This is a genomic window from Streptomyces sp. NPDC051286 (assembly GCF_044455345.1).
Lineage (GTDB): Bacteria > Actinomycetota > Actinomycetes > Streptomycetales > Streptomycetaceae > Streptomyces.
In genome coordinates, this window is the sequence record NZ_JBITER010000008.1 from 172,716 (window position 1) to 225,852 (window position 53,137).

The window sequence follows — 53,137 nt, forward strand, 5'->3', positions numbered from 1 at the left end:
GTGCAGGACCGCGCGCATGTCCCGTACCGCATGCCAGGTCCCCCGCCAGGTTCCGGTCACCTTGGACCTGCCCGTACGCGGCAGGTACGGGACATCTGTCTCGGCGACCCGCAGCCCGGCGTCCGACGCACGCACCACCATCTCCAGCGGGTAGCCGCTGCGCCGGTCGGTGAGCTCCAGTGCCAGCAGATCCGCCCGGCGCCCCGCCCGCATCGGGCCGAGGTCGTGCAGGCGCAGTCCCGTCCGGCGGCGCACCATCCGGGCCAGCGCCAGATTCCCGGCGCGGGCGTGCAGCGGCCACGCGCCACGGCCCTCGGGGCGGCGGCGCCCCAGCAGCAGATCGGTCTCGCCGTCGGCGACCCGGCGTACGAAGCCGGGCAGCAGACCCGGATCGAGGGAACCGTCGCAGTCGCAGAAGCAGACGAACTCCGCCTCGGCGGCGAGCAGTCCGGCGTGGCACGCGGCGCCGAAGCCGCGTCGCGGCTCATGGACGACAGTCGCCCCGAGCGAGCGGGCGAGCTCCGCCGATCCGTCGGTGGAGCCGTTGTCGACGACGACGGCGCGCCAGCCGTCCGGGATGCGGCCCAGCACCCGGGGCAGCGCGGCGGCCTCGTCCAGACAGGGGAGGATCACGTCGGCGTGGGGGGAGTGGGCGGGGTAGAAGTCGGTCACCTCGCTCACACTACGGAGCGAAAACCGGCATTTCGGGCTTCAGGTTCCTACGTAAGACGGACGTCGACCCTTCGGCGGACCGCCGACTGCCCGACCCGGGGGCCGGGATGCCAAGGTGACCGTATGGAGAACATCCCGGACATCCCGGGTCCCGGACCCGTCCGCGGCGGACCGCGCGGTCATGTTCTCGTCGTCGACGACGATCCGACGGTCGCCGAGGTGGCCGCCGTCGGTCCGGACCGGGCGGGCCGTCCGGAGCCGGAGCGGCCGTCGGTCAACCGGTGGCGACCGCCCCTCGCAACGCCGCCCCGGCGAACTCCTCCATCCCCTCCGCGAAACCCACCTCCGGGCGCCAGCCCAGTTCCTCCCTCAACCGCCGCGAGTCCGCCGTCACATGACGTACATCTCCGAGCCGGTACCCGCCGGTGATCTCCGGTGCCGGACCGCCGTGCGCGGACGCCAGCGCCGTCGCCATCTCGCCGATCGTGTGCGGATCCCCGCTCCCCGTGTTGTACGCGGCGAAACTTCCCGCCCCGTGTCCCCCCACGGCCTCCAGTGCCACCGCGTTCGCGGACGCCACATCGCGTACATGGACGAAGTCCCGCCGCTGACCGCCGTCCTCGAAGACCTGCGGCGCCTCGCCCCGCTCCAGCGAGGAGCGGAAGAAGGAGGCGACCCCCGCGTACGGGGTGTCGCGCGGCATCCCCGGCCCGTACACGTTGTGGTAGCGCAGGGTCACCGCCCGGCCGCCCGTCGCGCGCGCCCACGCGGCGGCCAGATGTTCCTGGGCGAGCTTCGTCGCCGCGTACACATTGCGCGGGTCGGTGGGCGCGTCCTCGCCCACCAGCCCCGGCGTCAGCTCCGCCCCGCAGTCCGGGCAGCGCGGCTCGAACAGGCCCGCCGCCAGATCGTCCACGGCCCGCGGCCCGGGCCGGACCCGCCCGTGCCGGGGGCAGTCGTACCGCCCCTCGCCGTAGACGACCATCGAACCGGCCAGCACCAGATTCCGCACACCGGCCGCGGCCATCTCCGCCAGCAGGACGGCGGTCCCGAGGTCGTTGCAGCCGACGTACTCCGGGGCGTCCGCGAAGTCCTTGCCCAGACCGACCATCGCGGCCTGATGGCAGACCGCGTCGACGCCCCGCAGCGCGTCGGCCACCGCCGCCTTGTCCCGGACATCGGCAACGATCAGCCCGTCCCGGCCGCCTCCGGTGCCCACGCCGTGCGCCGACTCCAGCAGCGCGTCGACGACCACCACTTCGTGCTTCCGCGCCGCCAGCGCCCCGGCGATGTGTCCCCCGATGAAACCGGCTCCGCCGGTGAGCAGTACACGCATAGCTGTCACGCTAAGGGCTGTCCCGTCATCCGCGGTGGATCAGCGCACGGCGTCAGACGTGGTGCGTCGCAGGGCGGAGGAGCAGCCTCGACAACGCGGCGGGGTGCCGTCGCTGTCGTCGTGCGCCCACCAGGGATGACGGGACAGCCCTTTGGCGTCCGACAGGCTCTCAGGCCCTGCGCCGTGCGGGCACGTCACGGAATCGCCGGACCGAACGGGCGGCGGCGGGGAGGGGACTTCACGGTGGCGAAGTCCGGGACCTCGGCGTCCGGGACCGGCACCGGGGTCCGGAACGCGGGGCAGTGTGGTGCAACAGGATGACGCGGCGGCGGAACCGAGTGGCCGTCAGACGAGCAGGAACGCGGTCGCGGTCCCCGCGCCCAGCGCCGAGCCCGCCACCGTCTGGGCGACGCTGTGGTACCCGAGCGCCACCCGTGACCAGCACACGGCGGCCGTCATCGCATACGAGAGCAGCCACCACGGCGAGTGGACCGCGGCCAGCAGCGCGACGACCGCCGAGGCGACCGACGCGTCCACCGAGATCTTCCAGACGGTGTTGACGGCCAGCAGCACGACCGTCATCGCCCACAAGGCCAGCATCGCCACCAGGATCCCGGTGGGCGCGTGGCCGAGGACCATGACGACCGAGCCCGCGCCGATCGAGCCGAGGATGACGAGGAAGATCGGTGCGCGCTTCGTACGGTCGACCACATGCCGGTCGCCCCAGGTTCCGCGCCCCCGTTCCCACTCGATGTACGCGGCGGGGAGGATCCCCGCGCACAGGGCGCCGAGCAGGCCCCACAGCAGACCGGTCCAGTGGCCGGCGGCCGCCGACCCGATGGCGAGCATGCCGGCCAGCAGAAGGTTGCGGGGCTGCAGCACATCCGTGACCACGCGGGCGGCCGAAGCCGTCGTCGGGTCGGAGCCGGTGGCCGAATCGGTGGTCGTCATGCCGTCCTCTCCATGGCCGCCGAAGCCGCCAGTACGTCCCGGGCCCGGTCCTCGGTGACGGTCCGGTAGGCCGTCGCCACCTGCACCAGCCACGCCACCTCACCGTCCTGGTCGGTGGCGTGCTGGGTGCCGACCGCCGCGGCGCTCCCGGCGGGAGCGCCGGCGTTCATCGCGGCGAGGGCGGCCTTGATCCAGTACGCGTCGGCGAGCGGACCGGCCTTCGCCGGGGCAGAGGCGTCGGCGGCGGCAGCTGCCACGGTGGCCGGGAGCAGGCTGTCCGGTACGTAGTGGCGCAGCTTCTCGACCGCGTCCGCGATATCTGCGGCCCACCGGTCGATCCGGAGATCCGCGGGGGTGTCGAACCGGGTCAGCTCGCGCCGGAGCGAGGCCGGGGGCTCGAACGGCTGGTCGGGGAAGGCCGTCATCAGCTCGTACCAGAGCGCGTGCAGCCGGGTCTGGGCCCGCCACAGCTTCGCCCGGCGCCGCCCCTTGCTGAGGGCGGGGACGGAAGCGCCGACCGCGAAGAACGCGAACAGCACGACCTGCGCGGCCTCGGTGACCTCGTCGAACTCCAGCGCGAAGGCGGCACTCGGCTGGTCGACGACGCTGACCCACAGGAACAGGGTGCGGCTGACCGTGTAGGCGACCCCGATGAACATCGCGAACGTCATCATCGCGAGCCCCACCCGCAGATGGCGCAGCCCGGCACCGGCGGTGGCCAGCGCCCACTGATAGGCGCAGACCGCGGACGCGGCGCCGAGGTAGAGGTAGAACACGCTCATGTACAGCGTGGCGCCCCACTGGCCCGCATGGTCGGCGACGAAGCGGTCCGACGGCACGGAACGGTCGACGACGGTGAAGAAGAGCACCGTCAGCAGGATCAGCGTGGCGACGGACGCCTTGGCCGCCACCTGCTGGACCGCCCGGGCGAACCGGACGTGCCGCGGGACGTCACCGGCGTCGGGGTACTGCCCGTAGATGGCGACGATGTAGCTGAGGATCGCCAGGATCGCGATCGTCGCCGTGTAGTGCTTGATCAGAACCGAGAGGTCGGTGACCGGGCTGTTGTTGAGCCCGATCCGCACCACCTCGGTCTTGGTCCACAGGGCGGCGGCGAATCCGGCGTAGCAGCCCCACAGGGCGCGGCGACGCTTGTCCTCCTCGTCGCCCCACAGGGCGGCCGGCATGCGCCACACGGCGACAGCCGTCATCAGGACGGCTATGAGGTAGCCGGCGAGGTCGAGCGGGGTCACGGCGGGATTCCTCTGGGTGGGGGAAGGGGACGGGGAAGGGGTCACGTACGGCGGAGCAGCCCGCGGCGGCGGTGTGCGACCGGGCGCGACAGCGAATTGGCGAGGCGTCCCACCATGTCGTCGCTGGTCACGTCCCTGGCCATCCGGGGGATGAGCGAGGCGCCGAACTCGGCGATCCGCTCGTCATGCGTGTCGTACTGGGCGCGGGCCTGGACGGTGGAGTCGCCCGCGCGCAGCGCGTCGGCGACACCGGAGTCCACGACCCGGGAGATCAGGGACGTGTCGAAGACGGGCAGCAGCCGCTGGAGCTGGTCCGCGTCGAGCGAGGTGCCGTGGTCGAACCACTCGTGGCACAGCTCGTGCAGGATGACGTGCTGGGTCTGGTACACGGTCGGGCGCCTTCGGTAGAGCACGAAGCTGGTCGAGCCGGAGGCGAGCCGCAGACCGCAGGCGGCATTGACGCGCGCCAGCCGGTCGGGCATTTCGTGCAGCATGATGGTGCGGCCCCGGGCCGCCTCCATGTTGGCCACCAGGCCGGCGATCGAGAACGGCGCGGGGATCGGAAGGTCGGCCAGTCCGGCCTCGCACTCCTTCCGCAGCTTGCGCAGGGACATGGCGGCCTACTGCGCCGATGGGCCGGCGGCGGCGGAACCGCCGCCTTCGCCGTCGGCGGGGGTGCCGGGCCGCTTCTTCGCGTCCTCCAGGAGCGAGAGCGCGAACTGCAGGAGTTCCGGCGGCAGACCGTCGTCGGCCAGGCCGCGTCCGGCGAGCCCGCTGATCTCCCCGGTACGCCGCTTCGCGAGGAACCGCAGGCCGGCGACGACGTCGTCGACGACCTCGGACTCCTCCTTGAAGAAGCGCCAGTCGACGCCGAAGCCCAGTCCGAGGGCCTTGAGGATGTCCTCGGACGGCTGGGTGACCTTCCCGGCGAGGATGTTGGAAAAGTAGCTGTGCGACAGCGAGCCGCCGCGTTCCCTGACCAGGTCCGCGAAGACCCGCCCCGAGATCTTCTGGCCGGGGAAGGTCTCCTGCACCATGTATTCGACCTTCTGCTGCAGCGTCCGCAGCTCCGGCGTGCGCTCTTCGCCGTTGTCCATCGGGGCCCCCACGTTCACGTCCGCCGGCACGCGCGCCCCTGAGACGCTGCGCCTGCCTGGATCCGGTCGACGGGCTCGTACTGTAACCAACCGGGATGAGGGGTCCGCAGCGTGGGGAAGCGGGCGAGACATAGCGGAACATCCTGCTCCGCTGTCAGGAGTGGGCTTGCATAAACACTCTACGTCACTGTTAACTCGAAAAAACATGGGCAAGGGACCACGAGGGGAGTCCCTTGCCCGTGAAGTCGTCGTGCGTCCGCGGGATCGGCCACACGTTCGGGCCCGCAACACGTTGTAGCCCTTCACGACGGGGGATGCGTGAAGGGCTACTCATGCATTATGACCATTGATCACTCCCCCATCAACAGACCAGCTGATCAGTGTCCGCCGCCCCTGCGGTCCGAGGGCTGCCACCGCCGCTACTCCCGCTACCAGTTGCGCATTGCCGTCCGTGCCCGCGAACTCGTCGACGGCGGCACGCCGGCCGAGGCCGCCTGTCGCACCGTCGTTCTGGAGGACCAGCCCGAAGACACCCCGCGCCTCGGTGCGGAGCTGCGCCGGCCGGTGGCGGGTTCGGGGTCCTGAGGCCGGGAGCACATATCCGTTGTCGCAAGCGCAGAGTTTTATGCAATGCGCGATGAGGGTTTATGGCGTGTCGGGCGGAGTGTAATTACACGCCGCGCGCGGTCGCTTGCATCGTGCTACGGTGGATACCAGTTGCGGTTGTGGTTCCCAAAACTCCAAGTGCTCTTGTCGCCACAATTGGCTGGTGGGCGCGCTTTTGTAATTCCGGCATCATCATTCCGGACGGGGTAATCATTGCGGCGACGCGGGACCGGCACAGTGCGAGGTCCCCGGGCACTGCCCCAGAAGGAGAAAAGACATGGCTACTGGCACCGTCAAGTGGTTCAACGCGGAAAAGGGCTTCGGCTTCATCGAGCAGGACGGTGGCGGCCCTGACGTCTTCGCCCACTACTCGAACATCGCCGCGAGTGGCTACCGTGAGCTGCAGGAAGGCCAGAAGGTGACCTTCGACGTCACGCAGGGCCAGAAGGGCCCGCAGGCGGAGAACATCACCCCCGTGTGATCCTGCAGACGCTCCAGCGTCTGGCGCGCCGAGGCGCGCGTCCGCAACTGGGACCCGCACCTTCGGGTGCGGGTCCCAGCTCGTCGCTTTTCCGGGCCCGCACCTGTGTGCCTGCCCCGTCCCTGTGACAGACACGGTTTATTATCCGCCGTGCCGGACACGGCTCACTTTTCGCAGCCGGACTTCGTCCACGCATTTCATCGGCCCGTTCTTGCGATTCCTGCGCCACTTCGCTGCCGCGCGGAATTCCTCGATAACCGCCGTGTCGAGGAAGAGTTCTCCTTGAACAGTTCAACGCGCACGAACGACTGCTGCTTCGGCAACCGCGGCGGCCCGTCGTCCCGCGGCCGCCGCAACCGCCGCCCGGCACCGGTGCGCCGCACCGCCTGACCGGAGCCGCGCGGGCCGGGTCGAAGGAATCATGAAGTCCCTTACCCGCACAGCGCGTTCGGCGAGCGCGCGTTGCCGGTCGGGCGACGGCACACCCGTGTGGCGTACACGGGGAGAGTGATTGCGGGTCAGTGCCAGAGCGCCCCGGCGACCGCGACCCCGGCGAACACCGCGCCCAGTGCCGCCACCACACTCGCCACGACATTGGCCGCCGCGTAGAACTTCGCCCCGTCCTCGGCCAGCCGCAGCGTCTCGTAACCGAACGTCGAATACGTCGTCAGCGCCCCGCACAGCCCCGTACCGACGAACAGTTGCACCTGCGACGAGGCGGCACCGGCCGCCACCGCGCCGGTCAGCAGCCCCAGCAGCAGGGATCCCGCCACGTTCACCGCGAACGTCCCCCACGGGAAGACCGTGTCGCGCCGGACCTGGACCGCACGGTCGGTCAGATAGCGGAGCGGGGCGCCGATCGCGGCGCCGACGATTACCAGCAGCCAGCTCACCGGCCCTCCTCCCGGTCGCGGGGGCGGACGATCTCGCACGCGTCGAGGACGACGACGCCGTCCCCGGTCAGTTCATCGATGAGCGGCAGGAACGCGCGGATCCGGTCCTCGGTGTCCACGATCACGACCGCCACCGGCAGGTCCTCGCTCAGCGACAGCAGTCGCTGGGTGTGGATCCGCGACGAGGCGCCGAACCCCTCGATGCCACGGAACGCACTCGCACCCGCCAATCCGGCACGGTGCGCCCGGTGCACGATCTCCGCATAGACGGGGCGGTGGTGCCAGACGTCGGACTCCCCGACCAGGACCGTCAGGCGCAGCCCCCGCTCGGCCGCCCCGGCCGGCTCCGTCTCCCTCGTCATGGCTGCCTCCACGCCAGCACGCGGCGGGTCACCCACACCGCACTCCACACCGCGGCGAGCGCCGCCAGCAGCGTCAGCCCGAGATACGCGATGCCGGTACGGGCCCGGCCGCCATCCACCAGTCGTTCGATGTCCGCGGCGTACGTGGAGAACGTGGTGAACCCGCCCAGCACCCCCGTGCCGAAGAACGGGCGCACCAGCCGGTGCGCCGCCCACACGTCGCTGATCAGGACCATGAACACGCCGATCACCGCGCATCCGAGGACATTCACGACCAGTGTCGTCCACGGGAAGCCGCCCGGCGGGGTGCTCCAGATCAGCGACGCCCCGTACCGGGCGGTCGCTCCGACGGCGCCGCCGAGGGCGATGACGCCGAGGACGGGCCACTGCCCGCCCGGCTGCCGGCTGCGCGGCCCGGGTACGGGCGCGACACGCCGGGTGCCGTCGGGGCCATCCGTCACGGATGTCGCTCGGGGCCGCTGGGCTCCCATGGGCACATGTCTCCTACCTGCTGGGTGCCCGGACGCGAGCACGTTCCACCGCAAGTAGGGACCGTTGGCGGCACTGCTGCCGCGGTTCGGGTGCGGCGGGCCCCACCGCCGCGCAGCAACCGTCACCAGTCCCTGCTCGCACCAGACTATCGCCCGGCCGAACGCTCCGCCCGGCGCAGGCCGGCAGCTGCCGGGCCGGGGCCATAACCCGTAGCGGCACGAGGTGCGTTGTCCCGCGCCGCCTTCCGGATCCGGTCCGGAACGGTCCCCGGGATATGCCGCCGCGCTCAAAGTGACCGGACTCTGCGGGCGCTTGATGGCACGACTCCGATTCGGTGACGGAAGAGGTCCATAGGGCTCCGGGGCTCCGCCTGTCAGCGTCCCCAAGGTGTCGCGAGGGCGGGAGGGAAATCCGGAGAACACTGTTTTGCCCATTTAGGGGCACGAGGCGGGTGCTAGGCTCGCGCGGATCGGGAGCGCGGAACACCGGAGAACCCCCGAGAATGTCTGGAAACCCCCGAGAGCACGAGAGAGCGCAAGGGAATGGCCGTGGAGAAGACCTCCCCGAGGATTGTGGTGGTCGTCCCCACCTACAACGAACGGACGAATCTGCCGATCCTCGTCGATCTGCTCAAGGATCTGCACCTGCCGAACCTGCACATTCTGGTGGTGGACGACAATTCGCCCGACGGTACCGGGGATGTGGCGGACCGGCTCGCGGCCGAGACCTCGGGCCTGGTCGGGGTATTGCACCGCACCGAGAAGGACGGGCTCGGGCGTGCCTATGTGGCCGGGATGACGCGTGCGCTCGCGGAGAAAGCGGACGTGGTCATTCAGATGGATGCGGACCTCTCCCATCCGGCGTCGGTGGTTCCGGTCATGGTCGAGAAACTCTTCGCCGAGAATGCCGCAGTCGTCATTGGGTCCCGTTACGTGGAAGGCGGTTCGCTGGCCACCGAGTGGCCTTGGCACCGCAAGGCACTCTCCGCCTGGGCCAATTTCTATGTCAATGCCATTCTGCGACTGCATGTGAAGGACGCCACCGCCGGGTTCAAGGCATGGCGGGCGGACACCCTGAAATCGATCGATCTGCCGTCCGTCCGCAGCAATGGATATTCCTTTCAGGTGGAGATGAACTACCGCACGGTCAGGCGCGGATTGCGGATGGTCGAGGTCCCGATCCGATTCGAGGAGCGGGTGAACGGCGAGTCGAAGCTCGGACTGCGCGTGCAGATCGAGTCGGCGGTGGCGCCGTGGAAGCTGCGGTTCGGCAAGCAGGACTGAGCAACCGCGGCAGGGTACCGGGTCCGGACACCGGACCCGGCACCCCGAAGGGGGCACCGGCGCCCGGGCCGGGGAACGTACGGCGCGGACCGGTCGGTCTAAGAGCCTGTCGGGTGACCTTCGATCGGAGAGCGGACGCGGCATGGCGCGTGCGATTCCAAGGCGCCGGGATGGCCTTGTAGCGGAGCTACCAGGGCATTTTGGCAACGCCGGAAGCGCGCGTGCCAGGGCGTGGCCGCCCGATCAGAGGTCACCCGACAGGCTCTAAGCCTTCAACAGGGCGAGAACTTCCTCGTCGGCCGTCTGGGAGAAGTCCCGGTACCACTCGCCGACGGCCGAGAAGAGGGCCGGCGTGGAGAGACAGACCACATCGTCCACCTGTGTACGAAGCCAGGCGATCGTGTCCGCGGGTGCCACCGGAACCGCCAGCACCACCCGGGCCGCGCCCTGCGCCCGTACGACCTCGCAGGCGGCCGAGGCCGTGGCGCCGGTCGCCACCCCGTCGTCGATCACGATCGCGGTACGGCCGGCCAGCTCCAACTGCGGCCGGTCGCCCCGGAACTGCCGTGCCTGCCGAGTGAGTTCCGCCGTCTCCGCGCGCTCCACCGACGCGATGTCCCCGCGGCTGATCCCTCCGCGGCGTACGACGTCTTCATTGATCACCCGCACCCCGCCCTCCCCGATGGCACCGAATGCCAGCTCACGGTGGTACGGAACACCGAGCTTGCGGACCACGATCACATCGAGAGGTGCGCCGAGCGCGGTCGCCACCGCCGCGGCGACCGGGACCCCGCCACGGGGAAGCCCCAGAACGACGGGTCTCTCCCCCTCTTCCTCCCCCTGCAGATGCCGGAGCGCTTCGGCGAGCTGCTTGCCCGCATCCGTGCGATCGGTGAACAGCACGGTGGTTCACCTCCGACCCAGGGGAGACAGAGGCACGTACGCACCCACTTCGAAGCAACCCCATTTGCGGCGCCCGCGCAAGTCGGCGACGGTCGATCCATGGAACGGACCGGAGCGGTACTGATCGACATCGACGGCGTGCTCACCGTCGACTGGGAACCGCTGCCCGGCGCGGTGGCCGCCCTGGAGCGGCTGCGTGCCGCCGGACTCCCGTTTGCCCTGGTCACCAACACCACCTCACGCACCCGTGCCCGGATCGCGGCGAAGCTGGCCGCGGCGGGCTTCCCGGTCGGCGAGGACGACATCCTCACCGCGCCCGCCGTCACCGCCGCGTACCTGCGCGCCCACTGCCCAGGTGCCCGGTGCGCGCTGCTCAACAGCGGCGACGTCAGCGAGGACCTGACGGGCGTGACCGTCGTCGACGTGGGGGAGAGCGCTCCCGCGGACGTGGTCGTCCTGGGAGGCGCGGGCGACGCGTTCGACTACGCGTCGCTCAACGCCGCGTTCCGCCACCTCCAGCACGGCGCCCGGCTGATCGCCATGCATCGCAACCTGTACTGGCGTACGGCGGAAGGTCTCGCCCTGGACACCGGGGCCTTCCTCCCGGGGCTGGAACGGGCCGCCCGGACCGAGGCGGAAATCACCGGCAAACCCGCCGAGGCGTTCTACGCCACCGCTCTGGCCCACCTCGGCGCCACTGCGTCCGGCACGCTGATGGTGGGCGACGACATCGAGACCGACGTACTCGCGGCCCAGCGGTGCGGCATCACGGGTGTCCTCGTCAGAACAGGCAAGTACCTGCCCGAGACACACCGCTCCGCCACCGGCATCCCGGACCACGTCCTCGACTCCTTCGCCGACCTCCCGGCCCTTCTGGGCCGATGAGCCCTGTGGCCTCAGTCCTCAGTCGCTGTCGCGCATACGATGCGGCAGCCACTCCTGCCGGTGGCCGGCACGGTCGGCGTAGGGCAGTGCCAGGCCCAGCTGGTCGTCGGTCATGCACGCATCATCCCGCGCCGCCCGGCTCCGTACCGGCTGCGGCCTCCACGGCGGCGCGGCCGGTCGAGGCGTCCGGGCGGGCCCGCCAGCCGGACATGGCCCCGTGCCACGACCGTACGGACACACCCGCCCACCTCCCGCCACCGTCCGAGGGATGTGCCCGCCGCGCCGCGCCGTGCCTGACCACCCGCCTCCGCCGCCCGCGAGTCATACCCTCAGAACGCCCTTTTTCCGGTCTCCGTGCATCACACACACCGGTGGAGTCCGCATGTCATCAGCCGGCACCGGCAACCGACGCCGGAAGCGCGACCGGGAGCGACGCGGCGACCACCGAGGATTTCCCGGTCGGCTATCGGGCCGTTCCGAAATCCTGCGTCCAGTAATGGCCGGGCTGTGCGAGTCCGATGCCGATTTCCTTATACGTGCAGTCGAGGATGTTGCGCTTGTGGCCCGGGCTGGTCATCCAGGCATTCATCACCGACTCGGGTGTGGAGTAGCCGTAGGCGACGTTCTCGCCGTAGGCGCTCCAGGTGTAACCGGCACGCGTGATCCGGTCGCCGGGCAACGATCCGTCGGAGCCCGTGTGGGACATGTTCCGGTGGTCGGCCATGTCCTTGCTGTGGTCCTGCGCAGCCTTGGTCAGCTTGGCATTGACGGTGAGCGGCGAGCATCCGACCTTGCCGCGCTCGCTGTTGACGAGCGCCAGCACGCGGGCCGTGTCCGCGGACGCGGGGGTGGCGGTCGGGGCAGGTGCTGCCGATGCGCCTGCGGACGCCGCAGGGCTCGTGGGCGCACTCGCAGTCGGCTTCTGCCCCCGGGGGCCGGCCGTCCAGTGGTGAGCGGAGCTCGGGGTCTTCCAGTGGTGCGCGGAGCTCACGGTCTCCCAGTGGGCGGAGGGCCGGCTGCCCGCGTCCTCCGGAGAGCCCAGACAGGCCATGGCCGCGGAGGGGATACCCACGGCTCCCGCTGCGACGACAGCGATGGCTATCGGCCGGTAGGACTTCTTCCTGCGGTGCTTCCTCATGCGTGACCTCGCTCGGTAATCGCCAAGCGCCCCCGGTAGGGCAGGCCTCAGCGCAGTTCCTCGGCTTGAGCTGTGGAGATGCTGTGCGGCCGTCATTCTTGGAACTGCCGCGAGGCGGGGCAACACGCCTCATGACTATCGAGCTTCGTAGTAATGGCCGGCCCTTGCCATGGTCGCCCGGTCGTGCTTGTCCGGCTCCCAGGGCCGCGAGAAGTCCTGTTGCGTCGTCAGGGTTCTCTGCCTGCCGAAGGAACGGGCGCGACCACCCGCCCGTTCGGATTCCGGCCCACCCCGTGCGGGGCATGTGACATCAAGTCGGACAAATCTCATCAAGTCGCCGTCGTGATAACTACTATTCGGTGACCGCATTGCCGAACATCGATGTGGGAGATGTCACCGGCGAATGAATGCGCCTTCTCTTTTCGTTTCACGCCGTGCAACGTGCGGTTCGTGAGTGCGCAAGGAAAGGAATGGTGCCCGAAAGGCGATAAGGAAGATCACCTGAGCCGGGCGGGCAAAAGGATCACCCCGGCTGTGGCCGGGCATCGCATCCGCGGGCGCCCGGGCGTACCCGTCCCCGCCCGAGCTCGGTGCGTTCTCCGGCGGCGCCGGGTTTCGTACGCCTCCCCGCGATCATCCGGAAACGCCTGCCGGTGCCGTTCGGAGACTGCCCGGCACCCGGGCCCGCCGGAGCGGATCCATGTCGGCGCGGGCCTTCAGGTGCGGCCGTAGCGGATGGTGTGGTCGGCGAACTCCAGGGCCATGTCGGTGGTGACGGTGGGACGGGTGTGTCTGATCGTGTGGAGGAAGTCCTCGGTGGTCGGCTGGGCCCTCTCCCCGGTGTCGAGGGTGCGTTCGAAGACGGACTGGGCGACCGTACGGGCGGCTTGCTTGATGTCGGCGGGGGTGAATCCCTCGCTGGCGTCGGCCAGCACGGCCGTGTCGGCTTCAGTCCCGGTCTTGGCGATATAGCTGGTCCACAGGGCCTTACGGGCCTCGTGGTCGGGCGGACCGACGGGCAGGACGTAATCGAATCGGCCATGCCGCAGGAAGGCCGGATCCAGGGCGGCGACCGTATTGGTGGCACAGATGAGCAGCCTGCCGTCGCGGTCCCGGAACCGCACGATCGATTTGAGGAGCTCATTGACCACGCCGACAGACATGGGGTCGGCGAGGTTGCGGGTGCCGGCGACTTCCTCCACCTCGTCGATGAAGACCAGCGCATGGTCGAGTTGCGCGATCTCCTCGAAGCGGCGGCTGAGTCCGTGCGCGAGCCCGTCCTCCAGCGCGAGCCGGGAGGGGAAAAGCTCGACGAACGGCCAGCCGAGCCGACTTGCCACAGCTTTGGCGAACGTGCTCTTGCCCGTACCCGGGGGGCCGAACAGTACGACGGCCTGGGGTGGTTCGACGCCGTGCGCGTCAGCAAGCTCGGGGTTGGCCAGGGGAAGCACCAGCCGGCGTTCGACGAGCCGCTTCTCGTCCGCCATACCCGAGAGCTTCTCCCAGAGCCCGGCCGCGGGCACCGTCGCCCCGAGCGAGGACAGGATCGCGGAGTCCTGGGCGGTCACCGACTGCACCTTCTCGAAGTACGTCAGCCCCCGATGCTGCCGGAACCCGGAATGGCCGAGCGCGGCGGCGCCCGTCTCCTCCTCGGGCAGAACCGCGGCGACGATCTTGGCTCCGGCGCCCTGCAGGCGGCGCTCCAGGGCGGAGAGCAGCGCGGTGCCCAGCCCCAGGTTCCGCCAGGCCGGATGCAGGGCGATACGCAGCACCCAGGCCCGGTCGCCGTCCACCCGCCCCACCGCCGCGCCCACGAGATGCCCGTCGGCCACCGCGACGACGCCGGGATGCTGCGCCTGCACCGCGGCGACGACCTCGGACAGGCGGAAAACAGCGGGCTGGTCGGTCGTGGTGCTCTCAGCGTCGAGCCGCACCACCGATTCGAGATCGTCCGGCGTGAAGTCCCGCACATGCCACACAGCCATGGCCCAGCCCTTGGACGTCGCTCCTTGAACTTCCATCATCAGCCAGGTCCGGCACGGTCGCCAATCAACGGCATACGGTCGCACCGGGGCGCCGGGCGAAGGGCCCACCGGTGCGGCCCGCCTCATCGTGACGGGCGAGCAGACTGCTGCTTCAAGCCACGCCCCGCGTACGGGAATTCACCCCTCGGCCGGTGCCGCGCGGCCGGATGCGGAGCGGATCGCTGTCCGGCGCGGCGTGCTGGGGGAGATCCGGCCACCTGCGGGGCGAGCCGATCCGATTCCGCCGCACCCGGAACAACCAGAGCCCGGCGGGAAAACCCTCAGGACGTGGACTGTCCCGGCAGGGCTCCGGGAGGCGTACGGCTCACCGTCCGGCCCAACGCGGCCGCTGCGCGGGCGAATTTCACGGCGTCCACGACGGCCGCACCACCCAGGTCGTTGTTGAAGTACACATACACATCGTCCTCGTCGGGCCAGGCGTCGACGATGCGACGGGCCCAGGACGTCAACGCCTGGCGGCCGTAGCGCGGCGGCGGCTCCGCGATGCCGCCGTGAAACCGTACGTACCCCCATGACGCGGTACGCCACAGCGGCGTCACCGGGCGGGACCAGCGATCTGCCCAGCACAGGGCGCTGCCATGCCGTTCCAGCACCGCCCGGAGCTCCCGCTCCGCCTCCCACCACGAGGTGTGCCGGAGTTCGACGGCCACCCGTACCCCGTCGGGAAAGCAGCTCAGGCAGGCGTCCAGAGCCCCGATGTCCGCACGGAAGTTCGAAGGTAGTTGGAGCAGCACGGGTCCCAGGCGGTCGCCGAGACCCTCGGCGTGCTCCATCAGCCGGAGCACCGGCTCCTCGGGATCGTGCAGCCGCTTCAGATGGGTCAAGTAGCGGCTGGCCTTGACCGCCATGACGAACCCCTGCGGCGTCCGCTCCCGCCAGGAGGCGAAGATCTCCGCCGTGGGGAGCCGGTAGAAGGCGTTGTTGTTCTCCACGGTGGCGAAGTGCCGGGCGTACTCCTCCAGCCACAGCCGCTGCGGGTGCCCGGGGGGATAGAGAACGCCGCGCCAGTCCTTGTACTGCCACCCTGAGGTTCCGACGAGCATGGGCATGGTCCGATCCCTGCCCCTGAGGCCGAAGGCCGTAACGCCTCGCCGGGCGAGTGCGCCGTGGTGGAGGCACGGACGGGCAGGGCCGGAGTCAGCGGCGCGGCGTATCCGGCAGCGCGCCTTTGAAGCTGCGGAGCGATCTCGTCGCGCACTGCTCCGGACGCTCCTGGCGACAGCTGTCCACCGTCCTGAGCGGCACGAACGGGTACGGGCGTGTGCCGCACGCCGTCGCTCAGCGGTGCGTGCGCCACGCGGCGAGCAGATCTTCGGGGCCGTAGACGGCCTGCAGCCCCGAACAGGCGACACCGCAGCGCGAGACCGCGACGAGCGGGACAGGAGCATCGGTGACGGCTGCCCGGTGTCTGTGCAGTGCAGTGAGATCGTGCCCGTCGAACGGCGAGGTCTCCAGCCACTTGATCGAGCCGAGGAACAGCAGCTGTTTGGCGACGGGCTGTCGGTCGGCGCCCACCAGGTCGATCTCGACGTCATTGCTGCGCGTCCAGTAGCCGCCGATGGCCGGTGCGGCGGGCAACTGGCCGTCGGGCAGGGCGCGTGCGAGCGACTCGCGGATCAGCGGCTCGACCGCGCGTCCGCGCCAGGTGGTCCAACGGTCCCTGATCCGGGCAAGCGTGAGATCCCCGCGCAGGCGCTCGATCTCCGCCATGTGGGGTTCGACGAAGGCCAGCCAGAACCGCATGTAGGAGTCCGCCACCCGATAGCGGCGCTCCTTGGACGGGCGCAGGGAGAGCGGGAGTTCGGTGGCCACCGCACGCTTGTCGATGAGCAGTTCCGTGGCCCGGCTGAGGGTGCTGTGCGCGATGCCTCCGGCGGCCCGCGCGATGTTGCTGAAGGTCCGCTCCCCTGTGCCGATCGCGCGGAGGACTTCCCGGCCCATCGCCTGGGGTGGGAACTCCGCGGCCAGTGAGCGTTCCGCGGAGACCAGGAGGGCGGAGGTCGGATTCTCCAGCGAGTTGGTCAGGAACTCCCACATGGAGGCCCCCGGGCGCCACTCCCGGCAGAGCATCGGGAGCCCGCCGGTGATCAGCGTGGCGTCGAAGGCGGTGGCGGGGTCCAGGTCGAGCATCTCGGCGATGTCGGCCGGGTTGAGCGGACCCAGGACCATGTCGCGCCCCCGCTGATGGAAGGGCCGGTCGTAGCTGCCGAGCGCCTCCATCATCGACAGATCGGAACCGATCAGGAGCAGCAGCACCGGCTTGCGACTGAGCAGGCGGTCCCAGGTTCGCTGCAGCATGCCTTCGAAGGCGTCGACGCGGTCCATGAGGTACGGAACCTCGTCGATGACGACCACGCTCGGACTGTCCTCGGGCACGATCTCCGCAAGCAGTCTGAAGGCCGCGTTCCACTGGCTCGGTGCTTCTTCGGCGTACAGGCCGCGCTCCGGCAGGGTGGAGGTCGCCACCGCATCGGCGAGCTCGGCGAGCTCGTCCGCGGCCGACCCGCCGGCCGCGGTGAAGAACAGATACGGCACCCCGGCTCGCTGCAGGAACTCTTCGACCAGGCTGGACTTCCCGACCCGTCGCCGACCGCGGAGCAGCGTGCATTGTCCAGGCTTCGCGGACCCTGCGGCAGCCCGGACCTCGTCGAGCGTGCGCCCCAGAATGCGCAGCTCCCGGGCCCGGCCTATGAAGCGGTGCACGGCGGTCCCTCCTGACTATCCACCAAGATGGTAGCGCGGAAGATACTATCTCGTCCGCTAGTAAAGTCTGACGCCGCGAAGGCGCGGTCCGGTGCCGTGGTGCACACGCGCGACAGTCTGCTCGGCGGGGCCGCGTCATCCGCGTGCCCACGGCGCCACAATGGAGATGCGGGACGCGCCTGCCGTTGCGGAGAGCGGGGCCCTTCGATGTCGTACATAGCCGTCACTGCATTGAGCCACACCGGGCTCATTCGCGATCACAACGAGGACAGCCTCGTTGTCGGACCGTGGACGCTGTGCGGCACCGTGACCGAGAATCCGCAGACGCTGCTGTTCCCGCTCGGCACGCCACTCGTCGTCGCGGTTGCCGACGGGATCGGCGGGCAGCCCGCCGGCGAAGTGGCCAGTGCGTTGGTCGTCCGCCAACTCGCGTCGTTCGGTCCGTCGTTGGATAGTGAGGAAGCCGTTCGTGACGCTCTGAATGTCTGCAACGACGCGGTGTACGCAGCCGCCGACGGCAATCCGGAACTGGTCACCATGGGGACCACGGTCGCGGGCGCCGTCGTGCTGGCGGAGTCGCTGCTCGCCTTCAACGTCGGCGACAGCAGGGTGCTCGACGCGACTCGGGACGGACTCCGCCAGGTGAGCGTGGACGACAGCCCGCCGTTGCCGCCGGGCCGGCGCACCACGTCACTTGTCACACAGGCGCTGGGCGGCGCCCGCCGGTTCAGCGCCATCACCCCCCACGTCACGACGGCGCCGCTGTCCGCAGGTGATCGCTACCTGGTCTGCACCGACGGGCTGACCGACCCGGTGACGGAGGACGCACTCGACAGTCTGCTGCGCGTGCACAACGACGGCAGGGCCGCTTTCGAGTTGTGGAAGGCCGCTATCGAGGCGGGAGGCCCCGACAACATCACGCTCGCGATGGTGCGCATCGGCGAGTAGTGGCGAGTGGGCCGTCGCAACAGCCCCGGGCCGTCGGCCCGGGGTCCTTGCTCGGAGCGGGGGACGAGAGCCGAACCCGTCACCCGCTCCGCGCTCGGGAGGCGATGCGCCCGCAGCTCAGGAGCACGAACCCGAGCACGGCGCTCACGGCACCCGTCACCACCAGGGCATCCGGGCCGCGCAGCGTCAGGCTTCGCCGCGCAACCGTCCTGCCTCCTCCTGCCCCGTCCAGCCCGGCATCCGGGCCCGGTCTCCCACGAGCGGGCTGGGGACCGGGTGTGCGGTTCCCACGCCGTGACCCACGGAAATGACGGGCGGCGGTTCACCTGGGGACGAAGGCGACCCGGAACATCGTGGGCCACCACGTGCCGGTGAGCAGGAACTGATCGGTTCCGCGTCCACGCACAGGCTTCCTGAGCGGATCGGAGCCGGTAGCTGCCGCCCCGGCGAAACCGCGATCCGGGGCGGCCGTGTGGATGTCTGCCCCGCTACATGGTCGTCGGCGCCGGAGTCTCGCCGGCGCGGTCGGCCGCGGCCTTGGTGAGGACCGCGGAGGTGCCGACAACGGTCCCGGCCGGGCCGGCGTCGCCGGCTTCGGCGAGGACCGTGCGTTCACCGAGGAACGCGTACGTGGTCCGGTCGAAGACCCACTGCGTCTGCTGCCCGTGTGCCGTACGGGCGACGGCAACGCCCTCGCGTCCCGTGGCGTCGACGACCGCATGGATCACCGTGACCCCGGGGATCTTCGCGGCGGCCTTGTAGAGCGCGGCGCTGACCTGCGGTGGTGCCCAGGTCTCGGCCAGCAGTTCGCCGATCGCGGTGAATGCTCGCTGGTCCGGGTCCTGGCCCTGTCCGCGGGTCTCGTCCCGGATCAGTTTCAGCAGGGCGTCGGGGTCGGTGGGCAGCGACGCGACGTACTGATGGGTCGGGTTGTTGATCGACGGGTCCGCCCTGTGCGCGGTGCTCGGCCGGGGCGTCGCTCCTGGGCCGTCGAGGGTGTGGACGGGTGCGTCGCTGCCGAGCGGGGTGTCAGGCCCGCCCCCCTCGCGCAGCAGGCCGGGGCGGCTGCCGTCGGCGGACAACCACACCTGCCGCGTGTGCACGGGGGCCATGGTCACGGGGCCTCCTCCGGCGCTCTGCGCGGCGTAGGCGACCTTGCTCTCGATGTACACGAACTGGTCGGCACGGACCGTCGGTTGCTTCCTTTTGGCGGCGGCGAGCGCGATGCGGTCGAGGAGCTGTGTCACTTCGGGTGCGTGGGGGGCGCCGCCGCGCGTGACCGCGGTGTTGTCGCGCTTGGGCGTGTCCGCGAGGTTCACGGCCACGACGCCGCAGACCGCCACGGCACAGGCGACAGCCGGTGCCAGTACCCGGACCAGGCGGCGGCGCGGGGCCCGGGTGGTGAGGACGCCGGGCTGTTCGGCGGCGGCAGCCTTGCGCAGCAGCGCTTCCTTCAGCAGCAGTTCGCGGTCGGGACCCAGGCCGGGGACCGGTGGCGGGGGCAGCAGGCCGGTGAGGCCGAGGCGTTCGGTCTCCTCGGACCGGTGATGCGTACGGCGCCGCGGGGAGGTGTTCATCCGTGGTTCTCCTGGGTCAACGGCCGGGCGACGGGGATGCGGCCCGGTACTGGCTTGTCGGGGCTGGCGGAGTGTTCCCTGCTTTCCGCCGCGGCCGGCCGTCCGGCCCGCGTGGTCCGCGAACGTGCGGCGCGCGCTTCGGTGCCGGCGAGCTCGCGCAGTCGGGTACGGGCGCGGGACAGGCGTGACCGGACGGTGCCGACCGGCACGCCGAGTGCGTCGGCCGCGGCCGCGTAGTCCAGGCCGGCCCACACCACGAGCGTGAAGACCTCCCGGTCGCGCCGCCGCAGGCGGGCGAGTGCGGTGTGCGCGGCGCGCAGTTGCTCGGCATCCGCGAGGTGCGTGACGAGGTCGTCGGCGAAGTCCGGAATCGAACCGCGTTCCGGGACGCGGGCGAGCGCGAACTCACGGCGTCGGCGTGCGCGTGCGTTGCGGCGCATGATGTTGGTGGCGATTCCCAGCAGCCACGGGCGCAGACTGTCCCCGTCGGGGCGCAGCTTCTCCCGGCTGCGCCATGCTTCCAGGAAGGTCGCCGAGACGACGTCTTCGGCTTCCGCCCAGTCGCCCGTCACCCGCAGGGCATAGCGGTACAGCACCTGGGCGTGCTCGTCGTACAGCTCTCCCAAGGCGTCGCGGTCTCCGCGGCGGAAGCGATTCCTCATGAGTGATTCCACACTCTGCTCTGCCACGTCCGTTGCGCCGGTTCCGGTGACGTGCGCCACACGCGCCGCCACCGGGGCCGCGCCCCCGCACCCGGCGTGACGCAGCTCACGGGAACGCCGGTGCCCGGAAGCGCAGTGCAGGTCATGAACAGTTCTTCCGTACCCCGCCGGAGTGTCCTCCGTGCTCTGGCTGTCGCCGTCGCCCTGGTCGGCAGCGCGACGCCCGCATGGGACACCACCGCCTTCGCCGCGGAGCCGGCGACGTACGCCCTCACGATCACTCACCTCGACCGCACCGGCCACAGGACGGGGAACTACGCCACCAACGTCACCGGAATCTCCGGCGCGGGTGCCGACGAGGCCGTCCATCCGTACGACGCTTCCGGTACGACCACCGTGCGCCTGCCCCGGGGCCGGTATCTCCTGGACAGCTCCCTGACCACAGGCAACGAAGCAGACGGGACGGACTGGATCGTCCAACCGCGCCTCGATCTCGACCGCGACACCACCATCACCGTCGACGCGCGGACCACCGTCCCCGTCGACGTACGGCCGCCCGACGGCTCCGCGGGCTTCCTGCACAGCGCGATGTTCGTCGAGGTCACGCACGACGGCACCACCCGGGACGCCAACCTGATCAACTCCAGCTCGAACCTGCGCGTCGCGCACCTGGGTCCCGACAGTGAACCCGGATCGGTGAAGCAGTGGTTCGACGCGTACTGGACGACCGAGACCGCCGGCTACGCGCTCGGCTATACCTTCACCGGCCCTCGCGCCCTGACAGGGCTCACCCGGCACCCCTCCCCGAAGGACCTGGCCACCGTGCAGATCCGCGGCGCGGCCCGGCCGGGCTCCGCAGGGACCGCGTCCGTCGACCTGCAACCGAGTGCCGGACCGACCGTCGGCGTCGCCCAGATGCTGGCGACCCCCGGCACCGCCACCTACCTCGTGACACCTGAACGCGGCACCTGGGACATCTCCTACTCGGTCCCCGGTACGCCCGGCGCGGCATCGAGCCGCTACAGCGCCGATGGCGTCGCCGTGCGGGCCGGGGGCACGACCACGCACACCTTCGACAACGCCGTCTTCGGCCCCGACCTCACCGGCCGACCCGGCGTGGTTCGCGACGGCGACCGCGTCACCGTCGATGTCCCGCTGCTCGCCGACGGCGATGGCCACGTGCCGTGGTCACCGCCGTACAGCACGGCCTCGACCACTCTTCACCGCGACGGCGTGCGCGTCGGGACCAAGACAGGCGCCCCCGGACGAGCCGAATTCACCGTGCCACCGGGGCGCGCGGCATACCGGCTCACCAGCACGGTGAACCGCAAGGGTGCGCCCGGCACCGCCACGCGTGTGACCGCGTCGTGGACCTTCACCTCGCTCACCACGACCGGCCCGACCCCGGTGCCGGTGAGTGTCGTGCGGTTCTCGCCCGAGCTCAGCCCGACCGGCACCGCGGCGGCGAACGCGGCACTCCGTGTGCCCGTCACGGTGCTGGGCGCCGCCGCGGACGGACGTGTGCGCTCGCTGGCAGTCTCGGTGTCCGTGGACAACGGCGCCTCGTGGACCCGGGTTCCGGTCGAGGACGGCGCCGTCACGATCCGCAACCCGCACGCGGACACCGGCGTCTCCTTGCGCGCGGAGCTGACCGACACCGACGGGAACACCCTCACCCAGACCATCATCGACGCCTACCGGACCCGATGACCCCGTAACGGCCTCCCCGCGGTAGGGAGTGGGCTCCCTACCGCAGGGGAAGCCGGGGCGGGCGGCTCGTCTCATGCGTCGCTGAGCCCTCGCCGCACTGTTGGTGCACAGAGAGGTCACGCCACCCGCGACTGGTCTGAACAAAAGAAGCCTCCGGCCGTGGGCCGGGGGCTTCTTCATGGAGCGGGTGACGAGAATCGAACTCGCGCTCCAAGCCTGGGAGTCACCGGCCTTCGCGGCGCGGAAACGTCTCTGACCTGCCTGTCTGGCGTGAAGGGCGAGGAGCGGCGGGGTCTCTGGGCGCCGTGTGTGACCGCTGTTCGCCGCTCCGAAGGGCACGGACGGGGCACGGCATGGTCAACGCGGCTCCGGAAGCGGTCCGCACGTCTCACCGGGCGGATGGGACAGCCCTCAGTCGGCAGCTCATGTGTGCATTTCTGGATGAAGGCAGCTCTCGAGAGCGTGATCCAGTGTTTGTCTCTCAAACCGTTGTGAGCGAGTGCAGGTAGGAGGCCGCGCAGAGCTGGTGGTACTGCAGGGGCCCGAGCTTGTGCCGAATCTTCTCGATATGGAACCGCACGGTGCGGCGGCTGATGCCGAGTTGCTCTGCCAACTCCTCGTAGGACGGGGCGTGTGCCAGCAGCAAGAAGACCTCGGCTTCCCTGTTGGTGAGTGTCTCGGTCATGGCGAGGGCTGCAGCCAGTGGTGACGGCGAGGCTGCCGGCAACTCGCTTGAATGTGGAGAAGTTGTTGCGGACATGCTCTCCATGTTCACATGTCCGTGATCATGGACAGTGCGTTCGCGCTCGGTCCTTGGTACCTCCAAAGCTCCCCGGGGTGGGGCTGCTTATCCAGGCGCCGTGTCGGTCCTTGGAGTCCGGCGTGCATCGCGCACAATTCGACCGCATGAACGGGTTCCCTGACAGCGTGGACCTGCTGCCGGACTGCGCGAACGTGGCCGTGTTCCAGGCGGGTTGGCACACTCCACCTGGGTCGGGGGTGAAACGGATGCCGACGTGCTTGGCGCCTCTCAGGAGAGCAGCGTGGCGGCCAGCTTCATCCGGTCCCCGTGCTGCTGGCGGGCGAGGTTCAGCGTCTCGGCGTTCTTGTCGATCAGCCGCTTCTGGTACGCGGTGGTCACCGCGTAGCGGACGCCGGCCAGGTTGACTTTCTTCTTGCACGCGACATCCGCTGCGGCCGCGGCGATGGCGGCGGGCGAGGACAGCTCCTCGTTCTGGAAGCCGAGTTCGTTGGACGCGTCCATGGGGTCGATGACGGAGTATCCGGCCTTCTTCATGCAAGCCGACCACTTCTTGTCGTTCTCTCGCACGTGGCTGTCCGCGCGGGTCTGGGACTCCGCCTCGCTCCTGAGGTTGAAGACGTACATGATGTCCACGGCGTTCGGCTTCGGTGCGTAGAGCTTAAGGAACGCCTCGCGGCTGCAGCCGCCTACGGGAACGGCCTGGCCGTTGACCTTCTGGCCACTGCCGCCTTCGCGTTGGGCGGCCTCCTGGCTCATCGGCATGGATTGCGGGTTGGCGTCGTCCGCACCGCTGAGGACCAGTTGCTCAGTGCTGGACAGGGCAGGCCGGGGAGGACGCTGCCGTCCTGCGGCGCCGGTGGCCAGCGGGTTCAGGTACCCGTACCGGGCGACTTCTTTGGCGTCGACCACACCGAAGATGTAGCGGTTGTCCGTTGCCGGGGCCGCTTGCTGCGGGGACGGCGTGTGGGCGAATCCGAACCGGGACATGCACTGGACCACGAGAGCTTCCTGCGCGCTGTTGAGCTTCTGCCGTTCGTCGGCGGTGGCCTCGTAGGCGCCCAGAGGGAATTCGAGTTGCTTTGTTTCCAGCATGACCGGGATCTCCCCCAGATCCGGTTCGCCGACCGTGCTGCCGGACTCGGTGGTGTCGGCGCAGGAGGTCAACAGCAGTGTGCACGCAGCGGTGAGCGCGGGGGCGATCCGCCGGACAAGAGGAGAGGGCATTCGGGTCCTCGGAGGAGTTCGGAAAGAGCCATACGGCCGCTACTCCACCCGAGAGCACGGGGCGGAACATCGGCCGTACGCTGCGATGTCGGATGAGGCGAGCTCTGTCCTCAGCTGTTGGTCGCGGAGATCGCGTTCTTGAAGGTGCTGGAGGCGTTGCCCTTGTAGCTGCGCGGGATGGTGCCCCAGGACCCGTGGTAGTTGGCGTCCGTGTAGACGTAGTAGTCGAAGACGCTGTCCCGGTTCCAGTAGGAAGCTGTGTTGTCGTTGGTGGTCTGGCCCGAGCCGTTGCAGTTTCCCTTGAACTTGTCGTCCGAGAAGTTGCTGTCACTGTCGTAGACGTCGAAGACACAGCCGACGTAGCCGGAGTTGTAGTAGAGGCCGAACTCGTTCGTCTCGAGGACACCGTCCTTGAAGTTGGCTGCGGCGCTGGTCGTGGTGCTGATCAGCAGACCGGCAGTCGCGGCAGCGATGGCCGCCAGCGCCCCGAGGCGGTGGGTCGTGCTTCTGGACATCATGTCCTCCTGGTGGGATTCCGGGTCGTCCGTGAGCAGGAACGCCAGGTGATCCAACCCGCCACCTGGCGGAGTGTCTACTGGCGCGAGGGACAGTAGTGGCGCCTGTGATGGACTGGTAGGTTGCCCGAATATCTCGCAGCGGACCGCCAAGTCGGCCGTCAACGAGCCGAATTCACACCCCCCGCCGTTTCCCGTGCGTGGTTTCAGCTCAGGAGTCGCCGCATGCGCCCTACCCTTCTCGTCTGCGGAGCCGTTCTGGCGGCTCTCGCGTTGACCGGCTGCGCCGGTTCGGCCGACGGGGCGGCCGAACCGGCGGCGAGCCCGTCGGAGACGGTGAGCGCGGAGGAGATCGCCTACTACCGCTGCCTGGAGAAGAACGGACTCGTTCTGGAGACGCCCAACCCGGGCCAGCTCCGCGTGGACAAGGACAAGAACACGGACGAGGCGGTGGCCGTGGCGGCCGAGGAGAAATGCCGGGACCTTCAGAAGGCGATACCCGATGCGCCGGTCTCCGAGGAGGACCTGGCGGCGGCGCGCGAGGTGAGCGCCTGCGTACGGGAGAAGGGCTTCGAGGACTATCCGGACCCCGACCCGAAGACCGGTGAGGTTGACCTGGAGTCCGCGGGGGTTTCGGAGGACCCGGAGCTGCGCGCCGCGCTGCGGGACTGCCGGCCGAAGAACGCCGGGGTGGGCGACGCCGTCGTCGGCGGCTGAGCCGGTGGTCGGCAGGGTGAAGGGAAAGGACGAGGGTGGTCGTCGGTGCCGGGGAGCGTCGGGCTGTGACGGGGACGGGCGATGGGGCGGGGGCCGTGAAGCCGGAGGCGGCGGGTTCGCCCGACGGCTTGCGTAGGCGCCGCCGCTGGGTGGTCGTCGTGGCCGCCGGTGCGGCGCTGGTCGCGCTGGGCGGACTGGGCGCCTCGCTGGTGATCAAGTCGCCCGCACAGGCGGCGGCCGAGGCCGGACCGCCGCCCAGGGACGTGTTGACGGCTCCGGTGGAGTACCGGGTGCTGGTGTCGTCGCTGATCACCCGGGGCCAGGTGGTCGCGGGACAGACGGCGAGGATCGCCCCGCAGATCTCGGGCGGAGAAGGGGCCTCGGGCGCGGTGATCACGAAGATCGCGACGCAGGCCGGGTCCGAGGTGAAGCAGGGGCAGGTGCTGCTGGAGGTCGCCGGACGGCCGGTGTTCGCGCTCAAGGGCACTGTGCCGGTCTACCGGGACCTGCGGCCGGGTGCCACCGGGAAGGACGTCGCCCAGCTCCAGAAGGCGCTGCGGGACCTCGGGAACGGGACCGGGGGCGACCCGGAGGGGACCTTCGGCGCGGGGACCAAGGACGCGTTGGCTGCTTTCTACGCGTCGATCGGCTACGACCCGCGGCCTGCCCAGGACGACGGCGGAGCCGCGCTGGACGCCGCCGAGGAGGCGGTGAAGGGCGCCGAACGCGCCTTGGAGGACGCTGAGGGCGCCGGGACGGACGGCGGCGGGAGTCCGGACAAGGCCGTCGACCGCGCCCGGGAGGATCTCGCCGACGCTCGGCAGGCGTACGACGAGGCCCAGGCACAGTCCGGCCCGATGCTTCCCGCGGGCGAGGCGGTTTTCCTAGAGGGCTTTCCGGCCCGGGTGGGCTCGGTGCAGGGCCGGGTCGGCGACCAGGTGACGGGCACCGCCATGGTCGTCTCGTCGGGGCGCCTGTTGGTGGAGGCGTACATACCCGAGTACCAGAAGGGGCTGCTCCGTCCCGGCCAGCCGGTGGAGATCCACTCCGAGCTCAGCGGGGTGACCGCAACGGGAAAGGTGGCCTCGGTCGCGGACGCCATGACCATGCGGGGGCAGTCCTCCAGTGACGGCGGGGACAAGGGCGATGGCGCGGCCGGCGGGGTCGGAGGGGAGTCCGGATACCTGGTGCGGATCACGCCGGACAAGGCCCTCGACGCCCGGCTGACCGGCCAGGACGTCCGGCTCACCATCGAGGCGGCGTCCACCGGCGACAAGGCTCTGGTGGTGCCTGTCACCGCGATTACCTCGGGCGCGGACGGCCGCACCGTGGTTACGGTGGCGGACGACGGGGGGCGGCAGCGCAGGGTGGAGGTCCGCCCCGGGACCAGCGGTGACGGGTACGTCGCCGTGGAGCCGGTGGGGAAGGGTGCCTTGAAGGCCGGCGACCTGGTGGTCACGGGCGTCGACGCGGGCCGGTCGCCGTCGGACGCGGCGGGCGGGACGGCGCCGTGACGTACGAACCCGCCACGCCCGTCATCGAGTTCCGGCAGGTCGGGCTGACCTATCCGGGCCCGCCGCCGGTCGCGGCCCTCAAGCCGTGCGATCTGACCGTGCGGCGAGGGGAGTTCGTGACCGTGGTCGGCCCGTCGGGGTCCGGCAAGTCGACCTTCCTCAACATCGTCGGCCTGCTCGACAGCCCCACCGGGGGCCGTTACCTGCTGGACGGTCTGGACACCTCCATCCTCAAAGACGCCGAACGCACCGCGTTGCGCGGCCGGCGGATCGGTTTCGTCTTCCAGTCGTTCCATCTGCTGCCGCACCGCAGTGCTCAGGAGAACGTCGAGCTGGCGCTCGTCTACAACGGGTCGCCCCACCGGACGCGCCGCGCGAACGCCCGGGAGGCGCTGGAGCGGGTGGGCCTCGGTCATCGGGCCGCCGCGGTGCCTACCCGGCTGTCGGGCGGCGAACGGCAGCGGGTGGCGATCGCCCGCGCCCTGGTGGCCCGTCCTGCCCTGCTGTTGTGCGACGAGCCCACCGGCAACCTCGACACGGCCAACGCCCGTTCCGTGCTGTCCCTGCTGGACGAGTTGCATGCGGGCGGCATGACGGTGCTGGTCATCACCCACGACGCCGACGTGGCCCGGCGCGGCAGCCGTACCGTCGCGATCCGGGACGGCGTCCTTCGCGAGCAGCTCGCCGGGATTCCCGCAGGCGGACCGGAGGCGCTGTGATCCGGCTGCGCCGCGTGCTCCGACCCGGCAGCCGCACACCCGGGCGGACCGTGCCCTTGTCCGTTCTGCCCCTGCGGGACCTGCTGGGCGAGGCGCTCGCCGGCATGCTCCAGCGCCCCGGCCGCTCGGCGTTGACCGCGCTGGGTACGGTCCTGGGCGTCGGCACCTTCGTGGCGATCCTCGGCCTGACCGCGACCACGTCCTCGCAGATCGACGGACGCTTCAACGCGCTGACCGCGACGGAGGTGACGGTCGAGGACGTCGCCGCCGAGCAGGACCCGTATGCGGGGCCCGCGTTCCCCGAGGACGCGGACGACCGGATCGGCGGGCTCAACGGCGTCCGGGCCGCCGGCGTGTACTGGACCGTCCGCACCGGAGCCGACACCCAGGTGCGGGCCGCTCTGGTCGGGGCGGGGACACAGGGTTCCGACATCGACGTGGTCGCGGCCTCCCCGGGAGTCCTCCAGGCTGCTCAGCCCACCGTCTCCCAGGGGCGCCTGTACGACCGGAGGATGGACGAGGACGGCGAGTTCGTCGCCGTCCTCGGTTCGGGGGTGGCCTCCCGGCTCGGCATCACCACTCTGCGCAGTCGCCCGGCCGTGTTCATCGGCGACCAGCCGTTCACCGTTGTCGGGATCATCGACGACACCCAGCGCAAGGCGGACCTGCTGCTGTCGGTGATCGTGCCGCGGACCACCGCCGAGAAGGTGTGGGATCCGCCGGAGGGCGGCGGGGCGTCGATGCTGGTGGCCACGGAACTGGGAGCGGCCCGGCAGGTCGCCGAACTGGCGCCCACCGTGCTGCGGCCCGACCACCCCGAGTACCTGAAGGCCGTGCCGCCGCCCGATCCGAAGACCCTGCGGACGGGAGTGGGCGACGACCTGGGCCGGCTCTTCCTGCTGCTCGCCGCGATCTGCCTGGTCATCGGCGCCGTCGGGATCGCCAATACCACCCTGGTGGCGGTCCTGGAACGCACCGGCGAGATCGGCCTGCGGCGGGCCCTGGGGGCGCGGGGCCGGCACGTCATGGCGCAGTTCCTGGCCGAGTCCGGCGCGCTGGGCGCGCTCGGCGGACTCGTCGGCACCTCGCTGGGGGTGGTCACGGTGGTGGCGGTTGCGGCGGCGCGCTCCTGGACCCCGGTCGTCCACCCGGCGACGGTCCTGGCCGCGCCCGTGATCGGCCTTGCCACGGGTGTCCTGGCCGGCCTCTATCCCTCCTGGCGGGCCTCCCGCATCCAGCCCGCCGAGGCACTGCGGCGCTGACGTCGGCGACATCTCCAGTCATCGGTGAGCGGCGCCCGCACCTCCGCGCCCGGCATGACCGGGGCGGCCTCGGCAGCCGGCCCGGTGCGAACTGGGCGGCCGTGACCGTGCGGGGCTCCTGCGCAGAGCCGTGGATCCGCTCCCGGGCAGCTGCGCGCGGCACCTGAATTGGTCTGGACAACAGAGACGGCCCAGGTTGCCGGCCTGGGCCGTCTCGCAAGAGCGGGTGACGAGAATCGAACTCGCGCTCCGAGCTTGGGAATCACTCGGGACTTGGGCCCCGAACGCGGGTCTGAACTGCGGAAACGTGCTTTCAGGTGGTACGTCCGTGGGTTGTGGGAAGCTGCCTGTTGACCGCTGTTCACCGCCCTGACCGGCACGTAGTGGCACGCGCCTCCCTCGGCGACCGGAGTCTGTCTCTCTGCCGGCCGTCCCGCCCCGACGGATCAGGGCCGGTCGTGCCAGGCGAATGCCGTGATCCGCCAGCCGTCCGAAGTGCGGGCGAACTGGAAGGTCTTGGTTCCGACGCCCTCGAACGGCTCACCGTCCAGGACCCCGGACTTGCGGTATTGGCTGAACCGCGACGCGATATCGCCCGCGACCTCGGTCCGCTCGGAGGTCTCCCACTCGGAGAACTCGACCAGTCGACCGTCGGACAGCAGCCGCCGGCGAGGCTCGATGAACTCGTCCACGGTGTAGACCGTGAACTTCGGGGCGGTGGTGACGATCACGCCGCTCGGAAGAACCAGCCGCTGGATCCGGGCCACGTCGGCAGCCTTGCCGCCCCGATTGTCGAAGGCGCCGAAGAACTCGGCGGTCACTGCGTCGATCTCGGTCTTGGACATGGACACGACGCTAACACCGAAGGGGCGAGGGCGCAGTTGCCGAGACCACCCAGCCGACCGGGGGCGTTCACCACCCGGACCAGCACGTACTGGCACGGCCCGTTCAGGAGGCTGCGGGTGGTGTCCCGCGGGGGCGCGACAGGGCGCCCCGCGCCTCAGCGGATGAGTGAGCGGGCTGTGGGTGCCAGCCTCAGGAGTTCGGGGGCTGCGGTCTGCGCCCGCTCGATGTCCGGAAGAAGCTCCTCCCGTACGAGGGGATGAGCCATGGAGTGGGCGAGGTGGCGGCGGTGCGCGCTCTCGTCCGGGTACGAGGTGAAGACCGCGACGACGTTCTCCCCGGTACGGACCGGGAGCCTGGGGAATGTGTTGGCCGCCGGCTCCGTGGTGAGTACGGCGAGTGGTGCGGGCCCTGTTTCCCGCAGCACAGGGATGAGACCGTCCCGGACCAGTTCGATGCCGTTGTGGCAGCCCGGAGGGAAGTGCCACAGTGCGCAGGCCACGAACCGATCCGGTACCGCGGCAGCTTCCTGCGGCCGGTCGGACGGGGTCACCGCGAAGCCGCTCCCGGCCGGCAGGGGCCGCAGAAGCAGGACATTGTCGGAATCGACCATGGTGGCGTTGGCCTGCGGCCCGTGCGCGGCCCAGACCGGCCCGCCGTAGAAGGCGGACAGGGCCTCCCGCCGGCCCTCCATGTCCGTGAAGCCGCGCAGCCAGACGAAACGGTCCGGATCGTCGAGGTCCCGGCACTGGCCGAGGACGATCATCCCGGCCTCCTCCTGGGTTTCGATGAACTCCCGGTCGAACAGATCGATGAGCTCGTCCCGGCGGCCGGGGCGCAGGGTGTACTGGCGAAGCTCGATCACAGCAGGGTGGTCGGCAGGGTCGGTTCTGGGCACGGACGATTCCTCTTTCGCGTTCTTCGGGCCGGGTGGATCGACCTGGGCCGACGGTAGGGCCCGTGTGTGCCAGAAGCTGTCAGTGTTTCGGAGCAGAATCCTCCTGTGTCCGCCGACCGGTTGCTTTCGATGCTGCTGTTGCTCCAGACCCGTGGCCGTATGTCGGCACGACGGCTGGCCGACGAGCTGAGCGTCTCCGTACGCACCGCCTACCGTGACCTTGATCGCCTGGCCGCCGGGATCCCGGTCCGCGCCGAGCAGGGCCGCGTCGGCGGCTATCAGCTGCTCGACGGCTACCGCACCCGCCTCACCGGGTTGAGCGAGCGCGAGGCCAGAGCGTTGTTCCTCGCCGGACTGCCCACGCCCGCTGCCGATCTGGGGCTCGCGGCGGAAGTAGCGGCAGCACGGCTGAAGTTGCTGGCCGCGCTGCCGGCGGGGCTGCGCGAAGAGGCGACGCGGGCCGACGCGATGTTCCACTTGGACGCACCGGGCTGGTACCGGGAAGCCGAGGCGACTCCGTATCTGCCGCTGCTCGTCGAGGCGGTGTTCAGCCGGCACGCAGTGGATGTGCGCTACCGGCGCTGGCGCGAGCCGCAGGAGGTGAACCGCCGGCTGCACCCCTACGGCTTGGTGCTCAAGTCCGGCACCTGGTACCTCGTGGCCGCAGCCAAGGGCCGGATCGCCACCTACCGGATCACCCAGGTCCTCGACGCGGTGCTGAGTGACGAGCGTTTCGAACGGCCGGAGCACTTCGTCCTGGCCGAGTACTGGTCGTCGTACCTGGACGACTTCCAGGCGCGCCGCTATCCGGGCACTGCGACCATCCGCTTGTCCCCGAAGGGGCGCGAGCGGCTGCCGGCCAACGTTCCCCCCGAGGTGGTCCGGGCATTCGACGCCACGGCAAAGGCGGTGGGTGACGACGGCTGGATCGAGGCGGTCATCCCGACCGAGAGCACCGAGCATGCACGTGGTGAGCTGCTGCGGCTCGGCATCGATGTGGAGGTCGTCGCGCCGGAGGAACTGCGCCGGGCCATGGCAGACGCCGTGTGCGTACTCGCCCGGACTTATGGGCGCGAGTGACCCGACGGGACAGGACATTGCGCACGGTGGTGCGGGCCCGGTGCGCGACGCCCCGGGAGCGCTGTGCGCAGGACCGGGGTGGGAGTGGAGCCGAGCACCGCCGCAGGCGGTCGCCGGGGTCACCTGCCCCCGGCGTCACCGATCTGCCGCCGCTGACTTCCGGCGCCGCGCTGAATCACCTTCAGGTCGTCAGTGGGCGAGCCGCACCACGGGACGCACGCGCGAGGCGAGACCGGCCAGCAGCTGGTCGGCCTGCGGCAGTACGCGGGGGCCGAGGGCGGCGGCGCCGACGGCTACGGCCACGCCGGCCCATGCCAGTGGGCCCAGCGGTGTGCACCCGAAGAAGTGGCTGACGAAGGGAGTCTGGACGAGGGCGATGAGCACCACAGCGGTGCCGAGGACGGTGGCCAGGACCACTGGGCTGTGGCGGCGTCCGACGACGGTCTGGGTGAGCTGGGCGCCGACCACACCGCACAGCGCCATCGTGCTGGTGCGCCGCGCCGAGCCCGGAGTGAGACTGCCGATCAGCCATGCGATGGCCGCGCCGATTCCGGTGATCAGGCCACGATGGCGGATCTGGCGGGTCAGCGGCCCGCCGAGGACGGCGAGGCCTACGGGTGCGTCGTCGGCCGTGGCGGGCTCACCGCCGGGTTCCGGATCGGGAGGGGTGACCGCGACTGCCATCGCCGGGAACATGTCGGTGAGCAGGTTGACCAGCAGCAGCTGACGCGTCGTCAGCGGTGACGTGCCGGCCAGCAAGGTGCCCAGTACGGAGAAGCCGACCTCGCCGGCGTTCCCCCCGAGCAGAATGCTGATCGCGTCGGCCACGCTTCGCCACAGGGCACGGCCCTCGCCGATGGCGTCGATGAGAACCGACAGTTCGTCGTTGGTGATCACGAGGTCCGCGGCGTTGCGCGCGGCGGCCGATCCGCGCGCCGCGATGCCGATCCCGACATCGGCGGCCCGGATGGCGGCGGCGTCGTTGGCGCCGTCCCCGACCATGCCCACGACGCGTCCCGCCTCCCGGAGCGCCTCGACCACCTGCAGCTTCTGCTCGGGTGCGACGCGAGCCACGACGCCGCAGTCCCGGAGCAGGCGCGCCCGCCCCGCCCGGTCGAGTGCGGCCAGCGCGTCACCGGTGACGACCGTGACATCCGTTGGCCAGCCGAGAGCGACCGCCACGGAACGGGCGGTCTGAGGGTGGTCGCCGGTGAGCATGACAGGTTGTACGCCGGCCTCGCCGAGACCGGCCACGAGCGGAGCCGAACTGGCGCGAGGGGTGTCGGCCAGTGCCACGAACCCGATGAGTTCCAGCAGTTCGAGGGGCTTGTCCAGGGCCTCCGCGGCCTCTTCCGCCGCGAGGCGGCGCTGGGCGACGGCCAGCAGCCGCAGGCCCTGGGCGGCAAGGGCATGTGCCGTGGCGACGGCTGTCGGATCCGCATCGGGGCAGCAGGGCAGCACGACTTCGGGCGCCCCCTTGACGACCAGCATGTCCTCGCCGTCGTCGTCCCTTCCGACGGCGGCCGCGTAGCCCCGGCTCGCCTCGAAGGGCTGGGCCCACTTCGTGGTCCACCCGGTCGCGCGCGGGGCGGCTGCCAGGACGGCCTCGTCGGTGGCGTGGGCGTGGGCACCCGGCTGCTCGGCGACGCGCGGGCAGGCCCGGGCGGCGATGCGAAGGATCGGTTCCGCTTCGGGGCCTGCCGCCGGGTGCTCGGCCCCGGCGGTAGTGACCAGGCGGACGACCCGCAACCGGTTCTCGGTGAGGGTCCCGGTCTTGTCGAAGCACATGGTGTCCACGCGTCCCAGGGCCTCCAGACTGCGCGGCGTGCGGACCAGGACACCCAGCCTGCTGAGCCGCCGCGCCGCGGCCATCTGCGCCACCGTCGCCACCAAGGGCATGCCTTCGGGGACGGCGGCCACCGCGACTGCCAGCCCGCCCTGGAGCGCGGTGCGCGCCGGGCGGCCGCGCAGCAGGGACAGGCCGGCCACCGCGGCGCCGCCGGCGAGGGTGAGGGGCAGGACCCGGCGGGTCAGTCGGTGCAGTCGTGCCTGGACCCCTGCCGAGGTGGGGACCCGGGCGGCGAGGGATGCCGCGCGGCCGGCTTCGGTCTGGGCGCCGGTGCCCACCACCACGGCGCGGGCGTGGCCGGCCACCACTGTGGTGCCCTCGAACGCCATGCAACGGCGGTCGGCGACGGGCGCCTGGGGTACGGCGGCCACCTGTTTGCGGGTGGGAAGTGACTCGCCGGTCAACGAGGACTCGTCGACCTCGAAGCCGCTGACCTCCAGCAGGCGCACGTCGGCCGGCACGACGTCGTTGGTGCGCAGCTCGATCACCTCGCCGGGCGCCAGTCGTTCGGCCTCGACGAGGGAAGCCTCATCTGCTGACACATCGGGGAGGCGCCGGGCTGTTCGCCGTTGCCCGGTGACGAGCTCGGACAGTGCCCGCTCCGCACGCAGCCGCTGTACACCGCCGACCAAGGCGTTCCCCGCGACGGCGCCGACAACGAGGAAGGCGTCCACTGCGGATCCCAGCAGTGCCGACGCGGTGGCACCGACCAGCAGGATGGGGGTGAACGGGTCGTCGAGTTCGGCCCATACGGCGCCTGCCAGGTGTGCACCGACCCGTGCCGACGCGAAGGCCGGGTGGGTGGCTGCGGCGCCCATGACGTGACCGGCCCGGGCCCGCATCACCGCCCATGCGGTGGGCGCGGCCCGCGGCGCCCTCGCCAGCCGGGCCATGACCTCTTCCGGATGCAGAGCGTGCCAGGGCACCCGTGGCCTCGGGTGCGGGGTCGTACGGGCGGCGACACCCAGGGCGGTGAACCAGCCCGACACCAGAGCCGCGGCGGTGGCGATGTTGACCGGGCTGATCCGCAGTTCGAGGGGGAAGGGGACCCGTTGTGTCCGGGCCCCGCGGGTGAGTACCAGGAGCTCGGAGAGCGTGGCGCCCGCCTCGGCGAGAAACTTGGACCGCCGGCTGGCTGCCCGTGCAGCGGGCACGGCGGACAGCAACCGCCACGTACCCTCAAGACCGCGCAACGGCAGAATGTCCGCGCCCCAGACGACAGCGCTGCGCTCGTCGGCGACGGCGACGGCGATGTCACTGCGGAGCAGCCCGTTGAGTACGTCGCGGGCGGCCGCGGTCAACGCCGGTTCCGCTGCAGTCCGGTCGTCCGGCACGCGCGCCACCGTGAGGACCGTCCGCCCGCCGCTCTGCAGGCCGGCCACCACGTCGGCCAACGGGATCTCGGCAGGGGCGAGTTGGTCGGCCAGCGCCCCGAACTCGCCGAGCGAGTGGTCGTCCAGCACCACAACGTGCAGGCCGGCCCGGCGCGCCGCGTCCAACGCGGCCTCGGCCATCGGGTCGACCTCCCAGCCGACCAGGACGGTACCGACATCTTCGCCGTGCACCGACGCGATCATCAGTCCCGTGTCCGACCGCTCCGCGTTCGGCGTCAACTCGTCGGGCACCGGCCGCAGGCCGAGTTCCGGCTCCCCGGACGGCATTGCCCCGTCCCTGGGGGCACTCAGGGCTGCGGTGGACTCCTGCCACAGCCGACGGTGATCCCAGCCGGCCATGCTGGGATGGACCTCGAGCACGGTGCGCCGAGTGCCGCGCAGCGCTTCAGGATGCAGGACCACGGTGTCCACAAGCTCCAGTCGGTGCAGCCGCTCCGGGCTGCGGACCAGCACGTCCTCGCGCGCCAGGGCACTTCCGAGCGCCGCGGTGAAGGCCGCCGGGCCGTAGCGCGCAGCCTTGGGCGAACCGGCCAGTGCGGTCTCGGCCGCCCCATCGAGGTTGCGGGTGAACAGGAGCGTGGTGAGGGCGCCGCCCAGCATCCCGTTGATCGCGGCGTCGGCGTACTTTTCGCCAGGGCACGAACGCAGCGGCGGACGTGCGACGTCGTCTCCGGCCACGGTCAGCCTGTCCGGAGCGCACAGCGTGTCGTGCAGGGCGTCGAAGGCCGTGAGCTGGGCCACGGACTCCACCAACTGGGCGGTCCGCAAGGCCGCGTCGAGCAGCAGCGGACTCGGTGACTGCCCGACCCCACAGACAGCCGCATGGGCGGCGGCGAGCACCAGATCGGCCATGTCGGGGCCCAGCGCGCGGCTCAGCACCGTCCGTACCCGGGAGTCCTCACGCATCACGACGACCGCGGCCACGACGACCTCGGGCACGGGCTTCAGAGAGAGTGTCCGTGCCGCGAAGGAGGTGGCGATGCCCGCCGCGTCGCACGCCACGGCGACAGCATTGGCGCGCACGCCCCCGGGCGCACCCGGGTGTGTGTGTTCCAGCGTCTGCTCACCGACGTGCACCAGCCCGTGTTCGGCGGCAAGTTCGGAAGCCCAGTCCACCACTTGCTCGCTGATCGCACCCTCGGTGGTCTGCACGATCAGCCGCCCCAGGCCGCCGTCCCAGTAGGCGATCAGCACGTCAGGGTGCTCGGCCAGCTCGACGGCCACTTTCTCGGCGGCGGCCTCGAGTCGCTCCCCGGTGGGTTCCTGCGCGTCCGGCTGATGCCGCAGTGCGAGGTGGATGCGGGAGCCTGAGCGCCAGTAACCGACTTGAGGGGTCACGGCGTTGCGAGCGACCCTGCCGACCCGCAGTGCGGTTGTCGCCACCGCCGCCGCGCCGCTTGCAGCGCCACGCGCACCGGCGCTCACCAGATCGGCGACCGTCCGCGCCGTGCCGGTGGTCGGCGGAGCGATCCGGCGGGTGGCCTCGACGGGGGCGGCCAAGGCGTTCTGGAGGGCCACGGCGGGCAGCCCGGTCAGCAAACGGAGGAGCATGTCTCACCTTCGCGGGCTTGCCGCACGGGTCGGCGGCGGGACGGTCATGAGAGCGGGTGGAAGGCCGGCGTCAGGGCTTCTTCCGCCCACCTGCCTTGGCCTGCGAGGTGCTCGTGGCGGCGCGCTTGGACGCGCGGACCTTTGCCGCGCCCGAAGTGCTCGTCTTCTTGGGCGCGCGGGTCTTCGCCGTCCCCGGCGTGGCCTTGCCCGGACGGGTCTTCGCCTTCCCGGTGGCGGTCGACGCCTTGGCCGACCGGGCGGCGCGCTTCGCCTGCAATGCTTCGGCGCGGGCCTCGCCGGCTGTCTGGGCCGCCGCGACATCCTTGGGGCGCGGCTGCGTGAGCCACACCACGGCGGCGCCCGCCGCGACCACTGGCCACTCGACCACACCGGCCACGCCGAGCAGCCCGGCACCGGTGTACGCCGCGACACGCCGCGCATGGGGCGAGACGACCCCGACGGAGTCCAGAACACCGTCGACGATCCCCTTCGCCTTCTCGGCGCCAGGGACCTTCTCCATTGCCGTCGTCATCATCTGCATGGGGTGCGCCAGCGCCTCCTGGACGGGATGCTGCACCTCCGTGTCCCCTGAGCCAGCCGCCTGGGAACTGTCAGTCATGGTCGCTCTCCCTCCGTAGCGAAGGTGAGGCATACGTCACCGAGGTCGTGACGCTTCTCACCTTTCCGACAACTTTGACCATAGCGGGCAATTTCGGCAAGTCTGGGCATATCAACATTCCGCCGTATGACGTACCCGGCGGTGAGGACCGCTGCGCCGAGTCCGCGAGGATCGGCGTCCCGGTCCCGGCAGAGGCCGCTGCGGATCGCTGACCGGAACCCTGCACCTGCCCCGGCCGTGAGGAGATGGCGGCAGGAGTGCCCGACCCGGGCCCGAACCGTGATCCCGAACGCCCGCCCGGGCGCGACTGCCTCGGCCCCGCGTCCGGCGCCGCCCCGGCCGGCCGGGCCGGCTGTTCAGGCTGCGTACAGGTTCGGGCGGGGACACTGCTGCCTCGGTGCGCGGCCCGATCGTGCAGAACGTCAAAGCGAGGGCAAAGCTGTGGTGAGAGAGGTCAATGCGGGGCAAAGGGGCATGGGGCGCACACGGGATCCCCTGCCGGGGCTGCCGCCCATGGCGACAGATCAACACCTGAACGATCGCGGCCCCTCCCACACTGTGCCCACGGTCCGGCGCGCGATGAGCAAGGTGCCGGAGGTCACCATCTGGTTCTGGATCATCAAGGTGCTCACCACCGGCATGGGCGAGACCGCGTCGGACTTCCTGGCCCATCTGCTCGGCCCCGTCCCGGCCGTCGGACTCGGCGGGATCGGTCTGCTGGCGGCCCTGGTCCTCCAGATGTCCGTGCGTCGGTACGTGGCGTGGATCTACTGGACCGCCGTCGTCATGGTCAGCGTCTTCGGCACGATGGCCGCCGACGTCCTGCATGTCGGCCTCGGCGTGCCGTACCTGGTGTCCGCCCCGTTCTTCCTGCTGGCCCTGGGCGTGGTCTTCGCCCTCTGGTACGCAAGCGAGCGGACGCTGTCCATCCACAGCATTCACACACGCCGCCGCGAGGCGTTCTACTGGGCCACGGTGCTGGCCACCTTCGCGCTGGGCACCGCTGCCGGTGATCTGACCGCCATCCCCCTGGGGCTGGGCTACCTGGGCTCGGGCGTGATGTTCGCCGTGGTCATCGCCGTGCCCGCGCTCGCCCACTGGCGGTTCGGCCTGAGCGCGATCGCGGCCTTCTGGTCCGCGTACATCGTGACCCGGCCGCTGGGTGCCTCCTTCGCCGACTGGATGGCGGTGCCCTCCGCGCGGGGCGGACTGGCGCTGGGACTCGGGCCGGTCACCCTTTACTGGACGATCGCGATCCTCGCCCTCGTCGGCTACCTCGCAGCGACCCGAAGGGATATCGCGTAGCTGCGCTGCTCGCGGCTGTTCCAGCGACTGCTCGCTCAGGCCTTCGCCCTGCCTGCGTCGGCCGGTAGCCGCAGCAGCCCCGGCCGTTGGCCTGGGGCTTTGTCGTGGAGCGGGTGACGAGAATCGAAGGCGCGCTCCGAGCTCGGGAACCAACGCCGTCTGCGCGGCCGACCTGGGGCCTGACCAGGCCAGACGCTACCGGGGCAACCCGTACCTGGGTGCACGGGGCACCGTTGTCGACCGCTGTTTGCCGCGCTGAAGGGCACGGATGGGGCACGACGGCCGTGGACCGCACTGCCGTCGTACTCGGTGGGGGCGCCTCACCCCTTCTGTTCCACCAACTCCTTGAAGTGCTCGAGGTCGTCCCGTACACGCCGTTCGATCGCGGTCGCCTGGGCGAATCCCTTCGGTCCGCCGAACGCCTCCTTGACGGTGCCCGGGTCGTACTCGATCCGGGCCTGGACTCGGGTGTGCTCCTTGTCGATGGGCAGCAGTGAGAAGGTTCCCGACAGGTCGGGACCGCTCGTGGTCTGCCACTCCATCCTGTGTTCCTTGCCGCGGTCAGTGATCTCGGCCTCGAACTTCTGAGCTCGGCCGCCCGCGTCGACGTCCAGGTGTGCCCGGTGCCCGTCCTCCGAACGGGCCTCGCGTACTCCGTCGACGAATCGCGGATAGGTCTCCACCTGGTGAAGGCGTTCCCAGGCCAGAGCGATCGGAACATCAACGTCGATCTGTTCTTCGAGCGTGCTCATCGGCCACCTCGCAGGTCGGTTCACGGTTTACGGGGCCATATCCCCATTGTCGCCTCCAGAGGGTCGATGGAGGCCGGCGTCGGTGTCCATGGGCCGCGGTGCTGTCCGTCCTCGGCGTTCCGAGGCACGGGCACAAGGACCGCGGCGGCTTCAGGTGTGCCCGAGTCCGAGTTCGCGGCCGCGGTAGAAGCCCTCCCGCTCTTCGACGATGTACGGGGCCATGGCGTCACGCCGCTGCGTCTCCGCCGCGGAGGCCCGCCAGGAGTCGCACGCTTCCTTGGTGTCCCAGAACGACACCCCGGTGATCTCCTGCCCGTCCTCGGACCAGTACGCGTAGGCGCGGCGCAGCGCCTGCGGGTATGTGTCCGGGCGCCAGGCCCTCTCGAACTCCTCCAGCGCGCCCGGCTTGATGCGGCGTGTCGTCACCCAGACAAAGTGCTCCACCATCGCGGCCTCCTCTGGAAACGCCGGTTCGACGTGATGGCGCCTTCTTGATCCATCGTAGGTTTGTGGCACCGCTTCCGCCTCTGCTGCGGGGGAGTGCGGCCGCCCCAGGCCGCTGGTCGGGATGTGCGCCGCGGTGGTGGAGTCACCACCATCCGTGAGTTCCTCGAGGCCGACCTGGTCGATACGATGCACATCGCCGTCGCGCCCGTCGACCTCGGTCGAGGCGAACGGCTGTGGGAGAGCCACACCGAGCTGCTCGACCGCTTCCACCTCGATTCGGTGCCGAGCCCCAGCGGAGTCACTCACCTCCTGTTCTGGAGACGATGACCACTGGCCCGCACGACCGCCCGCACATGGTTCACGCGGCGGTCCGGGTGCCTGGGAGGGCCGGATCCGCAGTGCCGACGTGGAGCGGGTCTGCGACTACCTCGTCGTGCTGGCCGGATCCCGGATCCAGCTCGCGGGCGATGTGTCCGAGCTGCTCGCGAGCCACTACCGGATCGTCGGGACCCGCGACGTCGTCGCGGCGCTGCCCGCGGCGGTGGAGCCCGTCAGCGTCGACCACACGCTGCGGGAGAGCACCGCGATCGTCCACGCCGCCAACGGACTGCCGGCCTCCGGCCCCTGGACCGTGGAAGCCCTCGACCTGGAGGAGCTGGTCCTGGCCTACATGGCCCGGGCGAATCAGAGCGCCGCCCAGCCCTTCCCGATGCCCACGGAGGCCCACCGATGATCTGGCTGACCTGGCGCCAGTTCCGTGCACAGGCGCTTGTGGGCCTTGGCGCGCTGCTGCTCCTCGCGATCTATCTGGTCTACCTGGGCCAGCAGATCCACAGCGGATACGACGACAACCTCGCGCACTGCACGGGCCGTGACAACTGCTCCGGGGCGCTGGCTGCCTTCGCCGACCGGTACGCCTTCGAGGTGGATCTGCTCGGCTACCTTCTGCTGGCTGTCCCCGGCATCATCGGCGTCTTCTGGGGCGCGCCGCTGGTCACCCGTGAGCTGGAGGACGGTACCCACCGGCTGGTGTGGAACCAGAGCGTGACCCGAAGCCGGTGGCTGGCGGTCAAGCTCGGGCTGATCGGCCTGCTGAGCATGGCCGTGACCGGGGTCTTCAGCTCCCTGCTGACCTGGGCCTCCGGTCCGGTCGACGACATCCTGAACGACCGGTTCGAGCCGGTGCTGTTCAGCTCGCGCAATATCGCCCCGCTCGCCTACGCCGCCTTCGCCTTCATGCTGGGCACTGCTCTCGGGCTGTTCATCCGCCACACGGTGCCCGCCATGGGAGCGACCCTGGTGCTCTTCGCCGTCCTCCAAGTCGTCATGCCCACGCTGGTACGACCGCACTACGAAACCCCGGTCCGCACCTCGGTGCCGCTCACCTCGCAGATGATCAGCGGTCTGACGAAGATCGGTACCTATGGCGAGATCGGCGGGCTGCGGGTGCCCGGTGGTCCCTGGGTGGTGAAGACCAGCGCCATTCTCGACTCCGAAGGCAGGGAGGTCGGTCACAGCGACTGGTACCAGGACTGCACCAACAACAAGTCGATCAACGAAATGCCGGACTGCCTGGCCAAGGGGAACATCCACGTGGACATCTCCGAGCAGCCGGCTGACCGCTACTGGACGTTCCAGTGGATCGAGACCGCGATCTTCGCCGCCCTGACCGCGGCGCTGGCAGTCCTGTCCTTCTGGCGAATCCGCGGCCGACTCACCTGAACGTCCCTCCCGCGAAAAGGCCGAACAGAAGCCTCTGGTACGGATCCGGTGCGGGACGCCCGAACTGGTCCAGACAACAAGAAAGGCCCGGGTCCATGACTTGGGCCTTCGTCGCGGAGCGGGTGGAGAGTCGAACTCGCGCTCTGAGCTAGGGAATCACCCGTTACTTGGTCCCTTGTATAGCCTCTGACCTGCGGGAACGTGTGCCGGCAGTCTCACTCTGACTGCTGCGGCGGTCCCTTTGGTGACGCCCGTTTACCGCCCGTACTGGCACGTTGTGGCATGGCCTCCCGCGTGGCGTCGGGGGAGACGTCGGCCTGGATGGGGATCGCGTTGCCCGGCACGGTGGTGTGGCTCGGCGGGATGCCAGTGGTGCGGGCGTCAGCTTGGTGTGCCGCGGCACACGTATCCGTTCGGAGGGCCTCCGTCAGGCCGGTGGGCAGCAGAGCTGGGAAGGGGGCAAGCCGCTCCTCGTGAGGTCAGCAATCCGCTGGTACGACTGATGCTGACCGTTCAACAGGGTGTTGTGTGCTGCGGCGCCGCCGTTCACAAGACCTCCGAATGATCTTCCGCATGCCCACACACGAGTATCTGTCTTCCTCCCGTCTTCTGGGCCGCCGCGGCCTCCTCGCCGCCGGCGCCGCCGGTGCCGCCGCCGTCGGCGGTCTGACCGCTCCCCGTGCCTATGCCTCGAGCTCGTCCGGGCTGGTGCTGTCCGGCCGACCTGAGGTCAGCCACGGCGTGCAGGTCGGCGATGTCGTCGGCCGCAGCGCTGTCGTCTGGGCGCGAGCCGACCGTACGGCCCAGATGGTGGTTGAGGTGGCCCGAGACCCGCGGTTCCACGACGCTCGGCGGGTTCGGGGGCCGGTCGTCACCCCGGACAGCGACTTCACAGGCCACGTCAGGATCAGCGGTCTGGCCGCGGGCGAACTGCACTGGTACCGGGTGTCCTTCCAGGACCCGGCCGACGCCCGCCGCACCGGCGCCGCAGTGACCGGCTCCTTCCGTGCCGCCCCCGACCAGCACGGTCCACGCCGCGACATCCGCTTCGTCTGGTCCGGCGACATGGTCGGTCAGGGCTGGGGTATCAACCCCGGCCTCGGCGGCATCGAAATCTTCGAGACCATGCGGCAGGCCAAACCGGACTTCTTCCTGCACAGCGGCGACACCATCTACGCCGACGGGCCGCTCCAGGAGACCGTGACCCTGCCCGACGGCCGGGTCTGGCACAACCTGGTCACCGAGGAGAAGTCCAAGGTCGCCGAGACGCTGGCCGAGTACCGCGGGAACTTCCGCTACAACCTGCTGGACGACAACGTTCGCGCCTTCGCCGCGGAGGTGCCCGGCATCTACCAGTGGGACGACCACGAGGTCCGCAACAACTGGTATCCCGGCCAGATCCTCACCGACGCCCGCTACACCGAGAAGCGCGTGGATGTGCTCGCAGCCCGGGCCAGGCGGTCCTTCTTCGAGTACCTCCCGATCGACGACCAGTCGGCCGACGAGGCGGGCCGCATCTACCGGCGAATCAGCTATGGGCCGCTGCTGGATGTCTTCGTCCTGGACATGCGCACTTACCGGGACGCCAACAGCCCTCAGCTGAACACCGAGCCGAACGGCGGCATCCTGGGCCGTCGGCAGACCGAGTGGCTCAAGCGCGGGCTGGCCGGCTCCAAGGCCCTGTGGAAGGTCGTCGCGGCCGATATGCCGATCGGCCTGGTAGTGCCGGACGGCGCCAATATCGAGGGGGTCGCCAACGGCGAACCCGGTGCGCCCAAGGGCCGCGAGTTGGAGATCGCTGAGGTGCTGCGCCACCTCCAGCGGCACGCCGTACGCAACACGGTGTGGGTCACGGCGGACGTGCACTACGCCGCCGCCCACCACTACGACCCCGCGCGGGCCGTCTTCCAGGACTTCGACCCCTTCTGGGAGTTCGTCGCCGGACCGCTCAACGCGGGCACCACTACCCATCCCTACAAGATGGACGCCACCTTCGGCCCCCAGCTGGTGTTCGCCAAGAACCCGTCGGCGCTCGCCTCGCCACTTGACGGGTACCAGTTCTTCGGACAGGTCGACATCGATGCCGCCTCCGGAGCGCTGACCGTCGCGCTGCGGGACGCACCCGGGGCCACGCTGTGGAGCACCAGGCTGGAGGCGCAGCGCAGCGAACGGTGAGTCGGCCGCCACGACCTGGTTTCTGAGGCTCACTCCCGAGGTGGGCGATGGTCCCGTATTGACCGCTGGTCACCGTTCTGAAGGGCGTGGATGGGGCACGGTGTGGAGTGGTGGCTTTCCGGTGTCGTTCACTGGTGCTGAGGCGGGCGACTGACGTGTGTGGGGGCCTTCGAGGCCGGTGGCTCATAGCCGCCCCGCCGACGCCAGTGTTCCCAGCTGCAGGTCCTACGCATCGGCTGCGCCGTCGGCGGCGTCCGGGTCGAGGGAGTCGATGTCCTCCATGAAGCTCAGCATCCGGGCGTTTACCAGGTCGGGGTGGTCGATCTGCGGTCCGTGGCCAGTTGCCGCGACGATTTCGGCGCGGGCGCCGCGGATGACACGCGGTACGCGCTCCAGCTGGCGCTTCGGGTGCACGAGCAGGCTGCGCTTGCCCATGATGAGGTAGAACGGCGTCCGGATGGAGCCCAGCTCTTCGTCCGACAGGGGCAGTGGGGCGGGGCGGCGTATCCGGAAGGCGCGGACGCCTGCCTGGATCCACTTGCGCAGTTCGGGAACGACGAGTACCGGCTGCTCCAGCCAGGCGGCCAGGCGCGGGCGCAGCGCCTTGGGGGCGAAGGTCGCGAACAGGCTGGCGAAGATCCACACGAAGAAGCGCAGGCCCACCTTCTCCAGGCCGCCAGGGTCGAGGGCGGTGACGGAGGCGAGCCGGCCGGGGCGGAGGTGAACCTGGTTGATGACCAGCCAGCCCCCGTAGGAGGAGCCGACGAGGTGGACCCGGTCGAGGCCGAGCGCGTCGAGGGCCTCGTCCATCCACTGGGCCGCGCGCTCGGGCTGCCACATGGGTTCGCGCTGGATGCTGCGGCCGGGGTCACCGGGGGTGTCGAGCGCGTAGACGGGGCGTTCGGCGCTGAGCGCGGGGGTGTTGGGGTACCACTGGGCCGAGCAGCCGCCCGAGCCGTGGATCAGGACGATGGGCGTACGGGACTCGGCGGCCGGGTCGGTGGGGCCGTACCGGTAGACGTGCGTGGTGCCGAAGCTCGTCTCGATGTCCGTCTCGGAGCGGGCGGGCGCACCCATCGCGTAGAGCGCGTCGCAGGCGGCGAAGTACCGGTCGCGCAGGGTGTCGTTGACGTAGCGGCCGACGTCGCGGCGTACACGGGTCGTGTTGTCGGGCACGGTGGCACCTCCTGGAAGATCCGTTCTTCGTGATACGACCGTACCACGATGTTGATACGGCGGTACCATGAAAAGAGGGTGCTGACCCATCACCGACGGGCGGAGACACGAGAACATGCCGAAGCGCGTGGACCACGAGGAACGGCGCAACCAGATCGCCGAGGCGCTCATTCGGGTCGCCGGACGGCGCGGACTGCATGCTGTCGGCATGCGGGACGTGGCCGCAGAGGCCGGCGTGTCACTCCGGCTCGTGCAGTACTACTTCGAGACCAAGGAGAAACTTCTCTTCTACGGGCTCCAGCACCTGACCGACCGCTTCGCCGCACGGATGGGTGCCCGTCTCCGCGCCGCCGGTACGAACCCGGGCCCGCGCGCGACGATCGAGGCGCTGCTGCTGGCCTCCCTTCCGACCGACGAGGAGGGCCGCACCTTCCACCTCCTCTACAGCTCCTACTCGATCCTGTCCGTGACCGACGAGGCGCTGGCCGCCCAGCCTTTCATCGACAACCCCGACGCTGCGGAGAACGCCCTGACCGGACTGCTCGAACAGGCCCGGGCGTCAGGCCTGACCGATCCCGGTATCGCCGCGCGCACGGAGGCGATCAGCCTGCTCGCCATGACGGCGACCATGGGCACCAGCATCCTCGTGGGCCAGCGGAGTCCGGAGTCGGCCATCGCGGTACTTCGTTACCACCTGGACCGGATTTTCTCGACCACCGATCGGTGAACGGGGCGGCGGGCTATATCTGACGCCAAGTCAGGGCGCTTGTGGTGCGCGAATGGCGTACGTTCCGTAATTGATCTAGACAAAAAAGAAGCCCTGGGCCGCCGGCCTGAGGCTTTTTCATGGAGCGGGTGACGAGAATCGAACTCGCGCTCTGAGCTTGGGAATCACCCGGTGCCTCCACCAGAGAACGGCATCTGACCTGCATGAACGGTCGGGTCGGAGGCGATTGCGGCCCCCCTGATGGTCCCCTGATGACCGCTGTTTACCGCCCCTACTGGCACGTTGTGGCATACCGCGAGCTTCTGCCGGAAGTGAACCCGCTCCCCCGGCCATCTCCGCTGGACGATGGTCCGTCGAGTGGAGGTCGCCGGGGGAGCGGGGTGGTGCGAGGGCTCAGGCCCACAGGAGGGCCAGGACGAGGACGGAGCTGAGGGTAGCGAGGGCGAACCGCGCCAGGGCCATGGTTCGGAGCCAGGCGGGAAAGGGAGCGTTGGCGGTGGCGATGAGAGTGGAGGCGTCGACGGTCTGCAGGGTGGGGGCGGCGGAGCGGGTGGTGGCGTTCAGGGGGCCTTCTGTGGAGTGGCTGAGGGAGGTTCAGGCGAGGGCGGCGGCGGTCAGGGCGAGGGCCGAGCCGGCGAAGACGACTGAGTGGCGGACGTTCTGGAGGGTTCGGGTCCAGGCCGGGAAGGCGCCTTCGGCCGCGGCGAGGAAGGCGGGGACGTCGACTCGGAGGAGCTCGGGGTCGCCCTTGCGGCGGAAGGCGGCTCGGACGGAGTTCACGGCGCCGAGCTGGCTCTGCAGGATCGCGATGTTGGCGAGGAATGCGATCGAGGAGAAGACCCAGGTCAGGGTGGTGCCCCAGGGGCTGCCGGCCAGGTTGAGCGCGGCGGCGGTCAGTGAGGCGGCGGCGAAGGCGCCGGGGGCCCACCACTCGTGACCGCTCGCGTCGAAGCGGAGCCGGTTCTCCTCCAGAACGGCGGGGCGGACGCCCTGGCGCTCCAGCTCGGCGACGGCGGCGGCCTTGGCGACGGCGCCGAAGCGGTGGCGGAGGACCGGGATGCTGACGAAGGCGGCGGCGACGAGGATCTGAGCGGCGGCGGCGAGGACGGTGAGGGTGTTCATGACGGGCTCCTGTTCGGTTGGCTCGACCTCCACTTGCACTTAGTTCAAGTGGCGATGTCAAGAACCTTAGAGCAGGACTTGAACACTGTGCAAGTGGTTTCTTGAACTTTGTGCAATCCGGCTTCGCGGCCCTATCGTGAGGCCATGCCCCGCTCCACGCTTACCCGCGACCAGATCGTCACGACCGCTGTGGCCCTCCTCGACGAGGAGGGCCTCGAGGGCCTCAACATGCGCGCCCTCGGCCAGCGCCTGGACTCGGCCGCCACCGCCGTCTACTGGCACGTGAAGAACAAGGACAACCTCGTCACGCTCGCCGGCGACCAGGTCTGGGACGAGATCCGGCTCCCCGACCTCGACACGGTCGACTGGCGGACGGCCGCCACCACCATGGCCACCGACCTGTATGCGATGTTCACTCGTCACCCCTGGCTGGTGCAGGCTTTCGCGAGCCACCTCTTTCATGGCGAGGCCAAGGCCCGCCACGACGACCACACCCTCGCCGTCTTCGAGACCGCCGGGTTCGGCGAGGCGGAGGCGGACCGGGCCGCCGCCGCCGTCTTCACGTACGTCCTCGGTAATGCCACCGGCGCTGCCGCCACCGCCGCCCTGACCCGGCGGATCGAGCGGGACGGCGGCGACGCCGAGGAGGTCTTCGGCGCCACGATGAAGGAGGCCGCCGAGGTCGCCGCCCGGTTTCTCCGCCTGCGGTCCCGGATCGATGCTGCCCCGGTAGCCGGCTACGCCGAGGCCCCGGACGATACGTTCGGCTTCGGCCTCCGGTCCCTCCTCGACGGCCTGGCAGCCCGCCTGCCGCGCGCGAACGGCTGACCGACGTGCGATGACAGCCGGGCCGCCGGCAGACTCCCCAGGCGGCCTGGACTGTCGGCCATCACGCACAGCACGGAGGCGGCGGCGAAAGCGACGAGGCCGCCGACGAGGACGGGCCTGGCGCCGATCCGGTCGGCGAGCGTGCCGAAGGCGGGCTTGAGGATGACCTCGGCTCGGTGGCTGTGCGTGACCGCTCGAGGTCCCAATCTGGCGCCTTGTTACGGCACTTGTGACACGCGAATGGCACGCGGACCCCAAGAGGTCCAGGCAATGAACAAGCCCCAGGTCGCTGACCTGGGGCTTACCGGAAGGGCGGGTGACGAGAATCGAACTCGCGCTCTGAGCTTGGGAATCACCGACGCTTGCGCGGTCGAAACGCCTCTGGCCTGCACGTTTGGCCCTGAGATGCGAGGTCGGCGCGGTCTCTGGGCACCGAGCTTGACCGCTGTTGTCCGCCCCGAAGGGCACGGATGGGGCACGGCGACCGATGGGTTGGCAGCCTTTGTCACGAAATGCGTCCCTCTCGAACGGTCGGCATGCGTGAGGTCATCAGTCTTCATGCGGAGCCTCAAGCGCGTGGAGCCGCTCCCCGATGTCGTCGGCCCAGGCCTGTGCCCACTGCCGCAGCCCGGCGATCGCCCCCTCGTCGAGTCCGTAGGCGGCGAATTCCGTGTCGTCGATCCAGTCGGCTCCGCTCAGCCGAGCTTGAAGCTCGCTGAGGTCGAAGGAGTCGCGGGCATGGCGTCGGCCGAGTTCTTCGAGTTCGACGGGGCTCCAGCGGCTCGTGGCGGCCTGCACGTCGATCAGATCCCTGGCGAGTCCGCGGTCGGCCAGGGCGCGGACCTTGGTGCCGACGACGTCTTCGAGGGACAGCACCAAGCCGTGCTCGGTGTGTACGGGCGGTCGCCAGAGTGCTTCCTTGAGGATGTCGACCTCGCACTCTTCGCGGGTGGCAGGGTCGGTGACGATCAGACGTGCGGACAGGGGGTCCGTCTCCAGGGCTACTACGTGCCATCCGCGCCGTTCCAGTCCGGCGCGCACGACAGTAGCGATGTCCTCCATAGGGTCCGGGTTCTCGGTCGCGACATCGAGGTCCTGGCTGAGCCGGTCGACCAGGCCGTGTGCCTGGACCGCGTAGCCGCCGGTGAGTGCGAGAGGGTACGCACCACCCACAGCGAGCACATCTGCAAGCAAGCGGTGGTGCAGGCCCGTGAGGTTCACGCAGCGGCCCGGGCGCTGTCGGCCAGCTCACCGAAAGCGCTCTCCCAGACCTCGCGGACGTCCCGGCTGACCAGTGTGCGCAGTGTGGGCCACAGGCTGGCGAGGAGGTCCCGGTCGAGGTACTGGACCAGGTCGTCGTGCTGGCCCTCGGCCAGGACGATGCGGTAGTAGCTCATCCGCAGCCGGGGCTGGTCGAGGTCGAACGTGGTCAGCCCTGACCACGCAAGGTGGAGCGGCAGACGTACCGGGCCGTGCTTGGGACCGGCAAGCTCGGAGAGCGCTGCGGGCAGGCGCCGGGCGAACTTGGCACGACGGAGATCGGAAAGACGAGGCTGTGATGCCATACATCGATTATCCAGGAAGAGCCGACGATGAGCCGCTGGGTCCGCAGCCACCACTCCTGCGAACTGGAGACCGGCCCGCTGCTCCGCCAGCGGCGAGCATGAGGTCGAATCGGCCTACCACGGCGGGTGGGATGACGGCGTTGAAGCCGAGGGGTCACAACAGGTTGCCGCGGATGGTGGTGAGGGCGCGGCGGGCGAAGGCTTCGATGTCGTCGCGGACGAGGGAGACGTCGGCGGCACCGATGGCGACAACGGTGCCGGTGCCTGTCGTGGTGCCGAGGTCGGCCGGCGAGCGCCGCCGCGTCGTTGACGCCGCCCCCGACGACCGCGACCTGTTTCCCCTCCGCGCGCAGCGCGCGGACGAGTTCCGCTTCGTGCTCGGGAACCGGCGGTAGAACTCGAATCCCTGCACCAGCGTGATGCCCACCGGACCGCCCACGACGACCGAGAACGTCTGGCCGCAGGTCTGGCGGACGAAGTACGCGACGAATAAGCGAGAAGGAACCAGCCGCGCGGTCGTCTCCACCTCTCACTATCGCGATGCACGGCTGTAGTCCTCGGCAACCCTTCACGCAACTGACGTGCGAGGGGGCCTACCTGAGGATTCTGTTAACCCGTGTAATCGAGGAACCTGGGCGGAGGTGCGGTCGCAGGAACGTTACTAGCCCCGTTTTCACGTGCTTCTTCGTCTCTTTCGTGTCATGGCGGGGTAGGTCGCTCTCTACTCCACCAGGGCAGAAAGAGTGAGCACTGTGAATGCGCACTTGTCTCACGTGTCTTCGCCCTCGTACGGTCCTCACATCGAAGCTCAACCGGCCCAACCGTCAGGAGCCATCATGCAGTTGGCACACGATGAACAAACCGGTCTTGTCACTCGAACCCAGATCGCGGAGCGCGCGGGCGTGAAGCGCCCGGCCGTGTCGAACTGGGCCCGGCGGCACAAAGACTTTCCCACCCCGGTGCGCTCCGGCGATACGGAGCTCTTCCACGAGGCCGAGATCGCGCGATGGCTGATGAACCGCACCATTCCTCAATCCCAGTTGCTCGACGGGGAACAGGCGGGAACCACCTACGCCGACCGATTCCGCCGGGCCGGTGGTGACCGACCGCCTGCGGAACCGAAAGCCGTGGGGAGCAGCGCTCAGCGCATCGGGCCCGAGGACAAGAAGGCCGTCGATCGGCTGATGGGCCGACTCGCGGACCGGGTCCGAGGCCCGGCGCCCATGGCGGACTACGTGAACCTCTGTCTCATCGTGATGTACGTACGGCATGCGGAACCGGAGCAGTGGCGCCGGATTGAGGACGCCATGTCGGCAGGTCAAGAGGGTCGAGATGTGCAATCGCTGCTCCGTTCCCTCGGAGACATGGCCCAGGACACGCTGCGCCGGAACGGCGACCGCACCGACATGCGCAGCAGCTTGCTGCAACTGGAACCGCGGAGCTGGGACGACCTCACCACGGCAGTACGGACGGCTGCGGGTACGGGTGTTGGCGCGTTCCAGCTCGTGTGGGAGTCGTTCAGCGCCCGGGAAGGGCTGCAGAGCTCGGAGTTCTGCAGCCCGGTGGGCCTGGCCTCGTTGGCCGCGGAACTCGTACTGACCCCGGGGCAGAAGGCCACGGTGCTGGACCCCTACACGAGGGGGGGAGAGATGCTGGCGGCTGCGTACCGGCACATCGGAGGCGTGCGGGGGACCGTGTACGGCGAGACCCTCGACAGCCGGCTCCAAGCGGTCGCGAGCCTGTACCTTCTCCACCTCGGCGTGCAGCCGAAACTGACCAGCACCCGGTCGGACCGATGGCCACCGAACCGCGAACACGGTGCTGATGTGGTGCTGACGAACCCACCGTTCAACATGAGCGACGCACCCGGTCCCGGGCGCCGGACGGGAAACTGGCCGTACGGACCACCACCACAGGGCAATGACAATTTCGCCTGGGTGCAGTACGTCCTTGGGGCACTGGTACCCGACGGTCGAGCCGTGGTGGTCATGCCGGTGAAGGCGGGCAACTCGGTGAACATCGCCGAGCGCAAGATCCGCCGCGCCCTTGTCCGCAGCGGGGCTGTGGAGTGCGTCATCACGCTGCCGTCCCATCTGTTCTCCGCGACGCCCGTGCCGGTATCCCTGTGGCTGCTGCGACGTGTGGAGCAACCGGTGAGAGAAGACATCCTGTTCGTCGATGCCCAGGAAATGGGGGCAAAGGTCCGACGCCGACGAGTTCTGCGCGACACGGACAGCGATGCGATCACGGCCGTGGTACGCCCGTGGCTCGCCGGAGAGCAGTTCCCGGACGGTGAGGAGTACGCGGCACGCGCTGCCGACCGGGGCTTGTCGGCTGTCGTCGTGACCCGCGCGATCATCGCCGACGAAGAGTGCTCGCTGCGCCCCGCCGACTACTTGGGGGGCGGAAACTACGGTGCTGCTCCCGTTGCGGCCCAGCTGCGCACAGCCAGTGAGGAGGCGGCAGAGCATACGGACATGCTCCGCCTGCTGGAGCAGCGATCGGGGGAAACGGGCAACGGCTACCGCACGGGCTCGGGACCTGTCGGCTGGAACGAGGCAGTTCTCAAGGACCTGTGCGAGATCCGGCCCGGTCCGTCATACACCCGTCTTCCAGCGGAGGCGCGCACGGCGGATGCCGGTATTCCTCTTGTCTTCCCGCAGGATCTCGTCGGAGGGAAGATCGCGGACGAACCCCAGAACCGCGTGCCGTGGCAGACGGCCGAGCGCTTCAAGAAGTTCGAGTTGCTGCCCAACGACATCGTCTGCGTGCGTACGGGAGCCCAGCAGCAACCCGCGCTGGTCTCCGGCCCACAGGCCGGATGGCTGCTCAGCTCGAACGTGATGCGTCTGCGCGTACGCCCCGATGCCGAGATCGACCCCCTGTACCTCCACGCCTACCTGAGCCTCCGGTACGCACGCGAGTGGATGTCCCACCGTGCCGCGGCCACGGCAGCCCCCTCGCTGAGCTCTGCGGCTCTGGGACACCTTCCCGTGCGCTTTCCGCCGATCGGGCAGCAGCGGCGGAGTGTGGATCTTCTCGGTGAGCTCGGCCGATGCACCGATGCGTACGCCTCGTACGTCTCGGCACTTGGCCGGCTGCGGGCCGAACTCGCCGAACACCTGCTGCACGGCTCGGTCGAGCCGCTGTGACTGCCTGCCACCGCTGATCCCTCCTGCTCGCCCTTCCTCTATCTTGCCCGTGACCTTAGAAAGGATCGAGTCCATGCCCGAATCGACAGTCCGTTCCGGACGTACGTGGCAGCTGTGGCTGGCGCTGTACGTTGCCTGCTCCATGGTGGTCGGCCTTGTCGTGAGCCTGTTGGTACTCCGGTCAGGCGTTGGCGCCACTGATGTCGTTCTGGCCGGGGGAGGCGGCTTCGCGACCTCCTTCGCCCTGTGCCTCGCACTGCCTGCGGCTGTCCGCGAACTCAAACGACTGGGCTGACCCGGACCGGCCGCCCGCACGACTGAGCACGGTCGACGGAGAACCTCGGGCCACGGACGCGGCGAAGTCGGCGACAGCCTTCTGCAGCGGTTCGGCCATGACCCCCGCACCGCTTCAGGCGCTCCTGCACGTTCTGGGCAACACGAAAGCCCCAGGTCGCTGACCTGGGGCTTTCACATGGAATGCACGGAGCGGGTGACGAGAATCGAACTCGCGCTCTGAGCTTGGGAATCACCGGTCCTTGTGCCCCCAACTGTGAGCTGACCAGCGGGAATGGGTGCCACGGGGAGCCCTGGAGCTCGTCTTGGCAACCGTGGCTGACCGTGGCTCCCCGCCCTGTCGGGCATGGATCGGGCACGGACACCTTCTGATCCGTAGCTCTAGCCACAACTGTCGGCGACGACCATACCGGCCGCTACGAGGCCCCAGAGAGACGTTAGCGGACGGGGGCGGTTGCTGTGGTTGCGGTACTGCGCTGCTGTACAGCCACTCCACCGACGCTGGTGGTACTCACTCACATCTTGCTGTCTGGCCAGATCGCCGCGGGGCACCGCGCCCGAGCAAGAAAGCGGACCTGAGAGAAGTTTCGCCACCTCGTCAAGGGCTCGCTCCGCGCGCCCGGCTTGGCGCCGGGCGACGCTCCTGTCTCCGCCCCCCTCCGCCCGGCCGCCGGACGGGCGCGGCGCGAGCAGAATAGAGAAGACGGCCGGTACGGGGCTGGGGCGGTCGGTTCCGCGGCTTTAGACAGCCACCATGGGGCGAGCCTCGCCAGCGCAGGCGCGTGACCCGCTTCCGGGGTCAGCGAAGCATCCAGTAACCGAACAGCGGGGCGCCGGAGGTCGGAAGGCCTACGGACGCGGCTCCGAAGCTGACGGCGTTCTTGGCGGTCACACCCGATGACGAGCCACGCAGACTCCACACGGCGC

At 70.0% G+C, this 53,137-nt stretch carries 47 protein-coding genes and 3 pseudogenes (1 of these 50 running past the window's edge); 20 read left to right on the forward strand and 30 right to left on the reverse strand.

The annotated features are described in order from the left end of the window. The 6 genes from ACIBB8_RS11270 to ACIBB8_RS11295 all read right to left on the reverse strand — a co-directional run. On the reverse strand, nt 1-681 hold the 5' portion of the coding sequence (locus ACIBB8_RS11270; RefSeq protein ID WP_398950790.1) for a glycosyltransferase family 2 protein. 54 nt of this gene lie to the left of the window's left edge; the window shows 681 of its 735 coding nt (coding positions 1-681); it begins with the start codon at nt 679-681; the stop codon falls past the left edge of the window. 265 nt (nt 682-946) lie between these two features. Continuing rightward, entirely contained in the window at nt 947-2,008 is a 1,062-nt protein-coding gene (locus ACIBB8_RS11275) for an NAD-dependent epimerase/dehydratase family protein (RefSeq protein ID WP_398950792.1), read from the reverse strand. A gap of 345 nt (nt 2,009-2,353) precedes the next feature. Next, nucleotides 2,354-2,959, reverse strand: a complete 606-nt coding sequence (locus ACIBB8_RS11280; protein ID WP_398950794.1) for a hypothetical protein — start codon at nt 2,957-2,959, stop codon at nt 2,354-2,356. Then, nucleotides 2,956-4,212, reverse strand: coding sequence for an MAB_1171c family putative transporter (locus ACIBB8_RS11285; RefSeq protein WP_398950797.1), 1,257 nt, complete (start codon nt 4,210-4,212; stop codon nt 2,956-2,958). The genes ACIBB8_RS11280 and ACIBB8_RS11285 overlap by 4 nt, the downstream gene beginning before the upstream one ends. A gap of 41 nt (nt 4,213-4,253) precedes the next feature. Next, the gene (locus ACIBB8_RS11290; protein ID WP_398950799.1) at nt 4,254-4,826 is read right to left on the reverse strand and encodes a toxin; all 573 of its coding nucleotides are present in this window, start codon (nt 4,824-4,826) and stop codon (nt 4,254-4,256) included. Nucleotides 4,827-4,832: 6 nt separating this feature from the next. Beyond that, entirely contained in the window at nt 4,833-5,309 is a 477-nt protein-coding gene (locus ACIBB8_RS11295; protein WP_398950801.1) for a hypothetical protein, read from the reverse strand. A gap of 390 nt (nt 5,310-5,699) precedes the next feature. Here ACIBB8_RS11295 and ACIBB8_RS11300 point away from each other — a divergent pair. Both ACIBB8_RS11300 and ACIBB8_RS11305 read left to right on the forward strand, forming a co-directional pair. After that, nucleotides 5,700-5,894: pseudogene (locus tag ACIBB8_RS11300) on the forward strand (MerR family transcriptional regulator); the annotation flags it as partial. Between the two features lie 298 nt (nt 5,895-6,192). Further along, nucleotides 6,193-6,396 (forward strand): cold-shock protein, encoded by a 204-nt coding sequence (locus tag ACIBB8_RS11305; RefSeq protein WP_358856957.1) that lies wholly within the window; start codon nt 6,193-6,195, stop codon nt 6,394-6,396. Between the two features lie 518 nt (nt 6,397-6,914). Here ACIBB8_RS11305 and crcB (ACIBB8_RS11310) read toward each other — a convergent pair. The 3 genes from crcB (ACIBB8_RS11310) to crcB (ACIBB8_RS11320) are packed head-to-tail and all read right to left on the reverse strand — an operon-like array spanning nt 6,915 to nt 8,142. Continuing rightward, entirely contained in the window at nt 6,915-7,289 is a 375-nt protein-coding gene (crcB, locus tag ACIBB8_RS11310; RefSeq protein ID WP_398950804.1) for a fluoride efflux transporter CrcB, read from the reverse strand. Then, nucleotides 7,286-7,651 carry a DUF190 domain-containing protein gene (locus ACIBB8_RS11315; protein WP_398950807.1) on the reverse strand — a complete coding sequence of 122 codons (366 nt, stop codon included), beginning with the start codon at nt 7,649-7,651 and terminating at the stop codon, nt 7,286-7,288. The genes crcB (ACIBB8_RS11310) and ACIBB8_RS11315 overlap by 4 nt, the downstream gene beginning before the upstream one ends. Further along, nucleotides 7,648-8,142 carry a fluoride efflux transporter CrcB gene (gene crcB / locus ACIBB8_RS11320; protein WP_398950809.1) on the reverse strand — a complete coding sequence of 165 codons (495 nt, stop codon included), beginning with the start codon at nt 8,140-8,142 and terminating at the stop codon, nt 7,648-7,650. Before crcB (ACIBB8_RS11320) ends, ACIBB8_RS11315 begins: the two co-directional genes overlap by 4 nt. A 543-nt stretch (nt 8,143-8,685) precedes the next feature. Between crcB (ACIBB8_RS11320) and ACIBB8_RS11325 the strand changes: the two genes are divergently transcribed. Then, complete coding sequence (locus ACIBB8_RS11325; RefSeq protein WP_398950811.1) at nt 8,686-9,426, forward strand: polyprenol monophosphomannose synthase; 741 nt, start codon at nt 8,686-8,688, stop codon at nt 9,424-9,426. Between the two features lie 273 nt (nt 9,427-9,699). Here the strand turns inward: ACIBB8_RS11325 and ACIBB8_RS11330 are convergent. Continuing rightward, nucleotides 9,700-10,329 (reverse strand): annotated as a pseudogene (locus tag ACIBB8_RS11330) (phosphoribosyltransferase); the annotation flags it as partial. A 99-nt stretch (nt 10,330-10,428) separates the two neighbouring features. Between ACIBB8_RS11330 and ACIBB8_RS11335 the strand changes: the two are divergent. Next, nucleotides 10,429-11,214, forward strand: coding sequence for an HAD-IIA family hydrolase (locus ACIBB8_RS11335; protein ID WP_398950813.1), 786 nt, complete (start codon nt 10,429-10,431; stop codon nt 11,212-11,214). Nucleotides 11,215-11,677: 463 nt separating this feature from the next. Here ACIBB8_RS11335 and ACIBB8_RS11340 read toward each other — a convergent pair whose 3' ends face one another. The 4 genes from ACIBB8_RS11340 to ACIBB8_RS11355 all read right to left on the reverse strand — a co-directional run bounded on the left by ACIBB8_RS11340 (nt 11,678) and on the right by ACIBB8_RS11355 (nt 17,100). Beyond that, nucleotides 11,678-12,352, reverse strand: coding sequence for a CAP domain-containing protein (locus ACIBB8_RS11340; protein ID WP_398950815.1), 675 nt, complete (start codon nt 12,350-12,352; stop codon nt 11,678-11,680). Nucleotides 12,353-13,068: 716 nt separating this feature from the next. Beyond that, a complete protein-coding gene (locus ACIBB8_RS11345) occupies nt 13,069-14,337 on the reverse strand; it encodes an ATP-binding protein (protein ID WP_398950817.1) in 1,269 nt (422 codons plus the stop codon). 320 nt (nt 14,338-14,657) lie between these two features. Continuing rightward, the gene (locus tag ACIBB8_RS11350; protein ID WP_398950819.1) at nt 14,658-15,446 is read right to left on the reverse strand and encodes a DUF72 domain-containing protein; all 789 of its coding nucleotides are present in this window, start codon (nt 15,444-15,446) and stop codon (nt 14,658-14,660) included. A gap of 229 nt (nt 15,447-15,675) precedes the next feature. After that, on the reverse strand, nt 15,676-17,100 hold the full coding sequence (locus ACIBB8_RS11355; protein ID WP_398950821.1) for an ATP-binding protein: 1,425 nt from the start codon (nt 17,098-17,100) through the stop codon (nt 15,676-15,678). Between the two features lie 207 nt (nt 17,101-17,307). On the opposite strand from ACIBB8_RS11355, the gene ACIBB8_RS11360 reads away from it, so the two are divergent. Then, a complete protein-coding gene (locus ACIBB8_RS11360; protein ID WP_398950823.1) occupies nt 17,308-18,048 on the forward strand; it encodes a PP2C family protein-serine/threonine phosphatase in 741 nt (246 codons plus the stop codon). Between the two features lie 488 nt (nt 18,049-18,536). Here ACIBB8_RS11360 and ACIBB8_RS11365 read toward each other — a convergent pair whose 3' ends face one another. Then, nucleotides 18,537-19,625 carry a CU044_5270 family protein gene (locus tag ACIBB8_RS11365; RefSeq protein WP_398950825.1) on the reverse strand — a complete coding sequence of 363 codons (1,089 nt, stop codon included), beginning with the start codon at nt 19,623-19,625 and terminating at the stop codon, nt 18,537-18,539. Then, on the reverse strand, nt 19,622-20,287 hold the full coding sequence (locus ACIBB8_RS11370; protein WP_398950826.1) for an RNA polymerase sigma factor: 666 nt from the start codon (nt 20,285-20,287) through the stop codon (nt 19,622-19,624). The genes ACIBB8_RS11365 and ACIBB8_RS11370 overlap by 4 nt, the downstream gene beginning before the upstream one ends. Before the next feature lie 144 nt (nt 20,288-20,431). Here ACIBB8_RS11370 and ACIBB8_RS11375 point away from each other — a divergent pair, with 144 nt between their 5' ends. Further along, complete coding sequence (locus ACIBB8_RS11375) at nt 20,432-21,997, forward strand: serine protease (protein ID WP_398950828.1); 1,566 nt, start codon at nt 20,432-20,434, stop codon at nt 21,995-21,997. A gap of 481 nt (nt 21,998-22,478) precedes the next feature. Here the strand turns inward: ACIBB8_RS11375 and ACIBB8_RS11380 are convergent, their stop codons facing one another. The 3 genes from ACIBB8_RS11380 to ACIBB8_RS11390 all read right to left on the reverse strand — a co-directional run bounded on the left by ACIBB8_RS11380 (nt 22,479) and on the right by ACIBB8_RS11390 (nt 24,556). After that, the gene (locus ACIBB8_RS11380; RefSeq protein ID WP_398950830.1) at nt 22,479-22,682 is read right to left on the reverse strand and encodes a LuxR C-terminal-related transcriptional regulator; all 204 of its coding nucleotides are present in this window, start codon (nt 22,680-22,682) and stop codon (nt 22,479-22,481) included. A 345-nt stretch (nt 22,683-23,027) separates the two neighbouring features. Then, complete coding sequence (locus ACIBB8_RS11385) at nt 23,028-23,984, reverse strand: hypothetical protein (RefSeq protein WP_398950832.1); 957 nt, start codon at nt 23,982-23,984, stop codon at nt 23,028-23,030. A 110-nt stretch (nt 23,985-24,094) separates the two neighbouring features. Further along, on the reverse strand, nt 24,095-24,556 hold the full coding sequence (locus ACIBB8_RS11390; protein ID WP_398950834.1) for a peptidase inhibitor family I36 protein: 462 nt from the start codon (nt 24,554-24,556) through the stop codon (nt 24,095-24,097). A 168-nt stretch (nt 24,557-24,724) separates the two neighbouring features. Between ACIBB8_RS11390 and ACIBB8_RS11395 the strand changes: the two genes are divergently transcribed. The 4 genes from ACIBB8_RS11395 (at nt 24,725) to ACIBB8_RS11410 (ending at nt 28,711) form a co-directional block, all read left to right on the forward strand. Next, complete coding sequence (locus ACIBB8_RS11395) at nt 24,725-25,216, forward strand: hypothetical protein (protein WP_398950836.1); 492 nt, start codon at nt 24,725-24,727, stop codon at nt 25,214-25,216. A 95-nt stretch (nt 25,217-25,311) separates the two neighbouring features. Beyond that, nucleotides 25,312-26,730, forward strand: coding sequence for an efflux RND transporter periplasmic adaptor subunit (locus tag ACIBB8_RS11400; protein WP_398950838.1), 1,419 nt, complete (start codon nt 25,312-25,314; stop codon nt 26,728-26,730). Continuing rightward, on the forward strand, nt 26,727-27,449 hold the full coding sequence (locus tag ACIBB8_RS11405; protein ID WP_398950840.1) for an ABC transporter ATP-binding protein: 723 nt from the start codon (nt 26,727-26,729) through the stop codon (nt 27,447-27,449). The genes ACIBB8_RS11400 and ACIBB8_RS11405 overlap by 4 nt, the downstream gene beginning before the upstream one ends. A gap of 14 nt (nt 27,450-27,463) precedes the next feature. Beyond that, complete coding sequence (locus tag ACIBB8_RS11410) at nt 27,464-28,711, forward strand: ABC transporter permease (RefSeq protein WP_398950842.1); 1,248 nt, start codon at nt 27,464-27,466, stop codon at nt 28,709-28,711. A 446-nt stretch (nt 28,712-29,157) separates the two neighbouring features. Here ACIBB8_RS11410 and ACIBB8_RS11415 read toward each other — a convergent pair whose 3' ends face one another. Together ACIBB8_RS11415 and ACIBB8_RS11420 are read right to left on the reverse strand one after the other, a co-directional pair. Further along, nucleotides 29,158-29,556: a DUF4440 domain-containing protein gene (locus ACIBB8_RS11415; protein ID WP_398950843.1), complete on the reverse strand. Its 399-nt coding sequence runs from the start codon at nt 29,554-29,556 to the stop codon at nt 29,158-29,160. Nucleotides 29,557-29,711: 155 nt separating this feature from the next. Then, nucleotides 29,712-30,452 carry a putative quinol monooxygenase gene (locus ACIBB8_RS11420; RefSeq protein WP_398950845.1) on the reverse strand — a complete coding sequence of 247 codons (741 nt, stop codon included), beginning with the start codon at nt 30,450-30,452 and terminating at the stop codon, nt 29,712-29,714. A gap of 105 nt (nt 30,453-30,557) precedes the next feature. Between ACIBB8_RS11420 and ACIBB8_RS11425 the strand changes: the two genes are divergently transcribed. Further along, nucleotides 30,558-31,532, forward strand: a complete 975-nt coding sequence (locus tag ACIBB8_RS11425) for a helix-turn-helix transcriptional regulator (RefSeq protein WP_398950847.1) — start codon at nt 30,558-30,560, stop codon at nt 31,530-31,532. A gap of 189 nt (nt 31,533-31,721) precedes the next feature. Here ACIBB8_RS11425 and ACIBB8_RS11430 read toward each other — a convergent pair whose 3' ends face one another. Continuing rightward, nucleotides 31,722-36,326 (reverse strand): HAD-IC family P-type ATPase, encoded by a 4,605-nt coding sequence (locus ACIBB8_RS11430; protein ID WP_398950849.1) that lies wholly within the window; start codon nt 36,324-36,326, stop codon nt 31,722-31,724. A 70-nt stretch (nt 36,327-36,396) separates the two neighbouring features. Then, a complete protein-coding gene (locus ACIBB8_RS11435; protein WP_398950851.1) occupies nt 36,397-36,945 on the reverse strand; it encodes a hypothetical protein in 549 nt (182 codons plus the stop codon). A 513-nt stretch (nt 36,946-37,458) separates the two neighbouring features. Between ACIBB8_RS11435 and ACIBB8_RS11440 the strand changes: the two genes are divergently transcribed. Continuing rightward, the gene (locus tag ACIBB8_RS11440; protein ID WP_398950853.1) at nt 37,459-38,250 is read left to right on the forward strand and encodes a hypothetical protein; all 792 of its coding nucleotides are present in this window, start codon (nt 37,459-37,461) and stop codon (nt 38,248-38,250) included. A gap of 320 nt (nt 38,251-38,570) precedes the next feature. Here ACIBB8_RS11440 and ACIBB8_RS11445 read toward each other — a convergent pair whose 3' ends face one another. Together ACIBB8_RS11445 and ACIBB8_RS11450 are read right to left on the reverse strand one after the other, a co-directional pair. Next, nucleotides 38,571-39,002: an SRPBCC family protein gene (locus ACIBB8_RS11445; RefSeq protein WP_398950855.1), complete on the reverse strand. Its 432-nt coding sequence runs from the start codon at nt 39,000-39,002 to the stop codon at nt 38,571-38,573. Nucleotides 39,003-39,152: 150 nt separating this feature from the next. Further along, entirely contained in the window at nt 39,153-39,449 is a 297-nt protein-coding gene (locus ACIBB8_RS11450) for a hypothetical protein (RefSeq protein ID WP_398950857.1), read from the reverse strand. 108 nt (nt 39,450-39,557) lie between these two features. Here ACIBB8_RS11450 and ACIBB8_RS11455 point away from each other — a divergent pair. From ACIBB8_RS11455 to ACIBB8_RS11470, 4 genes and pseudogenes are all read left to right on the forward strand, one after another. Beyond that, nucleotides 39,558-39,776 (forward strand): annotated as a pseudogene (locus ACIBB8_RS11455) (dihydrofolate reductase family protein); the annotation flags it as partial. Nucleotides 39,777-39,855: 79 nt separating this feature from the next. Then, nucleotides 39,856-40,182 (forward strand): hypothetical protein, encoded by a 327-nt coding sequence (locus ACIBB8_RS11460; RefSeq protein ID WP_398950859.1) that lies wholly within the window; start codon nt 39,856-39,858, stop codon nt 40,180-40,182. Beyond that, the gene (locus ACIBB8_RS11465; RefSeq protein WP_398950861.1) at nt 40,179-41,171 is read left to right on the forward strand and encodes an ABC transporter permease subunit; all 993 of its coding nucleotides are present in this window, start codon (nt 40,179-40,181) and stop codon (nt 41,169-41,171) included. Before ACIBB8_RS11460 ends, ACIBB8_RS11465 begins: the two co-directional genes overlap by 4 nt. A gap of 573 nt (nt 41,172-41,744) precedes the next feature. Next, nucleotides 41,745-43,346: an alkaline phosphatase D family protein gene (locus tag ACIBB8_RS11470; RefSeq protein ID WP_398950863.1), complete on the forward strand. Its 1,602-nt coding sequence runs from the start codon at nt 41,745-41,747 to the stop codon at nt 43,344-43,346. A gap of 225 nt (nt 43,347-43,571) precedes the next feature. Here ACIBB8_RS11470 and ACIBB8_RS11475 read toward each other — a convergent pair whose 3' ends face one another. After that, entirely contained in the window at nt 43,572-44,522 is a 951-nt protein-coding gene (locus tag ACIBB8_RS11475) for an alpha/beta fold hydrolase (RefSeq protein WP_398950865.1), read from the reverse strand. Nucleotides 44,523-44,637: 115 nt separating this feature from the next. On the opposite strand from ACIBB8_RS11475, the gene ACIBB8_RS11480 reads away from it, so the two are divergent. After that, nucleotides 44,638-45,249: a TetR/AcrR family transcriptional regulator gene (locus ACIBB8_RS11480; protein ID WP_398950867.1), complete on the forward strand. Its 612-nt coding sequence runs from the start codon at nt 44,638-44,640 to the stop codon at nt 45,247-45,249. A gap of 594 nt (nt 45,250-45,843) precedes the next feature. On the opposite strand, the gene ACIBB8_RS11485 is transcribed toward ACIBB8_RS11480, so the two are convergent. Further along, nucleotides 45,844-46,371: a hypothetical protein gene (locus ACIBB8_RS11485; RefSeq protein WP_398950869.1), complete on the reverse strand. Its 528-nt coding sequence runs from the start codon at nt 46,369-46,371 to the stop codon at nt 45,844-45,846. A 144-nt stretch (nt 46,372-46,515) separates the two neighbouring features. Here ACIBB8_RS11485 and ACIBB8_RS11490 point away from each other — a divergent pair, with 144 nt between their 5' ends. Beyond that, nucleotides 46,516-47,199, forward strand: a complete 684-nt coding sequence (locus tag ACIBB8_RS11490) for a TetR/AcrR family transcriptional regulator (protein ID WP_398950871.1) — start codon at nt 46,516-46,518, stop codon at nt 47,197-47,199. 549 nt (nt 47,200-47,748) lie between these two features. On the opposite strand, the gene ACIBB8_RS11495 is transcribed toward ACIBB8_RS11490, so the two are convergent. From ACIBB8_RS11495 to ACIBB8_RS11505, 3 genes are all read right to left on the reverse strand, one after another. Then, a complete protein-coding gene (locus ACIBB8_RS11495) occupies nt 47,749-48,420 on the reverse strand; it encodes a nucleotidyl transferase AbiEii/AbiGii toxin family protein (RefSeq protein WP_398950874.1) in 672 nt (223 codons plus the stop codon). Next, nucleotides 48,417-48,764 (reverse strand): transcriptional regulator, encoded by a 348-nt coding sequence (locus ACIBB8_RS11500; RefSeq protein ID WP_398950877.1) that lies wholly within the window; start codon nt 48,762-48,764, stop codon nt 48,417-48,419. The genes ACIBB8_RS11495 and ACIBB8_RS11500 overlap by 4 nt, the downstream gene beginning before the upstream one ends. A 154-nt stretch (nt 48,765-48,918) precedes the next feature. After that, nucleotides 48,919-49,290, reverse strand: a complete 372-nt coding sequence (locus tag ACIBB8_RS11505) for a hypothetical protein (protein WP_398950879.1) — start codon at nt 49,288-49,290, stop codon at nt 48,919-48,921. A gap of 310 nt (nt 49,291-49,600) precedes the next feature. Here ACIBB8_RS11505 and ACIBB8_RS11510 point away from each other — a divergent pair, with 310 nt between their 5' ends. Continuing rightward, nucleotides 49,601-51,916: an N-6 DNA methylase gene (locus ACIBB8_RS11510; protein WP_398950881.1), complete on the forward strand. Its 2,316-nt coding sequence runs from the start codon at nt 49,601-49,603 to the stop codon at nt 51,914-51,916. A 73-nt stretch (nt 51,917-51,989) separates the two neighbouring features. After that, nucleotides 51,990-52,211: a hypothetical protein gene (locus tag ACIBB8_RS11515; protein WP_398950883.1), complete on the forward strand. Its 222-nt coding sequence runs from the start codon at nt 51,990-51,992 to the stop codon at nt 52,209-52,211. The last annotated feature ends 926 nt before the right edge of the window (nt 52,212-53,137 follow it).

Excerpts from the sequence above, each read along its gene's own strand:
- ACIBB8_RS11275 (WP_398950792.1), bottom strand. The coding sequence starts at position 2,008 with ATGCGTGTACTGCTCACCGGCGGAGCCGGTTTCATCGGGGGACACATC.
- ACIBB8_RS11280 (WP_398950794.1), bottom strand. The coding sequence starts at position 2,959 with ATGACGACCACCGATTCGGCCACCGGCTCCGACCCGACGACGGCTTCG.
- ACIBB8_RS11290 (WP_398950799.1), bottom strand. The coding sequence starts at position 4,826 with ATGTCCCTGCGCAAGCTGCGGAAGGAGTGCGAGGCCGGACTGGCCGAC.
- ACIBB8_RS11295 (WP_398950801.1), bottom strand. The coding sequence starts at position 5,309 with ATGGACAACGGCGAAGAGCGCACGCCGGAGCTGCGGACGCTGCAGCAG.
- ACIBB8_RS11305 (WP_358856957.1), top strand. The coding sequence starts at position 6,193 with ATGGCTACTGGCACCGTCAAGTGGTTCAACGCGGAAAAGGGCTTCGGC.
- ACIBB8_RS11315 (WP_398950807.1), bottom strand. The coding sequence starts at position 7,651 with ATGACGAGGGAGACGGAGCCGGCCGGGGCGGCCGAGCGGGGGCTGCGC.
- crcB (WP_398950809.1), bottom strand. The coding sequence starts at position 8,142 with ATGGGAGCCCAGCGGCCCCGAGCGACATCCGTGACGGATGGCCCCGAC.
- ACIBB8_RS11325 (WP_398950811.1), top strand. The coding sequence starts at position 8,686 with ATGGCCGTGGAGAAGACCTCCCCGAGGATTGTGGTGGTCGTCCCCACC.
- ACIBB8_RS11335 (WP_398950813.1), top strand. The coding sequence starts at position 10,429 with ATGGAACGGACCGGAGCGGTACTGATCGACATCGACGGCGTGCTCACC.
- ACIBB8_RS11340 (WP_398950815.1), bottom strand. The coding sequence starts at position 12,352 with ATGAGGAAGCACCGCAGGAAGAAGTCCTACCGGCCGATAGCCATCGCT.
- ACIBB8_RS11345 (WP_398950817.1), bottom strand. The coding sequence starts at position 14,337 with ATGGCTGTGTGGCATGTGCGGGACTTCACGCCGGACGATCTCGAATCG.
- ACIBB8_RS11350 (WP_398950819.1), bottom strand. The coding sequence starts at position 15,446 with ATGCCCATGCTCGTCGGAACCTCAGGGTGGCAGTACAAGGACTGGCGC.
- ACIBB8_RS11360 (WP_398950823.1), top strand. The coding sequence starts at position 17,308 with ATGTCGTACATAGCCGTCACTGCATTGAGCCACACCGGGCTCATTCGC.
- ACIBB8_RS11365 (WP_398950825.1), bottom strand. The coding sequence starts at position 19,625 with ATGAACACCTCCCCGCGGCGCCGTACGCATCACCGGTCCGAGGAGACC.
- ACIBB8_RS11370 (WP_398950826.1), bottom strand. The coding sequence starts at position 20,287 with ATGAGGAATCGCTTCCGCCGCGGAGACCGCGACGCCTTGGGAGAGCTG.
- ACIBB8_RS11375 (WP_398950828.1), top strand. The coding sequence starts at position 20,432 with ATGAACAGTTCTTCCGTACCCCGCCGGAGTGTCCTCCGTGCTCTGGCT.
- ACIBB8_RS11380 (WP_398950830.1), bottom strand. The coding sequence starts at position 22,682 with ATGACCGAGACACTCACCAACAGGGAAGCCGAGGTCTTCTTGCTGCTG.
- ACIBB8_RS11385 (WP_398950832.1), bottom strand. The coding sequence starts at position 23,984 with ATGCCCTCTCCTCTTGTCCGGCGGATCGCCCCCGCGCTCACCGCTGCG.
- ACIBB8_RS11395 (WP_398950836.1), top strand. The coding sequence starts at position 24,725 with ATGCGCCCTACCCTTCTCGTCTGCGGAGCCGTTCTGGCGGCTCTCGCG.
- ACIBB8_RS11415 (WP_398950843.1), bottom strand. The coding sequence starts at position 29,556 with ATGTCCAAGACCGAGATCGACGCAGTGACCGCCGAGTTCTTCGGCGCC.
- ACIBB8_RS11430 (WP_398950849.1), bottom strand. The coding sequence starts at position 36,326 with ATGCTCCTCCGTTTGCTGACCGGGCTGCCCGCCGTGGCCCTCCAGAAC.
- ACIBB8_RS11435 (WP_398950851.1), bottom strand. The coding sequence starts at position 36,945 with ATGACTGACAGTTCCCAGGCGGCTGGCTCAGGGGACACGGAGGTGCAG.
- ACIBB8_RS11440 (WP_398950853.1), top strand. The coding sequence starts at position 37,459 with ATGGCGACAGATCAACACCTGAACGATCGCGGCCCCTCCCACACTGTG.
- ACIBB8_RS11445 (WP_398950855.1), bottom strand. The coding sequence starts at position 39,002 with ATGAGCACGCTCGAAGAACAGATCGACGTTGATGTTCCGATCGCTCTG.
- ACIBB8_RS11450 (WP_398950857.1), bottom strand. The coding sequence starts at position 39,449 with ATGGTGGAGCACTTTGTCTGGGTGACGACACGCCGCATCAAGCCGGGC.
- ACIBB8_RS11465 (WP_398950861.1), top strand. The coding sequence starts at position 40,179 with ATGATCTGGCTGACCTGGCGCCAGTTCCGTGCACAGGCGCTTGTGGGC.
- ACIBB8_RS11470 (WP_398950863.1), top strand. The coding sequence starts at position 41,745 with ATGCCCACACACGAGTATCTGTCTTCCTCCCGTCTTCTGGGCCGCCGC.
- ACIBB8_RS11480 (WP_398950867.1), top strand. The coding sequence starts at position 44,638 with ATGCCGAAGCGCGTGGACCACGAGGAACGGCGCAACCAGATCGCCGAG.
- ACIBB8_RS11485 (WP_398950869.1), bottom strand. The coding sequence starts at position 46,371 with ATGAACACCCTCACCGTCCTCGCCGCCGCCGCTCAGATCCTCGTCGCC.
- ACIBB8_RS11490 (WP_398950871.1), top strand. The coding sequence starts at position 46,516 with ATGCCCCGCTCCACGCTTACCCGCGACCAGATCGTCACGACCGCTGTG.
- ACIBB8_RS11500 (WP_398950877.1), bottom strand. The coding sequence starts at position 48,764 with ATGGCATCACAGCCTCGTCTTTCCGATCTCCGTCGTGCCAAGTTCGCC.
- ACIBB8_RS11510 (WP_398950881.1), top strand. The coding sequence starts at position 49,601 with ATGCAGTTGGCACACGATGAACAAACCGGTCTTGTCACTCGAACCCAG.
- ACIBB8_RS11515 (WP_398950883.1), top strand. The coding sequence starts at position 51,990 with ATGCCCGAATCGACAGTCCGTTCCGGACGTACGTGGCAGCTGTGGCTG.